General features: G+C 66.2%; 52 protein-coding genes. 34 read left to right on the top strand and 18 right to left on the bottom strand.

The features are described 5' to 3' along the window. The 10 genes from AC1DYN_RS16160 to AC1DYN_RS16115 all read left to right on the top strand — a co-directional run. The coding region (locus tag AC1DYN_RS16160; RefSeq protein ID WP_477961282.1) for an ATP-binding protein at positions 1–168 on the top strand (168 nt) is incomplete at its 5' end. Then, positions 165–539, top strand: a complete 375-nt coding sequence (locus tag AC1DYN_RS16155; RefSeq protein ID WP_477961275.1) for a phage regulatory CII family protein — start codon at positions 165–167, stop codon at positions 537–539. The genes AC1DYN_RS16160 and AC1DYN_RS16155, both read left to right, overlap by 4 nt. Beyond that, on the top strand, positions 539–832 hold the full coding sequence (locus AC1DYN_RS16150) for a hypothetical protein (protein WP_477961273.1): 294 nt from the start codon (positions 539–541) through the stop codon (positions 830–832). Before AC1DYN_RS16155 ends, AC1DYN_RS16150 begins: the two co-directional genes overlap by 1 nt. Positions 833–942: 110 nt before the next feature. After that, on the top strand, positions 943–1,998 hold the full coding sequence (locus AC1DYN_RS16145) for a helix-turn-helix domain-containing protein (protein WP_477961272.1): 1,056 nt from the start codon (positions 943–945) through the stop codon (positions 1,996–1,998). After that, positions 1,995–3,371: a replicative DNA helicase gene (locus AC1DYN_RS16140; protein ID WP_477961270.1), complete on the top strand. Its 1,377-nt coding sequence runs from the start codon at positions 1,995–1,997 to the stop codon at positions 3,369–3,371. Before AC1DYN_RS16145 ends, AC1DYN_RS16140 begins: the two co-directional genes overlap by 4 nt. A 26-nt stretch (positions 3,372–3,397) precedes the next feature. Then, on the top strand, positions 3,398–4,204 hold the full coding sequence (locus AC1DYN_RS16135) for a hypothetical protein (protein ID WP_477961268.1): 807 nt from the start codon (positions 3,398–3,400) through the stop codon (positions 4,202–4,204). Positions 4,205–4,360: 156 nt separating this feature from the next. Continuing rightward, a complete protein-coding gene (locus AC1DYN_RS16130) occupies positions 4,361–4,849 on the top strand; it encodes a terminase small subunit (RefSeq protein ID WP_477961266.1) in 489 nt (162 codons plus the stop codon). A gap of 5 nt (positions 4,850–4,854) precedes the next feature. Beyond that, positions 4,855–6,999, top strand: coding sequence for a phage terminase large subunit family protein (locus AC1DYN_RS16125; protein WP_477961280.1), 2,145 nt, complete (start codon positions 4,855–4,857; stop codon positions 6,997–6,999). Beyond that, positions 6,996–7,328 (top strand): Mor transcription activator family protein, encoded by a 333-nt coding sequence (locus AC1DYN_RS16120; RefSeq protein ID WP_477961264.1) that lies wholly within the window; start codon positions 6,996–6,998, stop codon positions 7,326–7,328. Before AC1DYN_RS16125 ends, AC1DYN_RS16120 begins: the two co-directional genes overlap by 4 nt. A 157-nt stretch (positions 7,329–7,485) precedes the next feature. Next, positions 7,486–8,157: a haloacid dehalogenase type II gene (locus tag AC1DYN_RS16115; protein ID WP_477961262.1), complete on the top strand. Its 672-nt coding sequence runs from the start codon at positions 7,486–7,488 to the stop codon at positions 8,155–8,157. Here the strand turns inward: AC1DYN_RS16115 and AC1DYN_RS16110 are convergent. Continuing rightward, entirely contained in the window at positions 8,141–9,121 is a 981-nt protein-coding gene (locus AC1DYN_RS16110; protein ID WP_477961259.1) for a hypothetical protein, read from the bottom strand. The two genes, AC1DYN_RS16115 and AC1DYN_RS16110, sit on opposite strands and share 17 nt — an antisense overlap. 51 nt (positions 9,122–9,172) lie before the next feature. Then, on the bottom strand, positions 9,173–9,430 hold the full coding sequence (bufA2, locus tag AC1DYN_RS16105; protein WP_477961257.1) for a BufA2 family periplasmic bufferin-type metallophore: 258 nt from the start codon (positions 9,428–9,430) through the stop codon (positions 9,173–9,175). Positions 9,431–9,617: 187 nt separating this feature from the next. On the opposite strand from bufA2, the gene AC1DYN_RS16100 reads away from it, so the two are divergent. From AC1DYN_RS16100 to AC1DYN_RS16085, 4 genes are read left to right on the top strand one after another with little or no spacing between them, the layout of a single operon-like run. Then, the gene (locus AC1DYN_RS16100; protein WP_477961256.1) at positions 9,618–9,992 is read left to right on the top strand and encodes a hypothetical protein; all 375 of its coding nucleotides are present in this window, start codon (positions 9,618–9,620) and stop codon (positions 9,990–9,992) included. A gap of 3 nt (positions 9,993–9,995) precedes the next feature. After that, the gene (locus tag AC1DYN_RS16095) at positions 9,996–10,256 is read left to right on the top strand and encodes a DUF5985 family protein (RefSeq protein WP_477961254.1); all 261 of its coding nucleotides are present in this window, start codon (positions 9,996–9,998) and stop codon (positions 10,254–10,256) included. A gap of 10 nt (positions 10,257–10,266) precedes the next feature. Beyond that, positions 10,267–10,527: a DUF5985 family protein gene (locus tag AC1DYN_RS16090; protein ID WP_477961252.1), complete on the top strand. Its 261-nt coding sequence runs from the start codon at positions 10,267–10,269 to the stop codon at positions 10,525–10,527. 60 nt (positions 10,528–10,587) lie between these two features. Beyond that, entirely contained in the window at positions 10,588–11,826 is a 1,239-nt protein-coding gene (locus AC1DYN_RS16085; protein WP_477961250.1) for a cation:proton antiporter, read from the top strand. 36 nt (positions 11,827–11,862) lie between these two features. On the opposite strand, the gene AC1DYN_RS16080 is transcribed toward AC1DYN_RS16085, so the two are convergent. The 4 genes from AC1DYN_RS16080 to AC1DYN_RS16065 all read right to left on the bottom strand — a co-directional run bounded on the left by AC1DYN_RS16080 (position 11,863) and on the right by AC1DYN_RS16065 (position 16,726). Beyond that, positions 11,863–12,987 (bottom strand): YbdK family carboxylate-amine ligase, encoded by a 1,125-nt coding sequence (locus AC1DYN_RS16080; RefSeq protein WP_477961248.1) that lies wholly within the window; start codon positions 12,985–12,987, stop codon positions 11,863–11,865. Between the two features lies 1 nt (position 12,988). Further along, positions 12,989–14,179 (bottom strand): cation:proton antiporter, encoded by a 1,191-nt coding sequence (locus tag AC1DYN_RS16075; protein WP_477961246.1) that lies wholly within the window; start codon positions 14,177–14,179, stop codon positions 12,989–12,991. Then, the gene (locus tag AC1DYN_RS16070; RefSeq protein WP_477961244.1) at positions 14,179–15,021 is read right to left on the bottom strand and encodes a DUF3014 domain-containing protein; all 843 of its coding nucleotides are present in this window, start codon (positions 15,019–15,021) and stop codon (positions 14,179–14,181) included. Before AC1DYN_RS16070 ends, AC1DYN_RS16075 begins: the two co-directional genes overlap by 1 nt. 220 nt (positions 15,022–15,241) lie before the next feature. Next, the gene (locus tag AC1DYN_RS16065) at positions 15,242–16,726 is read right to left on the bottom strand and encodes a chloride channel protein (protein WP_477961278.1); all 1,485 of its coding nucleotides are present in this window, start codon (positions 16,724–16,726) and stop codon (positions 15,242–15,244) included. 64 nt (positions 16,727–16,790) lie between these two features. Here AC1DYN_RS16065 and AC1DYN_RS16060 point away from each other — a divergent pair, with 64 nt between their 5' ends. Further along, positions 16,791–17,306: a MarR family winged helix-turn-helix transcriptional regulator gene (locus AC1DYN_RS16060; protein WP_477961243.1), complete on the top strand. Its 516-nt coding sequence runs from the start codon at positions 16,791–16,793 to the stop codon at positions 17,304–17,306. Positions 17,307–17,344: 38 nt separating this feature from the next. Here AC1DYN_RS16060 and pal read toward each other — a convergent pair whose 3' ends face one another. Continuing rightward, positions 17,345–17,902, bottom strand: a complete 558-nt coding sequence (gene pal / locus AC1DYN_RS16055) for a peptidoglycan-associated lipoprotein Pal (protein ID WP_477961242.1) — start codon at positions 17,900–17,902, stop codon at positions 17,345–17,347. A 173-nt stretch (positions 17,903–18,075) separates the two neighbouring features. Between pal and AC1DYN_RS16050 the strand changes: the two genes are divergently transcribed. The 4 genes from AC1DYN_RS16050 (at position 18,076) to AC1DYN_RS16035 (ending at position 22,347) form a co-directional block, all read left to right on the top strand. Further along, complete coding sequence (locus AC1DYN_RS16050) at positions 18,076–19,347, top strand: putative Na+/H+ antiporter (protein WP_477961240.1); 1,272 nt, start codon at positions 18,076–18,078, stop codon at positions 19,345–19,347. Between the two features lie 195 nt (positions 19,348–19,542). Next, positions 19,543–20,571, top strand: coding sequence for a hypothetical protein (locus tag AC1DYN_RS16045; protein WP_477961238.1), 1,029 nt, complete (start codon positions 19,543–19,545; stop codon positions 20,569–20,571). Positions 20,572–20,689: 118 nt separating this feature from the next. After that, entirely contained in the window at positions 20,690–21,448 is a 759-nt protein-coding gene (locus tag AC1DYN_RS16040; RefSeq protein ID WP_477961236.1) for an SDR family oxidoreductase, read from the top strand. After that, the gene (locus AC1DYN_RS16035) at positions 21,445–22,347 is read left to right on the top strand and encodes a sigma-70 family RNA polymerase sigma factor (RefSeq protein ID WP_477961234.1); all 903 of its coding nucleotides are present in this window, start codon (positions 21,445–21,447) and stop codon (positions 22,345–22,347) included. The genes AC1DYN_RS16040 and AC1DYN_RS16035 overlap by 4 nt, the downstream gene beginning before the upstream one ends. Before the next feature lie 38 nt (positions 22,348–22,385). Here AC1DYN_RS16035 and AC1DYN_RS16030 read toward each other — a convergent pair whose 3' ends face one another. Further along, positions 22,386–22,928: a peroxiredoxin-like family protein gene (locus AC1DYN_RS16030; RefSeq protein ID WP_477961232.1), complete on the bottom strand. Its 543-nt coding sequence runs from the start codon at positions 22,926–22,928 to the stop codon at positions 22,386–22,388. Between the two features lie 93 nt (positions 22,929–23,021). On the opposite strand from AC1DYN_RS16030, the gene AC1DYN_RS16025 reads away from it, so the two are divergent. Further along, positions 23,022–23,783 carry a helix-turn-helix domain-containing protein gene (locus AC1DYN_RS16025; RefSeq protein ID WP_477961230.1) on the top strand — a complete coding sequence of 254 codons (762 nt, stop codon included), beginning with the start codon at positions 23,022–23,024 and terminating at the stop codon, positions 23,781–23,783. A gap of 153 nt (positions 23,784–23,936) precedes the next feature. Here the strand turns inward: AC1DYN_RS16025 and AC1DYN_RS16020 are convergent, their stop codons facing one another. Together AC1DYN_RS16020 and AC1DYN_RS16015 are read right to left on the bottom strand one after the other, a co-directional pair. After that, on the bottom strand, positions 23,937–24,377 hold the full coding sequence (locus tag AC1DYN_RS16020) for a hypothetical protein (protein ID WP_477961228.1): 441 nt from the start codon (positions 24,375–24,377) through the stop codon (positions 23,937–23,939). Between the two features lie 516 nt (positions 24,378–24,893). Further along, positions 24,894–25,217, bottom strand: a complete 324-nt coding sequence (locus AC1DYN_RS16015) for a hypothetical protein (protein WP_477961226.1) — start codon at positions 25,215–25,217, stop codon at positions 24,894–24,896. Positions 25,218–25,566: 349 nt separating this feature from the next. Between AC1DYN_RS16015 and AC1DYN_RS16010 the strand changes: the two genes are divergently transcribed. The 5 genes from AC1DYN_RS16010 (at position 25,567) to AC1DYN_RS15990 (ending at position 29,601) form a co-directional block, all read left to right on the top strand. Next, a complete protein-coding gene (locus AC1DYN_RS16010) occupies positions 25,567–26,037 on the top strand; it encodes a hypothetical protein (RefSeq protein ID WP_477961224.1) in 471 nt (156 codons plus the stop codon). A gap of 610 nt (positions 26,038–26,647) precedes the next feature. Next, positions 26,648–27,307, top strand: coding sequence for a TetR/AcrR family transcriptional regulator (locus AC1DYN_RS16005; RefSeq protein ID WP_477961223.1), 660 nt, complete (start codon positions 26,648–26,650; stop codon positions 27,305–27,307). A gap of 24 nt (positions 27,308–27,331) precedes the next feature. Continuing rightward, positions 27,332–27,805, top strand: coding sequence for a VOC family protein (locus AC1DYN_RS16000; RefSeq protein WP_477961220.1), 474 nt, complete (start codon positions 27,332–27,334; stop codon positions 27,803–27,805). A 9-nt stretch (positions 27,806–27,814) separates the two neighbouring features. Further along, positions 27,815–28,666 carry an SMP-30/gluconolactonase/LRE family protein gene (locus AC1DYN_RS15995; RefSeq protein WP_477961218.1) on the top strand — a complete coding sequence of 284 codons (852 nt, stop codon included), beginning with the start codon at positions 27,815–27,817 and terminating at the stop codon, positions 28,664–28,666. Positions 28,667–28,707: 41 nt separating this feature from the next. Then, the gene (locus tag AC1DYN_RS15990) at positions 28,708–29,601 is read left to right on the top strand and encodes a phosphotransferase (protein ID WP_477961216.1); all 894 of its coding nucleotides are present in this window, start codon (positions 28,708–28,710) and stop codon (positions 29,599–29,601) included. 21 nt (positions 29,602–29,622) lie between these two features. On the opposite strand, the gene AC1DYN_RS15985 is transcribed toward AC1DYN_RS15990, so the two are convergent. After that, positions 29,623–30,507, bottom strand: coding sequence for a LysR family transcriptional regulator (locus AC1DYN_RS15985; protein WP_477961214.1), 885 nt, complete (start codon positions 30,505–30,507; stop codon positions 29,623–29,625). Positions 30,508–30,604: 97 nt separating this feature from the next. Here AC1DYN_RS15985 and argC point away from each other — a divergent pair, with 97 nt between their 5' ends. The 8 genes from argC to AC1DYN_RS15945 all read left to right on the top strand — a co-directional run bounded on the left by argC (position 30,605) and on the right by AC1DYN_RS15945 (position 39,815). Further along, complete coding sequence (gene argC, locus AC1DYN_RS15980; RefSeq protein ID WP_477961212.1) at positions 30,605–31,534, top strand: N-acetyl-gamma-glutamyl-phosphate reductase; 930 nt, start codon at positions 30,605–30,607, stop codon at positions 31,532–31,534. Continuing rightward, positions 31,531–32,733, top strand: coding sequence for an acetylornithine transaminase (locus AC1DYN_RS15975; protein ID WP_477961210.1), 1,203 nt, complete (start codon positions 31,531–31,533; stop codon positions 32,731–32,733). Before argC ends, AC1DYN_RS15975 begins: the two co-directional genes overlap by 4 nt. 184 nt (positions 32,734–32,917) lie before the next feature. Next, the gene (gene kdpF, locus AC1DYN_RS15970) at positions 32,918–33,007 is read left to right on the top strand and encodes a K(+)-transporting ATPase subunit F (RefSeq protein WP_477961208.1); all 90 of its coding nucleotides are present in this window, start codon (positions 32,918–32,920) and stop codon (positions 33,005–33,007) included. After that, positions 33,007–34,815: a potassium-transporting ATPase subunit KdpA gene (kdpA, locus tag AC1DYN_RS15965; protein ID WP_477961206.1), complete on the top strand. Its 1,809-nt coding sequence runs from the start codon at positions 33,007–33,009 to the stop codon at positions 34,813–34,815. The genes kdpF and kdpA overlap by 1 nt, the downstream gene beginning before the upstream one ends. A 19-nt stretch (positions 34,816–34,834) precedes the next feature. Then, the gene (kdpB, locus tag AC1DYN_RS15960) at positions 34,835–36,919 is read left to right on the top strand and encodes a potassium-transporting ATPase subunit KdpB (protein WP_477961204.1); all 2,085 of its coding nucleotides are present in this window, start codon (positions 34,835–34,837) and stop codon (positions 36,917–36,919) included. Positions 36,920–36,941: 22 nt separating this feature from the next. Beyond that, positions 36,942–37,517, top strand: coding sequence for a potassium-transporting ATPase subunit KdpC (kdpC, locus tag AC1DYN_RS15955; RefSeq protein WP_477961202.1), 576 nt, complete (start codon positions 36,942–36,944; stop codon positions 37,515–37,517). Between the two features lie 49 nt (positions 37,518–37,566). Continuing rightward, positions 37,567–39,438 carry a potassium transporter Kup gene (locus AC1DYN_RS15950; protein ID WP_477961200.1) on the top strand — a complete coding sequence of 624 codons (1,872 nt, stop codon included), beginning with the start codon at positions 37,567–37,569 and terminating at the stop codon, positions 39,436–39,438. Positions 39,439–39,488: 50 nt separating this feature from the next. Further along, positions 39,489–39,815: an H-NS histone family protein gene (locus tag AC1DYN_RS15945; protein ID WP_477961198.1), complete on the top strand. Its 327-nt coding sequence runs from the start codon at positions 39,489–39,491 to the stop codon at positions 39,813–39,815. 24 nt (positions 39,816–39,839) lie between these two features. Here the strand turns inward: AC1DYN_RS15945 and AC1DYN_RS15940 are convergent, their stop codons facing one another. Beyond that, entirely contained in the window at positions 39,840–40,526 is a 687-nt protein-coding gene (locus AC1DYN_RS15940) for a glutathione S-transferase family protein (protein ID WP_477961196.1), read from the bottom strand. Between the two features lie 116 nt (positions 40,527–40,642). Here AC1DYN_RS15940 and AC1DYN_RS15935 point away from each other — a divergent pair, with 116 nt between their 5' ends. Further along, positions 40,643–41,206 (top strand): TetR/AcrR family transcriptional regulator, encoded by a 564-nt coding sequence (locus AC1DYN_RS15935; RefSeq protein ID WP_477961194.1) that lies wholly within the window; start codon positions 40,643–40,645, stop codon positions 41,204–41,206. 80 nt (positions 41,207–41,286) lie between these two features. Here AC1DYN_RS15935 and AC1DYN_RS15930 read toward each other — a convergent pair whose 3' ends face one another. The 6 genes from AC1DYN_RS15930 to AC1DYN_RS15905 all read right to left on the bottom strand — a co-directional run bounded on the left by AC1DYN_RS15930 (position 41,287) and on the right by AC1DYN_RS15905 (position 46,897). Continuing rightward, a complete protein-coding gene (locus AC1DYN_RS15930; RefSeq protein ID WP_477961192.1) occupies positions 41,287–42,408 on the bottom strand; it encodes a hypothetical protein in 1,122 nt (373 codons plus the stop codon). Positions 42,409–42,479: 71 nt separating this feature from the next. Continuing rightward, positions 42,480–42,809, bottom strand: coding sequence for a DUF3325 domain-containing protein (locus AC1DYN_RS15925; protein WP_477961190.1), 330 nt, complete (start codon positions 42,807–42,809; stop codon positions 42,480–42,482). After that, the gene (locus tag AC1DYN_RS15920; RefSeq protein ID WP_477961188.1) at positions 42,802–44,475 is read right to left on the bottom strand and encodes a PepSY-associated TM helix domain-containing protein; all 1,674 of its coding nucleotides are present in this window, start codon (positions 44,473–44,475) and stop codon (positions 42,802–42,804) included. The genes AC1DYN_RS15925 and AC1DYN_RS15920 overlap by 8 nt, the downstream gene beginning before the upstream one ends. A 12-nt stretch (positions 44,476–44,487) precedes the next feature. After that, a complete protein-coding gene (locus AC1DYN_RS15915; RefSeq protein ID WP_477961186.1) occupies positions 44,488–44,778 on the bottom strand; it encodes an iron uptake protein in 291 nt (96 codons plus the stop codon). Between the two features lie 144 nt (positions 44,779–44,922). After that, positions 44,923–46,572, bottom strand: a complete 1,650-nt coding sequence (gene groL / locus AC1DYN_RS15910; protein WP_477961184.1) for a chaperonin GroEL — start codon at positions 46,570–46,572, stop codon at positions 44,923–44,925. Positions 46,573–46,606: 34 nt separating this feature from the next. Continuing rightward, positions 46,607–46,897 carry a co-chaperone GroES gene (locus tag AC1DYN_RS15905; protein WP_169672443.1) on the bottom strand — a complete coding sequence of 97 codons (291 nt, stop codon included), beginning with the start codon at positions 46,895–46,897 and terminating at the stop codon, positions 46,607–46,609. Positions 46,898–46,931: the final 34 nt, after the last annotated feature.

Below are 46,931 nucleotides of genomic sequence, written 5' to 3'. Positions count from 1 at the left end.
GCCACCGTGTTCGGCGATGCGAAGATGACCACTGCGCTGCTGGACCGGCTCACGCATCATTGCCACATCCTGGAGACCGGCAACGACAGCTACCGCTTCAAGAACAGCTCCGCTCAACCCACACTGCCCAAGAAGGAGTCCAAAGCCAAGAAGTTATCCACAACGTGAGCCAGCTTGGCTCGAAAACGGGTGGGTCAACATTGGATGGAAAACCCGGGTCAGCTCTCCGTGGAACTCAACACCACGCCATCCTGAACGCCTTCGCGATGGCGTGCCACTGCATGGTGGTGCCGCTGCCGGCGTGCTCGGACAGCGATGACGACGACACGTTCCAGAGCGTGACGCGCGTGGCTCGCGAGTTCGCCGAGCTGATCAGCGAGGTCAGCGAGGTGACGGCCGACGGCGCCGTCTCCGACAACGAACTGCGCCGCGTCGATACCGAGGCCACCGAACTGGTGTCGGCGATCCAGGCGGTGCTGACCACCTTGAGGCTGCGCAACGAGCGCAGCCGTCCCAAGACCTTCCGGGAGGTGTGCTGATGCGCGCCGGGCCGATCACCGTGCACGACGGCCGCGACACGCTGGAGCGCGCAGGCGAAGACGACCTCATCAGCGTCAGCGAGGCGGCCTACCTGCAGGCGGCCCTGGTCCGCCACCGCCTGCGCGCCGAACAGGAGGCCAACGCGCTGACCCTGATCCGCGCGCCACTGGGCACCTGCGCCAACTGCGACGAACGCTGCGACCCCGCCACGCGCTACTGCGATCCCGACTGCCAGAGCGACCACGCCCAACGCGTGGGCCGCCTCACCCACGCCTCCAACCTGCGGGCCTGACGCCCGCACCTCCACATGAACCGACAGAACGCATTGCGGCCCGAGCGGCTGCAAGGGAAGGGTGTTGCCCAATGAGTACCGCAGTGATGGCCCTGTGCTGGCCCATCCGTATGCCGCCGACCCAGAAGGCGGTGCTGATCAGCCTGGCAGACCAGGCCAACGACCAGGGCAGCTGCTGGCCCTCGATCGCCACGATCTCCCTGCGCACGTGCTTCGGCGAGCGCGCGGTGCGCAACGCCGTGCGCTGGCTCGAAGAGCAGGGGCTGATGGCGGTCGGGCTCGGCCGCAAGCGCTCCAACGTCTACACGCTCGCGCTGCACCGCATCCAGGCCATCTGCGAGGCCCAGGCGCAAGCCCGAGCGCAGGCGTGTGCCGAAGCCGCTGAAGCGGAGGACGCTTTCGCCCCGACCGCAGGCGCCTTCGAGGCCCTGCTGCGGTCCGCAGGTCCGACCCACGGATCTGCTCAGTCGAGCCCACGCGACACGGCACGAGGTGCCGCCCAACTGCCCGCCATGTCGCGGTCGCAGACCGGCACCACGTGCCGCCAAGCGGCACCAGRTGCCGGTGAGCGGCACGAGATGCCGCATGCGGTGACCGGCACSACGTGCCGCATACCGGCACCAGATGCCGGTCAGACCGGCACCACGTGCCCCCTAACCRTCAATGAACCWTTGAATACAAGATACCCCCAACCCCCTTCTGGGGCWGAAGGACTTYGCTCAAGGGTTCAGGCCAAGCCCGAGGTCAATGCCGACGTTCGAGCATCGGACGATGCTGCGGAGTCCCGCGCCGGCCGCAAGGGCAATGCGGTCTTGACCGAAGACGATGCCGAGGTGTCGCTGCCGCTGGTGAGCCTGCGCGACTTCATCGCCGACTGCCGGGCCAAGGGCGAGCCGGTGATCCCCGAGGACGACCCGGTCTTCGCCTACTGCGAACAAGCCCGCATCGGCCAGGACATCCTGCAACTGCACTGGCACGAGTTCAAGGCTCGGCGCATGGACCAGGGCAAGCGGCAGCGCGACTGGCGCAAGACCTTCTTCCAGAGCGTGCAGGGCAACTGGTACCACCTCTGGTTCATCGCGCCGGGCGATCCCGACGCCCGCCTCACGACGCAGGGCCGGCAGGCGGAAGCCGTGATGCTGGCGCAGCAAGGGGAGTCCGCATGAGCCGGCGTCCCGAAGCCTCCAGCGTGCCCCACAGCGCCCCGCACAGCGAGGAAGCGGAGCACAGCGTGCTGGGCTCGCTGCTGTTCGACAACCAGGCCTTCGAGGTGGTCGGCACGATCCTGAAGCCGGAGCACTTCTACCAGCGCGACCACCGGGCGATCTACGAGACGATCAGCGAGCTGCTCACGGCCGGCAAGCTGGCGGACCTCGTGACCGTCCACGACCGCGGCGGCCACAGCATGATCTACCTGAACCAGCTGCTGTCCTGCGTGACCAGCAGCCGGGCGGCGCAGCGTCACGCCGAGCTGATCGTCGAGCGCTGGCGGGAACGCGAGGTGATGCGCCTCGGGTCAGCAGTGGCCGACGAGATCATGCGCGGTGCGCACGGTGCCGACGGCAAGCCGCAACCGGTCGACCAGGTCATCGACCAGATGATCACGAAGCTGATGGCGCTGAACGCCGTTGCGGAGCGCAACGAGCCACGCGACATCAGCGAGCTGGTCGTGAGCTACCTCGACGACCTGCAGCAGCGCTACGACGGCAAGGAAACGACCATCCAGACCGGATTGAAGGATCTGGACCAGTGCACCGCGGGCGGTGGCCGTCCGGGCGAGCTGTGGGTCATCGGCGCCAGGCCGAGCATGGGGAAGACGGCCATATGCCTGACGCTCAGCCGCAACGTCGGCCGCAAGCACCAGGTGCTCATGCTGACCCAGGAAGACAGCCTGAACTCGCTCACGGCCCGTCAGGTCGCTGCTGCAGGCCGCGTCAACCTCGCGGACCTGCGCAATCCACGCAACGCGCCGGAGAGCATGTGGGAGGGCGTCAGCGAGGGCATCGACGCGCTGGGCAAGCTCCACATCGCGATGGACGATCAGGCGGCGCTCAGCATCATGGACGTGCGCCGCAAGATCCAGCAGGTCAAACGCCGGCACAAGAACCTGGACCTCGTGATCATCGATTACCTGCAGCTGATGGAGGGTGACGGTGACAACCGGAACCAGGAGCTGGGGAAGATCGCCAACGGCCTGAAGCGGGCGGCCAAGGAGTTCGGCGTCTGGGTCATCTTGCTGTCGCAGCTGAACCGTGATTCGGARAAGCGGGCGACCGGCACGCCGCAGATGAGCGACCTGCGCGACAGCGGCGACATCGAGGGCGCAGCCGACCTGATCGGGCTGCTGCATCGCGAGCACCGCCGCGCACCGACCGAGGCCAACAAGTTCCACGCCGAGCTGCTGGTGGTCAAGCACAAGAACGGCCCGACCGACACGCTGAACTTCACCTTCGATGGCGCCTTCCAGCGCTTCTCGGACTGGGAAGGACCTCCGCCCATGAAGGCGCTGAGCAAGCAGCGTGGTGGTGGGCTGAACTGAATCGCGACCAGACCGAGGGAGAAGACATGCTGAAGATGAACATCCGCTTCGATGCGGCGCAGATCGCGAAGGCGTTCGGCGAGCTGCAGCAGGAGCACCCGAACGTGATGGCGCAGGCCATCAACGACACCACGCGCGAGGTGCGCGATGCGCAGGTTGCCGAGATCCGCGCGAGCTTCGACAACCCGACCGCGTTCACGCTGCGTGCACTGCGCACCACCTTCGCCAGCCGCACCAAGCTGCAGGCGATGGTGTGGCTGAAGGACGGCACGTCGCGGGCGCACTACCTGATCCCGCAGATCGAGGGCGGCAACCGGCCGCTGAAGCGCTTCGAGGAGATCCTCGTGCAGGCCGGGCTGATGCGCAAGAACGAGCGGGCGGTGCCGGGCGCGGCTGCCAAGCTCGACGCCTACGGCAACATGGGGCGCGGCCAGATCGTGCAGATCCTGAGCCAGCTGCAGGCCTTCAACCTCGCGGGCTCGGATGCCAACGCCACCAGCTCGAAGCGCTCGAAGGCCAAGCGCAGCAAGGTCGAGTACTTCGTTGCGCATGGCGGCGAGTCGAGGCAAGGGCGTGGCTCGTGGAAGCACGGCGACAAGATGCAGCACCTGCGACGCGGCGTGTGGGCGCGGTACCGCTTCAGCGCAGGCAGTGCGGTCAAGCCGGTGCTGCTGTTCGTCAACGGCACGCGGTATGGCAAGCGCTTCGACTTCGTCGGCACGGCACAGCGCGTGATCGACAGCCGCTTCAAGTCGCACTACGAGCAGCGCATGCAGAAGCAGCTCGCGAAGCTCGGGCTCGGTGGCAATGAGAACGGAGGGCAGGGCGCATGACGTTCGCACCTCGGTCGGCAGGGGCTTCGACCCCACCCCCCACCCCCCTCATCGGGTCCTCCCGGGAGAGGTCGGTCAAGGGTAATTCGAACCCCGTTTGCACCGCAGTTGCGGGGCGTTCCTAAGGGGGTTATATCCATGGGAGACCCTCAGGACATGCTGTCTTTGCCGCTCTCGCGTCCGGTCACGCAGGAACAGTTCGGCGACATGGTCGGCGTGAGCCAGCCCGTCGTCAGCGACCTGATGACGCGCGGCATCTTGCTGGCCGGCCAGCCGGCGGCGACCTGGCTGCGCGCGTACACGAAGCACCTGCGTGAGCAGGCCGCGGGCCGCGGCGCCGACGGCGAGCTGGCGCGCGAGCGGGCACGCCTCGCCCGTGAACAGGCCGATCGCGTCGCGATGGACAACGCGCAGAGCCGCAAAGAACTCGCGCCGGTGTCGGTGCTCGAGCTGGTGCTCGCCAAGATGGCCGGCGACGTGGGCAGCCTGCTGCAGGGCCTGGTGCCGCGCGTGCGCCGCCGCGTGGACCTGCCCGGCGAGGCGCTGCGCATCCTCGACGAGGAGGTCACCAAGGCTCGCAACCGCGCGGCGGCGATGACGCTGGCGGACGCAGAAGAAGAACCCGACGAGGAGGATGAAGCTTGAACGACATGAACCACGTGATGGAGCTGGATCGCCCGATGTCGCTCGCCGACCTCGGCACCGAGCAGCGCGACGAAATCAACGCCGCGCTGCGTCGTGGCCTGCGTCCGCTCGAAGCCCCGACTCCGATGCGTCTGTCGCAGTGGATGGCCGAGCACTTCTACCTGTCGGAGGAGAGCAGCTACGAGCAGGGCCGCTGGGAGGCCTACCCGTACCAGGTCGCCATTGCCGACTGCATCGGCCACGACGAGATCACGCACGTGACCTGGCGGAAGTCGGCGCGCACTGGATACACCAAGATATTCCTCGCGGCCATCGGCTACTTCGCCGAGCACAAGCGCCGCAACCAGGCGGTGTACCAGCCGACCGATGAGGACCGCGACGACTTCGTCACCACCGAGCTGGAGCCGATGCTGCGCGACGTGCGGGTCATGCGCCGCGTGTTCCCGAAGTTCAACCGCAAGTCCAAAGACAACACGATCAAGAAGAAGCGGTTCCTCGGCTGCCAGCTGCACCTGCGTGGCGGCAAGGCCGCGAAGAACTATCGCCGCATCACCGTGGACTGCGTCTACTACGACGAGACCGATGGCTTCGACCGGGACATCGAGAAGGAGGGCAGCGCCTTCCGCCTCGGCGACAAGCGCATCGAGGGCGCGACCTTTCCGAAGTCGGTGGCCGGCAGCACGCCCAAGCTGAAGGGCTTCAGCCTGATCGAGGACCGCGAGCACCAGGCCGACGTGCGCTTCCAGTACTTCATTCGCTGCCCGCATTGCGATGAGGAGCACACGCTCGACTGGGGCGGCAAGGACGCCCGTCATGGCTTCAAGTGGACGGACGGCGATCCGGAGACAGTCGGCCATGTCTGCCCGCACTGCGGCGTGTGCATCACCCAGGCGGAGTACCTCGCCGCCTGGAAGGGCCGCTGGAAAAGCCTTGGGGGTAGGGAGGACGGGCTCTGGATCGACGAACGCGACCCGGTCCAGCTGCGCTTTAGGAATGCGGCGGACGACGAGGTGGCGCCGCCGAAGCACGTGGCGTTCTTCTGCTGGACCGCGTACAGCCCGCAGGCGACCTGGGTCAGCATCGTGCGCGATTGGCTGACGGCGGCGAAGAAGGCGCAGGCCGGCGACGACAGCGACCTGAAGACCTTCATCAACACCACCCGCGGCGAGACCTATGAGCAGGAGCTGGAGAAGACCGACGCCAGCCAGCTCGCGCTGCGTGGCAAGCACGGGCATCCCCTCCGCGCGGTGCCTCGCGGCGCCGTGAAGCTCGCGATCGGCGTGGACGTGCAGGGCGACCGCTGGGAGTTGGTGGTGTGGGGCTTCGGCCGTGGCGAAGAGATGTGGGTGGTGGATGACCTGGTCATCTACGGCAACCCGGCCGACCAGCGCGAATGGGATCTGAAGCTGGATCCGGCGATCAAGGCGACCTACCGGCACGTGTGTGGCGTCGAGATGTCGGCCGACGCAGTAGCGATCGACACGGGCGGCCACTTCACGCACCAGTGCTACGTCTTCGTGCGCAACCGGCCGAACCAGAACTTGTACGCGGTGAAGGGCGAGACGCGGCTAGGTCGGCCGATCAAGAGCGCCAGTGTGCTGGTCGACGTGAACGAGCGCGGCAAGACGATCCGCAAGGGCGTGCGGCTGTGGCACGTCGGCACCGACACGGCGAAGGACTTGCTCTACGGTCGCCTGCAAGTCAGCCAGCCGGGGCCGGGCTACGTGCACTTCGCGCGGGAGCTGACGGCGGAGTTCTACGACCAGCTGACGGCCGAAAGCCGGATGCTGGTGAAGACCGGCCGCGGCGAGGAGCACCGCTGGCTGAAGCCGGCCGGCAAGCGCAACGAGAAGCTCGACTGCACGGTCTATTCGCTGTTCTGCGCGCAGATGCTCGGGCTGCACACGCTCAGCGACAAGCTGTGGGCGCGGCTCGAAGCCGGGCTGGAGCCGGACCTGTTCGCCGGCGGCGGGGCACCCGCGCCAAATGCGGAGAGCGATTCGGCGCCAGTGCAGACGTCTGCACAACCGAGCGCGGTGGCCGCGGCACCGCCTCCGTCTGCGGCACCACCAGCGCCCCGACCACCCGCCGTTCGTCCCATCGTCCCGAACTCTTTCATCGTCAGCGATTCTTGGAGCAGCCGCCTGTGAGCCAACCCCTCTTCCAACACCAGCAGCAACCCCGTCCCGATGCCCACGAGATCAAGGCCGACGCCGCCACGCAGTGGGTGTTCGACATGACCGAGATCCTGCGCGATGACTTGGCGTTCCAGGAACCGTGGGCGAGTGCCATCGCTCACGAGATCGTGCAAGGCATGCGCGCGCGGTTTGGTGGCGACGACGTCTATGTGCCGGCGCCGGACAAGTCGGCGCGAGACGAGCGCGTGCGGGAGTTGTTCAACGGCCGGAACATCAAGCAACTGATGCAGCTCTTCGGGCTGGCCCGTTCGACCGTTTATCGGATCGTCCGGCAACGTTGACCGCCATGATTCGAGTCCTGCGAAGGCATCTGGCATCAGTACAAGATGTGCTCGAATGCTCGCCCGAGCGGAGGATGCACATACTGATCGGCCAAAGAGACCTGGCGCGCGCAGTGGACGACAAGACGGCAGAATTGCGTGTGCCTAAGGAGTGTTCATGAACGACATCCGTGCCATCGCGTTCGATCTCTATGGAACGCTCTGTGACGTGCATTCGGTCGCCGATACGTGTGAACGCTTCTATCCCGGACGAGGCCGCGAGATCAGCTTGCTCTGGCGACAAAAGCAGCTGGAGTACACGTGGTTACGCAGCCTGATGGGTCAGTACGCGAGCTTCGAGAATGCGACCGAACACAGTCTGGTCTACACCGCACATCACCTCGACCTGGCCTTGGACATGGACCGTCGCACTGAGCTGTGTGCAGCCTACCTTCGATTGCGTGCGTTCCCCGAAGTGCCGGCTGCCCTGCATGCACTCAACGATCTTGGGCTGCCGCTGGCCATTGTTTCAAACGGGTCGGGACGCTCGATCGAAGCTGTGGTGCGGCATGCAGGCATTCATGACCCGTTCGCCCATTTGATCAGCGTCGAGGTGGCGCAGGTTTTCAAGCCGGACCCGCGCGTGTATGAGCTGGGCGAGCGTGCGCTGGCCGTGCCGAGGCCTTCCATCCTCTTCGTGTCGTCCAACGCATGGGATGTGACCGGCGCAGGCCACTATGGCTTCTCAACATGCTGGGTCAAGAGGGGTGCCGGCACCTTTGAAGAACTGGGGCAACGTCCCGGCCTGGTGGTGCAGGGGCTCGATCAGTTGGTCAGCGCACTGAAGTGATGCCGCGTCGCACGCTTGCGAGCGGCGCTGAGTCGTCCAGCTCGACGGTCTTTCCGGGCGCTTCGTGGACGCCCAGCTGCGCCATCAGCCCGGCGATGTCGACGTCCATGGCGCCCGGTGCCATCTTTCGATAGAGGTCCATCAGCACGGGGCGTCCCGTGGCGCCGTCGCCGATCGCCAGCGTCTGTTCGATGGTCCAGAACGCGACATTGCCCCGGCTGGCGTCGCGGATGGCGCGCAGCGCCGTCTGGAGTCCATGGCGCCCCTCGGTTTCGCGTCGCAACTCCACATCGGCGAGCAAGCAGAAGAGGGCCCCGCCCCAGTAGGTGCGGGCCCACGTGTGTGTGTTGTCGAGCCCGTCGTCGCCCGGCGCTGGGAGTCCTTTGGGCAGATCGGCAAACAGGTCTCGCCACATCCGATCGGCACTCAACTGCCCCGCCAGAACGCGGGCTATCGGCTCCACATAGGTCGCTGAGCCTTCCTCGATCCAGACGTGCCGTCTCCTGAGGCTCGGGAAGCCAAGGTGAACGAACTCGTGCGTCAGCACCCAGTCATCCAGCAGGTCACTTGGCCGGGACTCAACTCCAACGTCGACCTTGACGGCAGACGAATCGAAGCCGTAGCTCACGCCACCGCGCACGCCGGCGCCAGGCACCGCGCGAATCAGCAGGCCGGCCCGATCGACAGGGAATCTCCCGAAATAGGCCGAAACGGCAGCGACTGCGCGAAAGACCCACTGGTGCACGTTCGCGACCCACTCCGGTCCCGCGCCGTCAGCCTTCAGAACGAGCGTCAGCTTGCCGCCGGCGACGTCCAGCGACTCGCCCCGTCCTTGGCGAAGTGCCTCGTAGACCAGCTCAGGGCTCAAAGACTGCCCCAGCATCGCAGCCGGAGCGCCGATCAGTGCACCGGACGCTCCGAGCGCCCGCAGGGTGGCTCTCCTGTCCCACAGTCGAGTGGCCATTCGATTTCCCCTTGCCGGCACCGCCATGCATGTCCGATCGGAGCGAGGCGCTTACTTCAGTACCGTGCCACCGGCGCTCATGCACTCGGCGGCCGTCTTCTTGCCGACCCAGCCTTGACCCTTGCAGCTGTTGTGGCCCTTGCATTCGCTCTTGGCCGTCTTGCATTCCGACGTGCCCTTGCAGCTGTTGACGCCGGAGCATTTGACTCCGCCCTCGTCGGCAGCGTAGACGCTGGTTGCCACGGTGCCCATCGAGAAGAGGGCGGCGGCGGTGGTCGCGAGGGCAAGACCGGATTTCAGGTTCAGCATGTTCATCTCCAGGGATGGTTGAGAGGTTCAATTGCAAACCCGGCGGCGGATGCCTCCTGCGTTTGYCGGCCTTGGTCGCGGCGCTCGTGCGAACCTTACAGAGAACGTCGGAGCATCCGGTTGGAGTACATTCGGACAAACATTCAGGTGGCCTTTTCGCCCGACGTCTTCGCGCACAGAACAAGCCGTGATCTCAGAAGAGGTTCGTCGATTCGTCCTGACCAGCATCCCATCGGTTCCGTACCTCGAGGCAGTGCTGTTGTTCCACAACTCACCGGCCATGGAACGTGACGTGGGAGCCTTGGCGAGGGTCTTGTACATGCCTGAAGCACGGGCCCAGGATCTCGTCGAGGCGCTTTGCGCCGCCGGCATACTGATCTGCAATACCGATGTGCCTCCCAAGTATCGGTTTCAGCCACGTGACGAGAGCCTGCATGCGGCACTGAGAGATCTCGCTGCGGCCTACCCTTCCGACGTGATCGCCATCTCCAATCTGATTCACGATGCGGCGACAAGGAATGCTCATCGGTTTGCCGATGCCTTCAGGTTGCGAAAGGACTGATGCGTGGAGAAACTGATCTACGGGTTGTGCGCGATGACCTCCTGCTTGTGTGCAGTACTTCTGCTCAGGGCCTACTTCCGCAGCCGATTCCGTCTGCTGATGTGGAGTGGTGTCTGTTTCGTCGGGCTCACTGCGAACAACATCCTGCTCGTGCTCGACAGAGTGGTCTTCACCACGGTGGACCTGTCGACGCTGCGCCTCGCGGTTGCCTTTAGCGCGTTGATCCTGCTGCTGTGCAGCCTGATCATGGAGAGCGGAGAGTGAGGGCCCCGACATGAATCAACTGCTGCTCGGCGGCATCGCGGTAGCCTCCTTTGCCATCGGTACCTTCTTTCTGCGATATTGGCGCAGCAGTGGGGATTCGTTCTTCCTGTTCCTGATGTTGTCGTTCTGGCTGGAGGCCGGCAACCGGATTCACATGGGCATCACCTCTGCATGGAACGAAGATCGTCCGGTGCACTACTTCGTGCGGCTCCTGTCGTACGGGCTCATCCTCGTGGCGGTGTGGCGCAAGAACCGAGGGCGAAAGCCGTGACGCCGAGGCGTTGATGTAGCCTCTAACGTTTTCCCGCTCATGCTTCCTGCACCCTGATCAATGCTCGAGATTGCCTCTGCCTGCCTGGTTCTGACCGCGTTGTTGGCCTACCTGAACCATCGGTTCATCGGGCTGCCCATCACCATCGGTGTGATGATGGCCGCGCTCCTCATGTCATTGGCACTGGTCGGGCTCGACGCCATGGGCATCGGTCACGACCTTCGGGTGTACGAGGAGTCGCTGCTTCGCTCGATCGATTTCTCGAACGTGCTCATGCAGGGCATGCTGTCCTTGCTCCTGTTCGCTGGCGCACTGCATGTGGACTTGACTGAGTTGCGGGCCTACCGCTGGCAGGTGGGCATGCTGGCGGTACTCGGGACGTTGCTGTCAACGCTGGCCGTCGGGTTCGGTGCCTGGGTGGCGCTGCCGTGGGTCGGGCTGGACCTTCCCTTGATCTACTGTCTGCTGTTCGGTGCGCTGATTTCGCCGACCGATCCGATCGCCGTGATGGGAATCCTGAAGACGGCCGGTGCACCGAAGAACCTTGAACTGGTGATCGCGGGCGAGTCTCTGTTCAACGACGGCGTTGGCGTCGTCATCTTCTCGCTGTTGCTGGGCATGCTTGTCAGCGGCAGTTCGCCGACTGCCGCGCAGGGCTTGACGCTGTTGCTGCGAGAGGCGGGCGGGGGCATCGTCTTCGGCCTGGTGCTCGGCTACATAACGTTTCGCCTGCTGCGAAGCGTCGACAACTATCAGGTGGAGGTGTTGCTGACGCTGGCGGCGGTGACCGGCGGATACGCCGTGGCCAGCCGGCTGCACGTCTCGGGGCCGCTCGCCATGGTGGTGGTCGGCCTGATGATCGGCAATGGCGGGCGGGCGCTCGCCATGTCGGACACCACTCGCCACTATGTCGATCTTTTCTGGGAACTGATCGACGAGATGCTCAACGCCGTGCTTTTCGTGCTGATGGGCATGGAGGTGCTGCTGATCAGTTTCTCCGCCAGCATCTTCACCGCCGCGGCGGTGGCCGTCGTCGTCACGCTGCTGGCGCGGGCTTTGACGGTGGGCCTTCCCGTAGCTGCACTCCCCGGAGTATTCAAACTTCCGAAGGGTTCCGGGTGGGTCCTCACGTGGGGTGGTCTGCGCGGCGGCATCTCTGTTGCGCTGGCCTTGTCATTGCCGGCAGGACCGCATCGAGACACCATCCTGGCCCTGACCTACTGCGTGGTGGTGTTTTCGATCCTGGGGCAAGGCCTGTCGATCGGGCAGGTTGTGCGTCGGCGTGTCACCGGGGCGTGACCCCGTGTCTACGGCCGACAACGGCCAGCGATGGCTTCAATCGTTTGCTGCGTCACGAAAGCGAGAGATCGCGGCGTCAACCATACCTTCCGAACTGCCGCGGCTCTCGTACTGCAGACGCAAGTAGCTGGCATCGCTCCCACCGGAGCAGACCCGTCTGACGTGATCCAGCGCAACGGAGATGCCCTGGCCCGGCCTGGCCGCCAAGCGATCGATGGTGGTCAGGATGTCATCTCGAAGTGGTACCGATTCATAGGTCTTCGGATGGACTACGAGGCCGTCCAGCCCGAATCGGCAGGCCTGGAAGCGGTTGTAGTTGTAGACGAGGTAGTCGTTCTCCGCGGGATCTGGTTCCGCGTGTTCGAGAAGCATGGCGCAGAGGCACTGCAGGTAGCCAGCCAACGCTGCGGCGCGCTCGACAGTCAATGGCGTATCGCACACGCGCAGTTCGATCGTTCCGAACTCCGGCTTGGGTCGGATGTCCCAATAGAAGTCCTTCATGCTCGTCACGATGCCGGTGTGGGCCATGCGCGCGAAATAGCCGTGAGCGAAGTCGTCCCAGCTCAGCGTGAAGGGCGCTCTCCCGCTGAGCGGGAAGGCAAAGACAGAGTTCAGCCTTGCGGAGTTGAACAGTGTGTCCTTGCGCTGAACGAACGGCGACGATGCGGCCAGGGCGATGAAGTGCGGCACATAGCGGTTCAGGGAATGCAGCAGGAACATGGCGTCGTCGCCCGATGCGCAGCCGACGTGGATGTGCTGCCCAAAGATCGTGAACTGCTTCGCCAAGTAGCCGTACAGGACGGAGACTTCCTTGAACCGCGGCTTCGAGAAGATCTTGCGTTCGGACCATTGCTGGAACGGGTGCGTGCCGCCGCCGCAGATGCCGACGTTGAGGCGATCGCCCGCGCCGACGAGGGCGTCGCGGATCTCGCGCAGTTGGGCGAGCACGCCCGCATGATCGCGGTGCACGCCGGTCGAAATCTCGATCATGCTTTCCGTGATCTCCGGCACCACGTTGCCGGGGAAGGGGCGCCTGGCGAGAAGCTCCAGCATGTCGGGGCTGGCGTCGATGAGATCCAGGTTGCTCAGGCTCACGAGCTGGAGTTCCAACTCCACGCCGAGCGTTAGCGGATCCGAGGTCTTGAATGGTTCGAGTACCACGTCAACCGTCCTCCGGTTCACTGCTCTCGCCAGCCAGCATCAGCGCACGCTGCGTCGCGATCGGTCCGAGCAGTTCGAGCAGCAAGGTCGCAGCGGCGAGCGGAGCCACCTGATCCACGAGGTCGATGCCAAGGTAGCGCTCCTGCTCGAGCAGCAGGATCACGAACACCGAGATCGGTGCCATGGCCAATCCCGTCAACACGCCCTTGCGCCAGGAGATGCCGCTCACTTGCGCGAATGCACCGACGACCGCCACCTTGATCACGGATCGGACAGCGACGAAGAGCACGGCGAAGCCAAGACCGAGCCACACGCGTTGCCAGGACAACGTGGAGGCCACGAAGACGAGCAGAGCGATGGTCAGGAGGTCGCCCAACGCACCGAAGTTTCTCTGGGCCTGGTTCAGCACCACGCGCCGGTGGCGTGCCACGAAGCCGAATGTCAGTGCGGCCAGTACGGGAGACAGTCGCATGGCGTGTGCCAGCGCAACAAGCAGGACCACGCCGATCGCAAAGGCAAGCGTGGCGTCGCGTGTCAGCCGGCCGGTGCGGCGCAGTACCGCCGGGACCGCAACGCCAAACAGACTGCCGAGGACGACCGAGGCGCCGAGCAGCACCACGCTGTTGGAGACCGCCTGCCAGAGGCTACCGGACGTCTGGAACGTCCAGATTCCCACGATCGCCTTGAATGCAAGAACCGACAGCAGGCAATTCAGCGCCGTCAGGTGCAAGAGCCGTTCGGTGACCTGACCGGAGCTACGCTCTTCGTTCACGACCCGCATGACGGCTGCAGGCGAAGTCGACATCGCGAGTGACGCGAGCAGGATCGACGTGAGCGTCGGCATTCCGAATACGAGTGCCAGAAGGTACACGGCGACGAATGTGGCCACTGCCTCCAGCAGCCCCGTCGCCGGAAGCCAGGGATTGCTGCGCAGCCATCGCAGGTTGATTCGGTACCCGAACTCGAACAGGATGAGGCCAAAGGCGACATTGGCGATCAGCATCATCGAGCCGGATCCACTCTCCGGCAACAAGCCGAACTGCGTGCTGCCCATCGCGAAGCCGACGCCGCCGTAGACGCTGATGCGTGGAAGAGAAGTCCATCGGTGCACGGCTTCGCCAAGGATCCACGCCAGCGCAATGGCCAGCGGCCACGCGAGATCCGCACCTGCAGCGGCAAGCGTGTCCGCCATCATCGCTGGACCGACGGCGCAGCGGTGGACGTGAGCAGGCGGCGAAGCTCTCGCAGCTTGGACTTGATTCGACGTTCATTCACAGGGCCCGTGCGCAGCAGCATGCGCTGGCCGGAAGTCATCGCCTGCAGCGAGGCATCGTTGAACTCGTAGAGCACCCAGGGTTTCTGGGGTTGCACGGGGCTGTTGGCAGTCGGCAGGTGCACCCCCATCGGCTCCGTGAAGTCTGGCGTCAGCAGCAACTGATCGATCACGGAGATCAGCCTGTCATTGAAGTACTGACCCGGGTAGCCGAGTTCCTCGTAGGCCTGCTGGAACTGACCATAGAACTTCGCATACACCGCGACGACCTGACGAAGGTCCACCGTCTCCAGCAGCAGGACGTACGGGGTGTACCGCAAGCCGTTGTCCGGACTGATGGTCACCGACGTTCCCTTCGTCTCGACCACGAATCGACCCTCAGCCGGATTGAGCGGCCACAGTCTCGGCGACGCCTGCTCTCGGCCGAGGCCATCTACCGTGGCTGCGACCCGTCGGGGAAGGTCGTCGATCTGGAACAGTGCCAGCACCGCCTTGTTTCCGAAGAGATCGCGGACGGCCGAAGCAAGATCAGGTGCCGCCGCGGAAGGCTCAGCGAGCGCGAGACTCTCGATCGGGTGTTGGATGCCAGCGGTAGTCGGGCTGGCCGCAGCGGCTGGGGGCAGCGCCGCAGGGGTTGCCGGCTCGGGCGACGAGGTGGCGACTGGGGCCCCCGATTCGGGCAGTTTCAGCCAGAACCAGGCATTGGCCGCAACCAACCCCAGGATGCCCGCAGCAAGCGCGACCTTGACGCCAAGTTTCATGTCGATCGCCTCAACGTGGTGGTCGTCACATCGTTGATCAAAGCGGGCGCACGCGCCGAGTCGAGATTCCCCGAATGAAGGCCGGTCGAACGCGAATGGCGCGGGCGTGAAAGTTTGCTCATCAATCCCTCGATCCTCTTGGGAGAAAAACATTCCCACAAATACAATGAAGCGCCGCCGTCATCGCTCGAGCCGATGACGGTAGCCGACAGAAACGACCTCATTGGAGCTCCGATGGAGCTCCTTTTTTTTGGGTCACCACTGGCGGGTGAACGAGCACCGAAGGAGATGTGGAGTCGAAGGCCGGGGCGGCAGGCGTGTCGCCCACAAGCTCTCGCGAGGGCAGGTCCTCCACTTCGGACGCCGGTCCGTTTCCTCTCAGCAGCCGAGGTGCGTTGGGCAACCGATCGAGTTGCAACTGCGCGAGCGTCGGGTACAGGGGACGACTCAGCAGGCGCGAGATCCCACTGGCACCCAGTGCGCAAGCCATCAGGCTCAGCACCATGGCATGGCCGTCCACCATCTCCATCACGATGATGAACGACGTGAGCGGGGCCTGAGTCGCAGCGGCGAGAAAGGCCGCCATGCCCAATGCAATGAGGGTCGCCGCGAAGGGGTAGTTCGTCAGCAAGGCAACGTCGTTGCCGATGGCTGCGCCGATCGCAAGCGCAGGCGCAAAGATTCCGCCCGGCACGCCCGACCAGGCGGTGAGCCAGGTCGCGACGAACTTCAGAAGAACGTACACCGCGGGAACGTGTTGCGCTCCCTCGAGCATGCCCTTCGTGTATCCGTACCCACTGCCGAACGTCGCTCCCTCGCTGATCACGCCGATGATCGCAACTGCCAGGCCGCAGGCGAACGCAAACGAAATCGGGCGCATGCGCTTCCAACGGCTGAGGCCATCGGTGGACGATCCGCTCAGAGACGCAATCAGCAGCCGAGCAAACAGCCCGCCGGCCAAGCCCCCGAGCAACACGACGAGCAGACCTGGCCAGAGCAGGGAGAGCCCGATCTCGGGGACGTGGATGACACCGAAATAGGTGCCATTGCCATACACCGACACTGCAACCAGGCCGGCCAGGACGATCGACGCAATGATCAGGCCGCTGCTGCGCTGCTCGGGGGTACGCGACAGTTCTTCGATCGCGAACATGACGCCGGCCAGCGGCGTGTTGAATGCCGCGGCAATACCTGCTGCGCCGCCGGCGACAAGCAGCCCATGCGCGGTGACTGCCGATCGCCGTGGCAGCCAGCCTTTCGCCCCATGCATGATCCCCGCTGCGACTTGGACTGATGGCCCCTCCCGCCCTGCAGACAAGCCGGCGAGCAAGCCCCAGGCTCCGAGCGCGATCTTGGCTGCCGTCAGCTTCATGGAGACGAACAGCCCTCGCGTTGAGGCGTCGACCGCTGGATCCAGGGCTGCCATGACCTGCGGTATGCCTGAGCCCGCGGCGCCTTGCACGTAGCGCCTGGTGAGCCAGACGATGGCGCCGGTCGATACGGGCGTCCAGATCAACGGGCTCCACCACCATGTGGTGCGCATGGCGAAGAACAGTTCCAATGCCCGTTCGGTCAACCAGGTGAACGCAACGACAGTGAGGCCGGCCGCAACGGCCACGGCAATTACGATCGCCCGGGCCAGCCACAGGCGCCAATCGGAGAACTCGCGACGCACGGCCGCCGCGATGGGGTGCTCCGTTCTCATCATGGGCTGCAGGCTCGCAGGCGCCGGTCCTGCATGAGCGTTGGGTGTCTCATATCATTCCACGATGCTCAAACGAAAGACCATCGACACCGAGCCAGGACAGGAGCCCTCTGACAGCGAGATTGGCGAACCTGCTGCCCGCGTGCTCAGGCGCTTCCGACTCGTTTTCAATGCGGTCAAGACGCACTTTCAGCAGGTCGAGAAGAAAACCGGCATTGGTGGCGCCCAGTTGTGGGCGCTCAGCATCATCCGTGCCCGCAGCGGGCTGGGCGTCAGCGACCTGGCGAAGGCCATGGACGTTCACCAATCGACGGCCAGCAACCTCGTGAAGACGCTCGTCGAGCGTGAGATGGTCCAGGTCCTCAAGGACGGGCCTGATCGCCGCACGGTGCAGCTCAGTATCCTGCCGGCAGGCGCCAAAGTCTTGCGGAGGGCGCCAGGTCCGTTCACTGGCGTGCTGCCTCAGGCCCTGGCTGGCTTGGATCCCGCAACCTTGAGGCGACTGGACGCCGACCTGGCCAAGTTGATCGCTGCGCTGGATGCGGACGAGCGGGCCGCAAACCTGCCGCTCGGCCAGTAGATCGGGAGAGGTCATCGGGGCTCAGCGTGCCGCTGGGCTCATTGCTGCCTGGGATAGACCAGGTCGGCGCGGCGATTCTGGGCAAGCGATTCTTCGTCGTGGCCGGAGGCTTTGGGGCGCTCCTTGCCCCAGCTGACGGCTTCCATCCTGCTCTCCTTGACGCCGTAGATCGCAAGCGCGCGCAGCACGGCCTGTGCGCGCTTCTGCCCGAGTGCAAGGTTGTACTCGGCGCTGCCGCGCTCGTCGGCATTGCCTTCAATCCTGATCGTGATGGCGGGCTGGGACAGCAGGTATTTGCCATGGCGCTCGATCACCGGCACGTACTCCCGCTTGACCGAGAAGTCATCGAAGTCGAAGTAGATGCTGCGCTCGCGGGAGATCGGACTATTGGGGTCCAGGTGTGCGGGAAGCGCCGCTGTCGTCGAGTTCTCCGGGGGCACCGGCTGTGAATTGCCCGCCGTTGCCGGGCCTGTCGGCGCCTGGGCGACAGGGGCGGCCTGGGAAGGCGTCGCCGTCTGCTGGATCGGCGTGTTGCTGCAGGCCGATAGGATCACTAGCAGTGTCGTGAGGACAGCAGTGCTGCTGAAGCGTGGCATTTCGGTGTCTCCAATTTGGCGAATCCAAATTCATCGTACATGAATGTTTGTCCAAATGTAAATCGCGTATGCCCTGAGGGCCTCTTGCTTGGGTAGACTCGCATCAGGGTGTTGCTCTGCATTCYGCGGGGCAGCAGGTTCATGCGATGGTCGGGCCGCCACGCGGAGTCGTCATGTCCATTGAACTGAACCGGGATACGGTGCACGCCGTCGCCGCTGCGCTGTTTGCTCTTGCGCTCGCACACACCTTCGCTGCCAAGTACATCGAGCGACTTTCGATGCGCTTCCCCAGGCATGCAGGGCTGTTCCACCTGCTCGGCGAAGTGGAGGTCGTCTTCGGGCTGTGGGCCATCGTGCTGATCGTAGCGATCGCGTTGCTGGCAGGAAGCGCTGAAGCTCTCGGCTACGCGGAGACGCGTGACTACACCGAACCGCTCTTCGTCGTGGTGGTGATGGTGATCGCCGCTTCGCGTCCGATCCTGCAGACGGTTCGCAGCGTCATCGATGCACTCGCGAGATTCCTCCCTGTGCCCACGGCGTGCGCATCGGCTTGGCTCGGACTGGCGGCCGTGCCGTTGCTCGGATCGTTGATCACCGAGCCCGCCGCGATGACCATGGCGGCCCTGATGCTCGCACCGCAGATCTTCCGTCGCGACATTCCCGAACCGCCAAAGTACCTCGCGCTTGGCGTGCTTTTCGTCAATGTCTCAATCGGGGGAACGCTTACTTCATTTGCAGCACCTCCCGTGCTGATGGTGGCTTCGACCTGGCAATGGGACAGCATGTTCATGCTCCTGACTTTTGGCTGGAAGGCAGCAATCGCCGTCGTGCTCAACGCGACGGCTGCCACCTTCGTGCTGCGAAGGCATCTTCTCTCCCGAGCACCGCAGTTTGAAGAGTCAGGCAAGGCTGAGCGGGTTCCGATGGCCGTCGTCATGGTTCACCTGACCATGCTCGCCGTGGTCATCGTTCTGGCACATCACCCGGTGGCATTTCTCGGCGTGTTCCTGATGTTTCTTGGTTTCACCCAGGCGTACGAGCGGCACCAGAGTCCGTTGATCGTTCGTGAGGCGCTTCTCGTGGGATTCTTCCTGGCAGGCCTCGTCGTCCTCGGTGGATTGCAGACCTGGTGGCTTCAGCCCGTGATCGAGTCCCTGGAACCGTTGGCGTTGTTCTTCGGTGCGCTCGGTCTGACAGCCATCACGGACAACGCGGCCCTGACCTACCTTGGATCCCTTAGCACCGGCATGTCGGAGCAAGCGAAGTACATGCTGGTGTCTGGTGCGGTGGCTGGAGGCGGACTGACAGTCATTGCCAACGCGCCCAATCCAGCGGGGGTTGCGCTGCTGAAGCAGGGCTTCGCAGACGAGACCATTGGCGCAGGATCGTTGCTTGCTGGTGCGGCTCTGCCTACCCTCGTCGCGGCGGTGGCGTTCATCCTCTAGATCTTCAAGGCGAGCGCGGACTCAGCTTTCATCCGGCTGAAGTTCAGCATTTGGCTGATGGACGTGAGCTTCCCCGTCAAGCAACACTGACGACCTGTGCTGCCCGATAGCACGCGTTGCGATCCTCCTGTCTGCCCCGCGGCTTGGCAGAGGGTACGGTCGTGCATCTCTTGTCCCTTCCAGGAGGTGAACTGCATGCATTCCGCAGCCGACCGTGTCCATGATCCTGTCCCGCATCAAGCGGCCGCGAACTCCACGACATCCGCGCGGTCTGCGGCAACGGCGGTTTCATCGAGCAATCGCCAGGTCGACATCGACACGAGCCCGCGCATTGCGGCGCAGAGGCGCCAATTCGAGCGCCTTGGGCTACTGCCCGTGCAGAGGGTGATGGCGGCGGGACCTGCAACTGCAGTGCAGCGTATCCAGATCAACCACGCGAATCCGGACCCCGACATTCCATTTCCATTCGATACGGCCAATCTTCAGCAGGCAGTCTCGATCGTCCGGTCGCTTGCGGTGGCTCACGACGACGCCGAGATCATCGCGATCTATGCTGCCTTGAACACGCACGTCCTAGGCCCGGCCGGCGCAATTCCTGTTACCGCCAACGACACTCAGCTGCTCAACTGGCTCCGGCCCATCGCGATCGCAGCCAAGCAGATTGGCCCAGTCCGAACGCAACTCGCGAATGCTGCTCCCAACAAAGCTCTGACGTCAATCTCGGACATCGCGAAGCGAATCGCACTGACGTCCGGGGGGCTTGCCGCTTCGGGGGCCATCCTCAACATGGACACGCTCGTGAACTGGCTCACGACGCCGCCACAGACGAACATCATTTTCGGCTCGCTCACAATGCAGTCGCCCGCGACGAACTACTCCATTTACACACCCGGAATGAGCGCCGAGGTCAGTATGGTGGACCCAGAGACGAACCGGACGTTGCAAGGCACCATGGAGATCCCGGGCCGGCAGAGCCAGATTCTTGGTGGGGAGCAGCAGACCAACATCTCGCAGAATCCCTACGAGGTGCCACAGAACACCCAGAATTTCCATACCTTCGCGCTGGTGGCCACGAGCCTGTTCGGAGCCACGGCCATGGTCTCCGGCGCGGTGTGGTGGTTGACGAAGCCCAGCCAGGGAACATTGGAAGGAATCGTCAAGCTGTCCGACGATTTGCGCCGGCTTTGGAAGCAGATCGTCGAGATCGCACAAACTCCGCCTTGACGGACGGATTTGCCGAGTACCGGCCCGGGCCATCGCTGAGCGCCATAGTTCCGGTCGCTTTCTGACTCCTTTTGCCCACCTGGATCGTCTTGGCGGTATATCAACCGTGGAGCATCCAATGGATCTCAGCAGCATGAAGGTGGTTGTCACCGGGGGAAGCCGAGGGCTTGGCCTGGGGCTGGTCGAGGCGCTGGTGTCGCGCGGCGCCAAGGTGACCGTGGTCGCGCGCGGCTCAGACGCGCTCGTGGCCGTTCGAACAAGGTGGGGGGTCGAGACAGTTTCCGCCGATGTGACAGATGCCGAGGCCGCCCAGCGGTTGCTCGCCGAGATGCGACCGGATGTCCTGGTGCTCAATGCGGGCGCGAGGCCACCGATGGGGCGGCTGGACGCGGTGACCTGGGGCGATTTCTCAGCAACATGGGAGACGGATGTCAAGGCCGGGTTCCATTGGATCCAGGCGGCGCTCAGACTTCCGCTCAAGCGCGGCAGTCGTGTTCTGGTCGGGGCCAGCGGGGCAGCCCTGAACGGCTCGCCGCTCTCCGGCGGCTACGCTGGCGCGAAGCGCATGCTGTGGCTCATGGCCAGGTACGCCAACGGAGTTTCTGCGCAGGATGACCTTGGCATCCGCTTTCAGGTGATCGTTCCGCAGCAGATGGTCGCAGGCACTGGTGTGGGAGACGCAGGTGCGATCGCCTACGCCACGGTGATGGGAATTCCCAAGGAGCAGTTCCTCGAGCGATTCGGTGCCCCGATGCCACCGAGGGATTTCGGTGAGAAGGTCCTGACTGTGCTCAGTGATCCACAGTTCGACAAGGGGATGGCGTTTGGGCTCCAGGGCGACACCGGGGTGACCATCCTGGAGGAGGTCGCGGCTTGACGTCAGCATCCTCACGTTCTGGGCATGACCGCCAGGCGCGGTTGGTCGCCCTCGCCGCCGAAGTGCGGCCCGAGCTGCATCGCTATTGCGCCAGACTGATGGGGTCGGTCATCGAAGGCGAGGATGTGGTGCAGGACACGCTTCTGCGCGCGCTGGTGGCACTGCAGGATCTGGACGAGTTGCCGCCACTTCGGCCTTGGCTGTTCAGGGTCGCTCACAACCGCGCCCTTGATCTCCTTCGCGGACGAGCGGTTCGGATGGCGGAACCACTGAACTTAGCAGAGGATATTGCAGCGGCGGAGCCATCGGATCCGCTGGAGCTGCTGATGCGCTCGGATGCCGTCAAGACTGCGGTGGCACGCTTCGCGGAACTTGCGGTTCTTCAACGCAGCGCTGTCGTCTTGAAGGACGTGCTCGGCGAATCTCTCACCGAGATCGCGGCGCTTCTCGATCTCTCGGTGGATGCCGTGAAGGCGCATCTTGCGCGTGGGCGTGCGCGTCTGCGCGAAATCAATGCGCGGGTCGCCCCACAGTCCGACGTGTCCCCGCCGTCAGACGAGGTATCCCGCTACGTCGCGCTCTTCAACCGGCGGGACTGGGACGGCCTGAGGGCCCTGTTGGCTGACGACGTCAAGCTCAGCCAGTCCAGCCATTCGCTGCGCGTGGGTCGATCGGAAGTCGGCATGTTCTTCACCATCTATGCCCAGAGTCCGGAGGTTTGGCTGGCGCCCGCCTGGCTGGATGGAAGCGAGGTGATTGCGGTCTTCGACGACAGAGCCGATGAACGGCCGAGCTACATGATGTGGCTTGAGTGGGCCGACGGCCGGATCAAGTTCATCCGTGACTATCGCTACGTCAGGTACGTCGTCGCCGAGGCGGGTCTGGCGCTTGCGGGATGAGCTCCGCCTGGCTGACCCGTAGCCGGCAGGGTGGGCGCTCAGTCTGGTAGGCCGCCGACGTATTCACCACGTGCCGGATAGTCGTTCTTGATGACGAAATCGACGGCTTGGATCAACTCGCCGAAGTTCGGCCGCGCAAAGGGCATCGACTGCACGGACAACCAATAGAGCGTTTGATCCGGGCGCACCAGGAACACGGCGGGCTCCGAGAACAGATCGGGTTCCTCGATGCCGATCGAGGTCTTGCCGCGTGAGGTGGAAAGGAACAGCCCCCAAGCGCGAGCCGCTGCCAACTGAAGCTCATAGCCCATGCGAAGACGGTTGGCGCCGATCTTCTGCGCCATTTGGCGGGCGCGCTCCTCTCCGTCGGTGCTGAGCGCCAGCACGCCCACGCCTCGCTCAGCAAAGGCCTCGACCTTGCTCTCCAACTCTCGCAGGTATCCGGTGCAGATCGGGCAGTGCAAACCGCGGTAGAAGCACAACAGCGTGAAGCGGTCCGGTGTCTCCAGGGCCAGGTCGAAAGAGCCGTGCGAGAGCGTGGGGACAACCAGGGGCGGAACTGTCTGGCGGGGCAGGAGCATGGTGTTCCTTTCAGTGTGTTTGACGGGATCGTTTGAGCATGGCAGATTCTGTGCAATAGAAATTCCGAAATCCGTGATCGAAAGTCCGACGTCATGACTTTGCCTATCCGCGTCGACCGCCTGAGTGCGTTTCTCGCCGCCTTTCCTTTGGAGGTTCGTCCGGCTTCAGGCGATGGCCGCTTCCGCGAAGCCGCCCATCTGTTCCTTCTGGAAGGCGATGTTCCGGGTGCGCGTCGAATCACCTTCTGCAGCGCGCCCAAATCGCGCCCCTGCTCGCCCGGCAGATTACTGATGGCGGCGGTGGTCGAATTTGGCGGAGACTCAAACCCTCTCCTGCGGTCCTTGCCGGCGGAGGTAACGCTGGACACAGAACAGGCCGAGCCGCTCTGGGCGCTCGCGATGCAACTGCAGCTTGAGGTGCAGGTGCCGCGCTGCGGTGGACCGGCAGCGCTCGCGAGGTTGAGCGAACTGCTGGTGCTGATGGTGTTGCGTCAAGCCATAGAGCGTGGGGCCACGCAGCCGGGTCTCCTAGCGGGACTGGCCGATCCACGGCTACGACATGCGGTCGGGGCGCTGCTTGGGCAGCCTGCGCGCGCTTGGCGGGTAGAAGAGCTGGCCGAGCTCAGTGCTCTGTCACGAAGCCAATTCATGCTTTCATTCCGCCGCACGTTGGGAATGACTCCGGGCACCTTTCACACGGCGTGGCGTCTCACACTCGCGCGCCGCCGGCTGCAGCAAGGTGAGCGCGTGAAAGCGGTGGCGGCCTGGAGCGGCTACGCCAGTGCAGCGGCATTCAGCCGTGCCTACAGTCGGGCCTTCGGCCAAGCACCTGCGGCGGCTATCGCCGGTGTGTAGAGACGCGAGCGACCGGCCACTCAGGCGTTGAGGGCGCTGGCAGCCGCCGTTAGTAGCCTGCCCTGAACGGCCAGAAGCGGCCAGACGTGAACGGCGGCTTTCGGATAGGGTGACCCCAAGGCTACGAGCCTGATCTCTGCGGGGTTCGGCCGCTCAGACCCTGGCAAGGAAGGCCGCCGCATCACCCGCTTCGCACTTCCAGTCTGCGAAAACCCCGACCAGATTGCATTCCACGCAGCGGCAGGCGATGTAGTACCAACGCACGTCATGTGTGCCCTCGTACACGGAGACGCCGGACATCAGCTCGAACACCTCGTTCTCGCACACGCACTCGTGCGTCTCTGGCGCGGCTTCTTCCATGTAGTCCGCGCTGTCGCCCATCGGGTGCTCTTGCCCGCAGTCGGCGCAGGTGCGGATTGCGACGCCGGCTTCTTCATCGGTCCGCAGCGCGAAGGCCCGGCACCCGCAATCGCATTTGGACGCAGCAAACCGGACGGCTTCATGGCGATTCGCAACGCTGTAGCTGCGCAGCTCTGCTTGGGTGTCGCCGGACGTCGTCCCGTACCAGAATTCGCCTTTCTTCGTCAGTGCCATTGATGCTGCTCCATTCTTCAAGGTGGGCTTCCGGCAGGCCTGACGTCAGGCTCGCCCCTGAGCTGGATTTTGCCTGGAGGCCCGGTGAATCGTCGCCAAGGGCCCGGTTCGGGAGGGGGCGCCGACAAGAGCAGCGGACATCCTGCAATGCCAATCTTGGAGCCTGCAGCCACCCGGCCCCTCCGATTCGAACGGCACCCATCAGTCCGGAGAGGAAGTACGGCTTCGCAGCGGTCGGCGTCATGCAATGCTTCGGCTGCGAATCTCTGCAGACGGCCAACTACAGTCGTTCGCGACCGTCTCCTTTGGAGCAACTGCCCTAACAGTCGGGGGCGGCCCCGCTGATCCGAAGCGATGCTGCTGAGTAAGGGCGGCATGATGATCGTTCGTAGAGTCACCGGTATCGCAATGGCATCGCCCCGCGCGTGCTGGTCTCATGGACTACGGTAGATGACCACCTTCAGACATATCCAACAGGCGCCAAGGATGCCCAACACCGACGTGCACGCAACGACGCTATTTCTCCTCGTCGGCCTTCATCCACGAGACGTTCTTCGCAGCCGTCTGTTCATCGCGTCTCCGAATGATGCGATCGACCTCGTAGAGCCGGCGCGCCGCAGGTAGCGAGGCGCGGGCTAACGCGACGAAGACCACAAACGCGCCGCCAAGTGCGACGACGCCGCCGATGGACCGATGCCCGCTGATCACGACGCCGAGCAACCCCAGCATCGCGCCAATTGCGAGGACAAACATCAGCCATACGTTGGCCGCCGCACCGTTGGTTCCGAAAAACGGTTTCGACCAGCGTGTAGGCATGTAGAACCTGAACATTTCAAACATGCAGTCCCCGGCATCGTTACCTGTCAGTTTATGCTCGCCGCCCCGTTTACGAGCCGCCGGTCGCCGGCTCCGTTGCCGTCAACGGACGACCGCTTGCGCCGCGACGGACGAACGAGCACGGCCGGCCACAAGCCGTCCTTCGGCAGCACCTGTTCCCGGGTAACGCTGTGAGAGGCTACGATGCAACAAGCAGCGTCGCGGAGCAGGCGTTTTCGGGCCCGGGCGACGGGCGGCAGGTGTCAACACTGGCCGCCACCGACCAGACGTCCGCGCAATCGGAAAGGCAGATAAATTCCGTCTGCGGGGCGACTCGCACGCGCTCAGCCTCTTGAGCCAAACGTAAGACTTCATGACGGATCTTCGCTTCACAATTGCCCGTTGGATCGCAGTACCGGCAGCCATTTTTTTCGCCGCCAGTTGGCTGCTCTTGCCCTCACGCCTACAACTCTCCAAAGCAGTAGAGACGACCGCCCTCGCTACTCGATCAAGATTAAAGGGCGTGGATTACCTCTTTCTACAAACCCCTGCCTTTGGTGAAGTCCGGGTGCAGTGCATTGAGGCGCCAAAGCTCTGCGAGTTGCCCATTCCGCGTAAGGGCGCGCTACTTCGTGTGTGGCTGCAAGATGTCGGCCTCTTGGGTGGGCGTTGGATCGTCGCCGCTGAGTTTGACGGAGAAACAGTCGCCTCCCAAGAGTCGCAGGCGCCTGTTTTCCGCACCGCGAAGGTCATGTGGGGCCTGGGCTCTCTCATCGGTCTCGGCATAGCGTTCATCCTCTGGCACTTTGCCCCGTTCAAGGCGCTTGACCCGCGGGAGACCTAACCTTGCCATCAGGAGGATCTGGCGGCGGCTGGCAGCTTTGCGGCTTTGAAAACGAGGCGTCGAACGACGGCAACGGGTCGACAGCTCCGCTTCGCAGTTCGTGAGAGCAGACGTTCCACAGAGCTTGGTCGAGGAGCTTCTCTAGCCTCAGCTGCGTCAAGTGCCTCTTCGGGTCGCCGCCCTGTCGTCCGCACCTCGCAACGTCTGCTCCGTCGCAACGTGCGGGCGCTCGACGATTCCGACCGATCGTCAGCAATCGCCGCACGGCTGACACTCGCGGCCAATGCTCGATAGGCGGGACGGAGCTGGCTTGGGGCCCGGCTTTCACGCGGTGTGCACCGATGACTCAAAATCGCCGCGAGGAAGGTCTGAACGAGAGATTTATTTCTCACAGAGACGTATGAGAGTGCGCCGAAATTACGCCAAACCAGCTGTAAGCAAGCATCTGTGCGGTCTTCCGACTCCGACCCGAGGCACCAGAACCCCTTTCTGGTCTGTGCCGCAGTGCGCAGCCGGAATCGCGGATGCCCCGCTGCAGCAATTCGCCTTGACACCATACCGACTGGTTGGTATTGTCTTGTACCGACCAATCGGTATGGAGCGCAAGATGATGGAACTCACCGAAGGCCCCAAGCGAAAGCTGCTCGACGCGGCCTTGCGCGTGATCCGGGTTCAGGGGTACGCGGGCAGTTCGGTCGATGACATCTGCCGCGAAGCCGGCGTCACCAAGGGCAGCTTCTTCCACCACTTCAAGGGCAAGGACGATCTGGCCGTCGCCGCCACCGAGCACTGGACGGGCGTCACCGGCAACCTCTTCGAAAGTGCCCCGTTCCGCAGCGTGGCCGATCCACGCGAACGCGTGCTGGCCTACATCGACTTCCGCGCGTCGCTGATCCAGGGTGACCTGCCGGACTTCACCTGCCTGCTGGGCACGATGGTGCAAGAGACCTACAGCACGCATCCCGACATCCGCGATGCCTGCAACCGCGCCATCCTCTTCCACGCCCGGACCGTTGCAGCCGACCTGTCCGAGGCCAAGCGCTTGCATGCCCCGAAGGCGAAGTGGGAGCCGCTGGATGTCGCGCTCTTCGCGCAAGCCGCCCTCCAGGGTGCCTTCATTCTTGCCAAGGCCCAGCACGATGCCGCCGCGGCCCGCCGCGCCATCGCGCACCTGCGCCAGTACGTGGCGTCGTTGCTTCCGGGCCCGGCCCAAGAGAGCATCACCCGTTCCCGTCCATCGACCTCGGCTGCACGGCGCCGTCGCGCCTGAGCCTTCATCCCCAAGGAGACTTCCATGCAAAAGCTGACGCCCTGCCTCTGGTTCAACTTCAACGCCGACGCGGCCGTCGAGTACTACCTCTCCATCTTCAAGAAGGGCGAGGTGCTCGAGGTCACGCACTACGGCGACGCCGTGCCCACGCTCAAGGGCAAGGTGCTGACGCTGCGCTTCGTCATCGAGGGGCAGGAGTTCCTGGCCCTGAACGCCGGTCCGCAGTTTCCGTTCACCGAGGCGATCTCGATCTGCGTGGACTGTGCCGACCAGGCCGAGGTCGACCGCCTGTGGGCGCGCCTGAGCGAAGGCGGTTCCACCGGCCAGTGCGGCTGGCTGAAGGACAAGTTCGGTCTCTCGTGGCAGATCGTGCCACGGGCCATGATGGACATGCTCAAGAGCTCCGATGCCGCCAAGGCACAGCGCGCGATGGCCGCGATGATGCAAATGACCCGGCTCGACATCGCGGCGCTGCAAGCCGCCTTCGACGGCAAGTAGGAGTCTGCAGTGGCTGAACTCAAGGTCCTGATGACAGGCATCGTCTTCGGCGAGCAGCCGCGCTGGCACGAGGACCGCCTGTGGTTCTCCGACTGGGGCTCGCGCGAGGTCATCGCGGTCGACCTGCATGGCAACAGCGAAATCGTGCTGCGGGCGCCCTCGTTCCCGTGCTGCGTCGACTGGCTGCCGGATGGGCGTTTGCTCCTCGTTTCGGCGCGGGACGGTCTTCTGCTGCGCAAGGAAGCGGATGGCACGCTGGTGACCCATGGCGACGTGAGCAAGGTCTCCCGGCTTCCAGCGGGAAACGAACTGGTCGTGGACGGCCGGGGCAACGCCTACGTCAACGGCATCGGCTTCGATCTCATGGCCGGCGAGCCGTTCGCTCCTGGATTCATCACCCTGGTCAGCCCCGATGGATCGGCTCGCCTGGTGGCGGATGGCCTCGCCTTTCCGAACGGCATGCTCGTCACGCCCGACAACGCGACGCTGATCGTCGCCGAGTCCTACGCGAATCGACTCTCTGCCTTCGACATCGGCGCGGATGGCAGCCTGTCCGGGCGGCGGGTGTGGGCGGATCTTGGCGACGGCGTCCCGGACGGCATCTGTCTCGATGCGGACGGTGCCGTCTGGTACGCGGACGTCCCCCACAAGCGTTGCGTGCGTGTTCGGGAAGGCGGTGAGGTGCTGCAGAGGGTCGAGATTGATCGCGGCTGCTTCGCCTGCGCACTCGGCGGCGCGGACAGGCAGACCTTGTTCATCATGGCGACCGCCTGGAACGGTCCCGACGGCATGTTCGCCGAGCCCCGCACGGGTCAAGTCCTCAGCATCAAGGCTCCGGCACCCGGTGTCGGCTGGCCTTAGGGCGAAGGTCCGGTGGCGCTCCACTCTCAGAAGACCTTGCCATGACCCAAGTTCAAACAGGCACGCCTGCGTCGGAGTTCGAGGTCGATGCCGGCCAGGTTCGCCGCCTGCTCATGGCGCAGCATCCCGACTTGTCCGCACTGCCGATCTCTCCACTGGATGCGGGCTGGGACAACGCCATGTTCCGCCTGGGCACTCGCTGGACCGTGCGCCTGCCACGGCGGGCCGCCGCCGCCGCCTTGATTGCACGCGAGCAGCGCTGGCTTCCTGCGCTGGCGGCAGCGCTGCCCATTGCCATCCCCGCACCGGTGCGGATCGGGCACCCCGGCGAAGGCTACCCCTGGAACTGGAGCGTGCTGCCATGGCTTCCCGGCATCACGGCCGACCTCATGCCGCCCGATGAAGGCCAGGCCGGACGACTGGCCGATTTCCTGCGATCCCTGCATGTCGCGGCGCCTGCCGACGCGCCCGCAAGCCAGGTGCGGGGCGTGCCGCTGGCACAGCGTGCCGCCGTGGTCGAAGAGCGCCTGCGGCGGCTCGAATCGCGAACATCGGTCGTGACGCCGGCCGTGTGGCGCGCATGGAACTGCGCGCTCGAGGCGCGCTGGGACGGGACGTCGACATGGCTGCACGGCGACCTGCACGCGCGGAACGTGCTTGTCGACCACGGCTCGATCAGCGGCATCGTCGATTGGGGAGACCTCACGTCAGGCGACAAGGCGACCGACCTGGCGGCGATCTGGATGGTGTTGCCAAGCCCGAAGAGCCGCGAGATGGCCCAGGCCGCCTACCCGGACACCTCCGATGCCCTGTGGGCGAGGGCGCGCGGATGGGCGGTTCTGTTGGGCGCGCTCCTGCTCGAAACAGGACTGGAGAACCACCCGAGGCACGCACGCATGGGTGAGTTGACGCTGGATCGGATTTCGGCGGCGTAGGCACCGAGCCCGTCGCCGCGCTCAGCGCTGCCGGATCGCCGCCAGCGCCTCGAGCATGTGCCGCGTGGCGGGTTCCGGCCTGCCGGCCCGGTGCGCCAGCCCCAGCGGGCGCCACAGGCGCGGCGTGAGCACCGAGGTCACGATGCGTGCATCGAGCGCGGCCGCGCCTTCCTCGAGCGGCAGCAGCGCGGCGCCATACCCGGCGGCCACCAGGCTCTTGATCGCGTCGTTGAAGTTCAGCTCGATGCGCGCCTGCGGCTGTGCGCCGGCAGCGGCGAACCAGTCCGCCGTCATGCGGTGCAGGCGGGTGCTGGCGTCGTTGGCGATCAACGGGCGGGCCGCGAGCCACGCCGGCGTGACCGTGCGCGGCACCTTCCAGGCCCGCGGCAGGAAGGCCATCACCGGGTCGCGGCGCCACGGCACGATCTGCAGGCCCCGGACGGCGGCCTGCGGCAGCGCGACGAGGCCGATGTCGAGCGTGCCTTCCTGCACGCGCGACAAGGCCTCCTGCGACGTGAGCACCGCGACCTGCACGTCGATGCCGGGATGGTCGCGACCCATCGCATCGAGCGCCTGCGGCAGCAGCCAGGCCAGCGCGCCGGTGGAGGCCCCCAGCCGCACGCGGCCGGCACGGCCCTCGACCTGGTGCGCCACTTCGTCGAGCGCCGCATCGACATCGGCGAGCAGGCGGCGGGCGCGCTCGACCAGCCCCTGGCCGATGCCGGTGGGCACCACGCGCTGGCGCTGCCGCAGCAGCAGCGCGGCCCCGAGGCGCGACTCCAGTTCGGCCACGTGCAGGCTGACGGTCGGCGCAGCCAGGTGCAGGCTGCGCGCCGCGGCCGCGAACGAGCCGAGCTCGGCGATCGTCACCAGCGTGCGCAGCTGGTCGAGATTGAGTTGTCGCATAAGCGTTCAGTTTTGATGAACGATAGGTTCATGACATTCAACTTTACCAATCCTCAACCGCGCCGCAAGCTTCGCGCCTCACCACAGGAGCACTCCCATGAGCGCGAGCGTTTTCATCGACGGCGACCAGGGCACCACCGGCCTGCAGATCCTGGCGCGACTGGCCGGCCGGCGCGACATCACCCTCGTCACGCTGCCCGAGGCGCAGCGCAAGGACACGGCCGCGCGCGCCGCGGCCATCAACGACTGCGACGTGGCCGTGCTGTGCCTGCCCGACGAGGCCGCGCGCCAGGCGGTGGCCAGCATCCGCAATCCGCGCGTGCGCGTCATCGATGCGTCGTCGGCGCACCGCACCGAGGCGGACTGGGCCTACGGCTTTCCCGAGATGTCGCCGCGGCAGTCCGCGCACATCGCCGAGGCACGGCGCGTCAGCAACCCGGGCTGCTACCCCACCGGGGCCGTCGCGCTGCTGCGCCCGCTGGTCGATGCAGGCTGCCTGCGCGCCGACGCAGCGCTGAGCATCCATGCCGTCTCGGGCTACTCCGGACGCGGACGCGAAGGCATCGAGGCCCATGAAGGCCCGGGTGCCGCGGCGGCCTTGCCGTTCCAGACCTATGGCCTGGGGCTGCGGCACAAGCACGTGCCGGAGATCCAGCGGCATGCGGGCTTGCAGGGCCGGCCGTTCTTCGTGCCGTCGTACGGCAATTTCCGGCAGGGCATCGCGCTGGCCATCCCGCTGCACGCCGCGATGCTGCAGCGGCCGATGCCGGCGCAGGCGCTGCGCGACCTGCTGGCCGAACGCTACCGCGGGCAGCGCCATGTGCAGGTGCTGGATGCCGATCGCAGCGCCGCGCTGACCGGGCTGGACCCGCAGGCACTGAATGGCAGCAACGACCTGCAGCTGGCGGTGTTCGGCAGCGACAGCCACGACCAGGTGCTGCTGAGCGCCGTCTTCGACAACCTCGGCAAGGGTGCGTCGGGCGCTGCCGTGCAGAACCTGGCGCTGATGCTGGAGCTTCCGGCATGAACACGTCGCCGATGAACACGTCGCTGATGGACATCACGGCGCGGCCCGAGCTGCTGTTCGTGCGCGGCGAGGGCAGCTGGCTGTGGGACGACCGCGGCCGGCGCTACCTCGACTTCGTGCAGGGCTGGGCGGTCAACACGCTGGGCCATGCGCCGGCCTGCATCCGCGACGCGCTGGCGCGGCAGTCCGCCCTGCTGCTCACGCCGAGCCCGGCTTTCCACAATGCGCCCGCGCTCGCGCTGGCCGACCTGCTGTGCCGGCACGGCGAGTTCGACCAGGTGTTCTTCACCAACAGCGGCGCCGAGGCCAACGAAGGGGCCATCAAGCTGGCGCGCAAGTGGGGGCAGCTGCACAAGGCGGGCGCCCACGAGATCATCACGTTCCGCGACGCCTTCCACGGCCGCACGCTGGCCACGATGTCCGCGTCGGGCAAGCCGGGCTGGGACCGCATGTTCGCGCCGCAGGTGGCCGGCTTTCCCAAGGCGCAGCTCAACGACCTGGCCTCGGTGCAGGCGCTGGTCGGCAGCGACACCGTGGCCATCCTGCTCGAGCCGGTGCAAGGCGAGAGCGGCGTGCATGCCGCCACGCCGGCCTTCCTGCAGGGCCTGCGCGAGCTGTGCGACCGGCACGGGCTGCTGCTGATCTTCGACGAGGTGCAGACCGGCATCGGCCGCCTGGGCCACCTGTTCGGCCACCAGCACTTCGGCGTCGCGCCCGACATCATGACGCTGGCCAAGGGCCTGGGCGGCGGCGTGCCGATCGGTGCGCTGCTGGCCCGGCAGCCGGCCTGCGTGTTCGCGCACGGCGACCAGGGCGGCACCTTCAACGGCAACCCGCTGATGTGCGCGGTCGGCCTGTCGGTCCTGCAGGCGGTGCTGGCCGACGGCTTCCTGGCGCGGGTGCGCGCCACCGGCGAGCACCTGGGCGATCGGCTGCAGCAACTGTCCGCGCGCCACGGCCTGGGCGAGATGCGCGGCGTCGGCTTGCTGCGCGCTCTCGACCTCGGCCGGCCGGTGGCTGCCGCCGTGGTCGCCCATGCCCGCGAGCAGCTGGTGCTGGAAGGACCCGCCGGCCACACCGGGCTGCTGCTCAATGCGCCGCGACCCTCCGTGCTGCGCTTCATGCCGGCGCTCACCGTCACGCCGGCGGAGGTGGACCTGATGGTCGAGGGCCTGGCGGCCTGCCTGGACGCGATCTGACTCCCGCGCCGAGCGTCCGCGCCCGAATCTATATACCGATTTGATGCGCTGATCCCTACGCTCCCGGACATCCGAATCACCTTCGTGAGGAGTCCATGGACTTTCTGTTTCTGGGAGCCGTCGCCCTGATGTTCATCGCCATCGTCGGCATGCTCATCGGCTGCGACAAGTTGGGAGCACGCCCATGAGCTGGCTGTATGGGCTCGCAGGCATGGCCTCGCTCGGCCTGCTCGTGTACCTCGTCTACGCGCTGCTGCGGGCGGAGGAATTCTGATGAACACCCAGGCATGGATCCAGCTGGCGGTCTACCTGACCGTCCTCGCGCTGCTGGCCTGGCCGCTGGGCCGCTGGCTGGTCGCGGTGGCCGAAGGGCGCTTCCCGCGCTGGCTCGGCCCGGTCGAGACCGTCGAGCGCGGCCTGTACCGCCTGGCCGGCGTCGACGCGTCGGCCGGCATGGGCTGGCGCCAGTACACGCTCGCGCTGGTCGTCTTCAACCTGCTGGGCGTGCTGGCGGTGTATGCGCTGCAGCGCCTGCAAGGCGTGCTGCCGCTCAACCCGCAGGGGATGGCTGCCGTCAGCGCCGACTCGTCGTTCAACACAGCCATCAGCTTCGTCACCAACACCAACTGGCAGGGCTACGCCGGTGAAGCGACGATGAGCTACCTGACCCAGATGCTGGCGCTGACGGTGCAGAACTTCTTCTCGGCGGCCACCGGCATCGTCGTCGTGATCGCGCTGGTGCGCGGCTTCGTCGCGCGGTCGTCGGCGTCGATCGGCAACTTCTGGGTCGACGTCACCCGCGTCACGGCCTACGTGCTGCTGCCGCTGTCGCTGGTGTTCGCGATCTTCCTGGTCGGCCAGGGCGTGATCCAGAACTTCGACGCCTACAAGGACGTGAGCACGCTGGAGACCACGAACTACCAGCAGCCGAAGAACGGCCCGGACGGCCAGCCGCTGAAGGATGCCAAGGGCAACCCGGTGATGGAAGACCTGAAGACCGACAAGCAGACGCTGGCCATGGGCCCGGTCGCCTCGCAGGAGGCGATCAAGATGCTCGGCACCAACGGCGGCGGCTTCTTCAACGCCAACTCGGCGCACCCGTACGAGAACCCGACGCCGCTGGCCAACTTCCTGCAGATGCTGTCGATCTTCCTGATCCCGGCCGCGCTGGTGTTCATGTTCGGCCGCATGGTGGGCGACATGCGCCAGGGCTGGGCGGTGCTGGCCGCGATGACGGCGATCTTCGTCGTCTCGGTGATCGTCGTGACGGCGCAGGAGCAGCAGGGCAACCCGCTGCTGGCCTCGATGGGCGTCGACCAGGTCGCCAGCGCCACGCAGCCGGGCGGCAACATGGAAGGCAAGGAGGCGCGCTTCGGCATCGCCGCCACCGGCCTGTTCGCCGCCATCACCACCGCCGCCTCGTGCGGCGCCGTGAACGCGATGCACGACTCGTTCACGCCGCTGGGCGGCATGGTGCCGCTGGTGCTGATGCAGCTGGGCGAGGTGGTGTTCGGCGGCGTCGGCACCGGGCTGTACAGCATGCTGGTCTTCGCGATCCTGGCGGTGTTCATCGCCGGGCTGATGATCGGCCGCACGCCGGAATACCTGGGCAAGAAGATCGAGACCTACGAGATGAAGATGACGTCGATCGCCATCCTCGTCACGCCGATCCTGGTGCTGGCCGGTGCTGCCATCGCCGTGCTGGCCGATGCCGGCAAGGCCGGCATCGCCAACCCGGGCGCGCACGGCTTCTCCGAGATCCTGTACGCCTTCACGTCGGCCGCCAACAACAACGGCAGCGCGTTCGCGGGCCTGTCGGCCAACACGCCGTTCTACAACACCTGGCTTGCCATCGCGATGTGGTTCGGCCGTTTCGGCGTGATCGTGCCGGTGCTGGCGATCGCCGGTTCGCTGGCCGCGAAGAAGCGCCTGGCCGTCACCGCCGGCACGCTGCCCACGCACGGGCCGCTGTTCGTCTCGCTGCTGATCGGCAGCGTGCTGCTGGTCGGCCTGCTCAATTACGTGCCGGCGCTGGCCCTGGGGCCGGTGGTCGAGCACCTCATGTTGTGGGCCCCGAAGTGAGCCACGACAGGACACCCTCATGACAACCGTCAAATCCTTTTCATTGTTCGACCCGGCGCTGGTCAGGCCGGCCATCGCCGCCGCCTTCGGCAAGCTCGATCCGCGGGTGCAGTGGCGCAACCCGGTGATGTTCGTCGTCTACGTCGGCAGCATCATCACGACGCTGCTGTGGGTGCAGGCGCTCGGCGGCCAGGGCGAGGCCCCGCAGGGCTTCATCCTCGCCGTGGCGCTGTGGCTGTGGTTCACCGTGCTGTTCGCCAACTTTGCCGAGGCGCTGGCCGAAGGCCGCAGCAAGGCCCAGGCCTCGTCGCTGCGCGGCATGAAGCGCAAGGTCATCGCCAAGAAGCTGGAGCAGCCGCGCCACGGCTCCTCCTGGCACCCGATGGGGGCTGAAGAACTGCGCAAGGGCGCGGTCGTGCTGGTCGAAGCCGGCGACGTGATCCCGCTCGACGGCGAGGTGATCGAAGGCGTGGCCTCGGTCGACGAGAGCGCCATCACGGGCGAGTCGGCCCCGGTGATCCGCGAATCCGGCGGCGACTTCGCCTCGGTCACCGGCGGCACGCGCGTGCTGTCCGACTGGCTGGTGGTGCGCATCGGCGTCAACCCCGGCGAATCGTTCCTCGACCGCATGATCGCGATGGTCGAAGGCGCCAAGCGCCAGAAGACGCCGAACGAGATCGCGCTGACCATCCTGCTGGTCGCGCTGACCATCGTGTTCCTGGTCGTCACCGTGACGCTGCTGCCGTTCTCGATGTTCAGCGTCGAGGCCGCCAAGCTCGGCACGCCGGTCACCATCACGACGCTGATCGCGCTGCTGGTGTGCCTGATCCCGACCACCATCGGGGCGCTGCTGTCGGCCATCGGCGTGGCCGGCATGAGCCGCATGATGGGCGCCAACGTGATCGCCACCTCGGGCCGCGCGGTCGAGGCGGCCGGCGACGTCGACGTGCTGCTGCTCGACAAGACCGGCACCATCACGCTCGGCAACCGCCAGGCGTCGGCCTTCGTGCCGGCCAAGGGCATCACCGAACAGGTGCTGGCCGACGTGGCGCAGTTCGCGTCGATGGCCGACGAGACGCCGGAAGGCCGCAGCATCACCGTGCTGGCCAAGCAGAAGTTCAACCTGCGCGAGCGCGACCTGACGAGCCACAAGGTGCAGTTCGTCGCGTTCACGGCGCAGACGCRCATGAGCGGCGTCGACATCGACAACGGCGACGGCACGCTGCGCCAGCTGCGCAAGGGCGCCGGCGAGGCGATCCGCAAGCATGTCGAGGCGCTCGGCGGCAGCTTCCCGGCCGACGTGCAGGCCGCCACCGACGACGTCGCCCGCAAGGGCAGCACGCCGCTGGTGGTGTCCGACGGCGCCCGCGTGCTCGGCGTCGTCGAGCTGAAGGACATCGTCAAGGGCGGCATCAAGGAGCGCTTCGCCGAGCTGCGCCGCATGGGCATCAAGACGGTGATGATCACCGGCGACAACCGGCTCACCGCCGCGGCCATCGCGGCCGAGGCCGGCGTCGACGACTTCCTGGCCGAGGCGACGCCCGAGGCGAAGCTGAAGATGATCCGCGACCACCAGGCCGACGGCCGGCTGGTCGCGATGACCGGCGACGGCACCAACGACGCCCCGGCGCTGGCGCAGGCCGACGTCGCGGTGGCGATGAACACCGGCACGCAGGCCGCCAAGGAGGCCGGCAACATGGTCGACCTGGACAGCAACCCGACCAAGCTGCTGGAGATCGTCGAGACCGGCAAGCAGCTGCTGATGACGCGCGGCTCGCTGACGACCTTCTCGATCGCCAACGACGTGGCCAAGTACTTCGCCATCATCCCGGCCGCCTTCGCGAGCACCTATCCGCAGCTCGCCGCACTGGACGTGATGCGCCTGACCAGCCCGTCGTCGGCCATCCTGTCGGCGGTGATCTTCAACGCGATCGTGATCGTGTTCCTGATCCCGCTGGCGCTCAAGGGTGTCAAGTACCGCGCGATCGGCGCCGCCGCGCTGCTGCGCCGCAATGTCTTCATCTACGGCGTCGGCGGCCTGGTCGTGCCGTTCATCGGCATCAAGCTGATCGACCTGCTGCTGACCGTGCTGCACCTCGTGTGAACCTCATCAAGGAATCGACACCATGACCTCCATCGTCCGTCCGGCCCTTGTCGTGTTCGCGGTGCTGACCGCGCTGACCGGCGCTGCCTACCCGCTCGTCGTGACCGGCATCGGCCGCGTGGCCTTCCCCGAAGAGGCCGCCGGCAGCCTGGTCACGCGCGACGGCAAGCCGGTCGGCTCGGCGCTGATCGGCCAGAACTTCAGCGACACCAAGTACTTCTGGGGCCGCCCGTCGGCGACCGGCCCGATGCCGAACAACGCGGCGGCCTCCGGCGGCTCCAACCAGGGCCCGCTGAACCCGGCGCTGGCCGATGCGGTCAAGGGCCGCATCGAGGCGCTGCGCGCCGCCGATCCCGGCAACAGCGCGCCGGTGCCGGTCGACCTGGTCACCGCATCGGGCAGCGGGCTCGATCCCGAGCTCAGCGTCGCGGGCGTGCAGTTCCAGGCGGCGCGCATCGCGCGGGTGCGCGGCCTGTCGGCCAGGCAGGTGCAGGACCTGATCGAGCAGAACACGCAGGGGCGCTGGCTCGGCTTCCTCGGCGAACCGCGCGTCAACGTGCTGCGGCTGAACCTCGCGCTCGACGCGACCCGGTCCTGAGGCACGGGATCCGCTATAACCCTGCGTCGACACGCGCCTCGGGATCCCAGTGAAAGACAACGAAACCCGCCAGGGCCTGGGCCTGCTGACGCTCGGTGCGCTGGGTGTCGTCTACGGCGACATCGGCACCAGCCCGCTGTACACGATGAAGGAGGTGTTCCATCCGGCCAACGGCGTGCCGCTGGACGCGCCGGACGTGATCGGCGCGGTGTCGGTGATCTTCTGGGCGCTGATGGTGGTGGTGACGCTGAAGTACGTGATCCTGATCCTGCGCGCCGACAACCGGGGCGAGGGCGGCATCATGGCGCTGACCGCCCTCGCGGCCGGCGGCACACCCGGCCGGCGCACGCTGCTGCTGCTGACCGGCGTGCTCGGGGCCGCGCTGTTCTACGGCGACAGCGTGATCACGCCGGCGATCTCGGTGCTCGGCGCGGTCGAAGGGCTGGAGGCGATCACGCCGACGCTGAAGCCCTACGTGCTGCCGATCTCGGTGGCCATCATCGTCGGCCTGTTCATGGCCCAGCGGTTCGGCACCGAGGCGGTCGGCAAGCTGTTCGGGCCGGTCATCACCGTGTGGTTCGCGGTGCTGGCACTCGTCGGGGTCGTGCAGATCGTGCAGCAGCCGGCCATCCTGGCGGCGCTGAACCCGCTGGAGGCCGTCGCCTTCCTGCACCAGCGCGGCTGGCACCTGTTCCTCGTCATGGGGTCGATCGTGCTCGCACTCACCGGGGCCGAGGCCTTGTACGCCGACATGGGCCACTTCGGCGCGCGCCCGATCCGCCTCGCGTGGACCGGCCTGGTGCTGCCGGCGCTGGCGCTCAACTACATGGGCCAGGGCGCGCTGCTGATGCGCGATGCGTCTGCGCTGGAGAGTCCGTTCTACCGCCTGTTCCCGCAGGCCTGGCTGATCCCGGCGGTGCTGCTGGCCACCGCGGCGTCGGTGATCGCATCGCAGGCGGTGATCTCGGGTGCCTACTCGATGACCAAGCAGGCGATCCAGCTCGGGCTGTTGCCGCGCATGCGCGTGCTGAACACGTCCGAGAAGGAAGCGGGCCAGATCTACGTGCCCACCGTCAACTGGATCGTGATGGTGGCGGTGCTGCTGGCCACGATCGGCTTCGGCAGTTCGTCGGCGCTGGCCTCGGCCTATGGCATCGCCGTCACGGTGACGATGTTCATCACGACGCTGCTGACCTTCTTCGTCGTGCGCTACGTCTGGCGCTACTCGCTGGCGGTCGCGCTGGCCGCCACCGCGGCCTTCCTGGTGGTGGACGCAGTGCTGGTGGTCTCGTGCTCGCTGAAGATCCTGCAGGGCGGCTGGTTCCCGCTGGTGATGGGCGCGGCGATCTTCGCGGTCATGGCCACGTGGAAGCGCGGTCGCGAGCTGCTGATCGAGCACATCCGCAGCGACGACCCCGAACTGCTGCCGTTCATCGGCGCGCTCGCCCGCGACAGCGGCGCGCACCGCACGCYGCGCACCGCCGTCTACGCGGTGGCCAACCCCGACACCGTGCCGCAGGCGCTGATGCACAACCTGAAGCACTACCAGGTGTTGCACGAGCAGAACGTGATCCTGACGGTGCGCTTCGAGGAGGTGCCGCGCGTGGCCGACGCCGAGCGCATCGAGCTGATGCCGCTGGTCGAGGGCTTCTGGCGCGTCCAGGTGAGCTACGGCTTCATGGACGAGCCCGACATCCCGAAGGCGCTGGCCCATTGCGCGCTGCAGGGGCTGTCGATCGAGCCCGGCGCGACCTCGTATTTCCTGAGCCGCGAGATCGTCGTGCCGACCCGGGGCGCCGGCATGGCGCATTGGCGCGAGGCATTGTTTGCCGCGATGTCGCGCAATGCCGGCAGCGTGGCCGACTTCTTCAAGCTGCCGCACAACTGCGTGGTCGAGCTGGGAACGCGCGTGCAGATCTAGCCGGCGCATAGACTAGGGCGCTTGATCCAACCCCGTCCAAGATCGCCGACATGAACGAACTGAAAGGCCTGTCCTATGCCGAGTTGCGCGCTCTGCTGGAGAAAACCGAGGCCGCGCTGGCCGAGAAGCGCACCGAGGAACTGAAAGTGCTGGCCGACGGCTATGCCAAGAAGCTGCAGATGGGCGGCTTCGCCATTGCCGAGGGGATCGAGGCGTTGAAGCCGTACCTGCCGGCCAAGACGGCAAAGCCGTCGGCGGCGAAGTACGCGAATCCCGCCAACCCGGCCCAGACCTGGGGCGGGATGGGCAAGCCGCCGCAGTGGTTCAAGGAGCAACTCGCGAGCGGCCGCACGCGCGAGGAGCTGCAGGTTCCCTGAGCACCCTCGGCGGCCGCCGGCGGATCAGAAGCCCAGGCGCTTCAGGTCGATGGGCAGGAAGTCCTGGCCGCTGCGGTTCTTCACGCTCGGCAGTGCCGACACGCGCTCGCGCCACTGCCTCAGCGCCTGGTGCTCGGAGGGCACACCGAGCCCGGCGGCGTCCGCGAACATCAGGCCGGCGAGCAGCGTGATGTCGGCCATCGAGAAGCTGTCGCCGGCGACGAAGGCCTGGTCCGCCAGCACGCCGTTGAAGTAGCGCATGCCGGCCACGGCCTTCGCGCCTTCGCGCCGGCCCATCTCGGCGCGGCCGGGCCAGTCGGGGCTCTTGTAGGCCTGCAGGGCGGTGCCCAGCCCGGGCGTCGCATGGTGGAAATACAGGCCCACGGGATCGAGGACCTGCGCCTCGGCGCGCCGCTGCATCATGTGGATCAGCGCCTTCTCGCGCGGGGTGCGGCCGGTCAGCGTCGGCCGGCCGTCCAGGTTGTCGAGGTACTCGGTGATGGCGGTGCACTCCGAGATCAGCGTGCCGTCGTCCAGCTCGAGCACGGGCAGCACGCCCGACGGGTTCTTGGCCAGGAAGGCCGGCTGCTTGTGCTCGGCGGCGATCAGGTCGACCGGGACGAACTCGACCTGCGAGTCGAGTCCCTTCTCGGCCAGCACGATGCGGATGCGGGAGGGGTTGGGGAAACCGGGGCGGTCATGGATCTTCATGGATGGAGTCTGGTTGATGATTTACCTATCGACCGATAGGTAAGTGATGCACTGTAGATGAGGCGGTTGAATTCGTCAATCTGATCTATCGATAGGTAGTGTGTTACATTGCCGTGATGAGCACCGAGACGCGCGACATCCTCTTGCAAGCGGCCCGTTCCGCGGTCCAGGCCCATGGCTACAACGCCTTGAGTTTTCGCGAACTGGCGAAGGAGGTCGGCATCAAGAGCGCGAGCGTGCACTACCACTTCCCGACCAAGGGCGACCTGGCGGCGGCCCTGGCTCGCCAGTACGCGGACGAGGCCGCGACGTTCCTGGACGAGTTGCGTGCATCGACGCAGGACCACGCACAGCTCGTCGCGGGCTATACGGCGGCGTTTCGCAAGGCGCTGGAGAACGACAACCGGATGTGCCTGTGCGGGATCATGACGGCCGAGTACGACGACCTGCCGGCCGCGGTGCGCGTGGAGGTCGACCGTTTCACGTCGGTGAACACGCGCTGGCTGGCCGACATGCTGGGCCGGCGGCGACCGCAGGAAAGCCTCCAGGCCTTGGAGTCGCAGGCGCTGGCCGTCTTCGCGGCCATCGAAGGCGCCCAGTTGATCGCGCGCGGGCGCGAGGACGTGGGGACCTTCGACCGCATCATCGCGGCCTACGTGGCGGCTGGGTTGTTCGGCTGAGGCGTCCCGGCGGCGGCGTCAGCCGTCGATGGCGCCGCGGGCGGTGTTCGGCCGCACGCCACACGTGGCCGGAGCCTGGATCAAGGGATCGGTGTCAGCACGAACGCATGCTGCTGCCCGCCGATCGTGCCGGTGCCGGCGACCTGGCCGGCGTCGTTCAGGAGCACCTTGTCGGCGTTGATGTTCGACAGGCCCGGAACCACGGTGTTCAGGTTGACCATCACGCCGTTGGCATGGAAGAAGGGTTGCTTCACGCCGCTGGCCAGCGTCGAGTTGCCCACCACCTGGCCGAGCGCATTGATGGCCGTCGCGATGCTCGTGGTGCCGCCCAGCGTGCCCAGGTCCACCATCGTCGTGCCGTCATGCAGGAAGGCGTGCGTCTGGTTGCTCGCCGTCCGCGCGGAGCCGACGACGTGGCCATGCCGGTTGATCGCCTTGCCGAGGCTGCTGCTGCCGCCCAGCGTGCCGAGATCGACCATGCCTTGCGGGCCGATCAGGAACGCGTGGCCGATGCCGGCGCTGGTGGCGCTGCTGCCGGTGACCTGTCCGGCATCGTTGACCGCGAATGCGTTGCAGAAGCTGCCGCCCAGCGTGCCCGGGTCGACCAGGCCGACGCCGGTGGACAGGAAGCAGCGCGACTTGCCCGCGGCGTCGTAGGCCGACCCGACCACCAATCCCGCCTGGTTGATGGCGTAGGCCTGGCTGTAGTCGCCGCCGTACGTGCCCAGGTCGACCATGCCCGAGGCCGTGGCCAGGAAGGCGTGGTCCTTGCCGTCCGCCCGCCGGGAGTAGCCGGCGAACTGGCCGCCGTCGTTGATCGCCGCGACGATCGCGAAGCTGCCGCCCAGCGTGCCGACGTCGACCACGCCGGACGGCGACAGCAGCGCGGTGTCGGTGCGGCTTCCGTCGGCACTCAAGACGCTGCCTGCGGCCACGCCGCCGGCATTGACGGCGAGGGCCCGGCCGAGCCCCGCGCTCAGCACGGTCGGAACGCCGGCCGTCCAGATCACGGCGCGCGGCGAACCGTCGGCCGCCTCGGCGTAGCCGACGACCTGGCCCGCGTTGTTGATGGCGTCCGCGACGCTGGAAGCGCCTCCCACGGGGCCCAGGTCGGTCAGCGTCCAGCCCGCGGCCAGCGCCGACGTGGTCAGCAGCGACACCAGGCCRCCCGCGGCAACGCGCAGCAGATTCATCGTCTTCATCGAACTCCTCCCGTGGAAGCCTTGACGGCGGGAACGCATTCTCGACGCCGCGCACCCCAGGCACCCACGCGTCAATGGGATTGCCTTTTCGCCCCCGGTGTGAACCAGGCGAGCCAGCGGGGCTGCCAGGCCAAAGCCAGCGCCACCAGCAGCGCGGACGCGGCCAGCGACATCACCCACACCAGCACCGCCATCGTCGCGTGGTCGGCGAGCAGGCAGGCGCCGAACGACACGGCCAGCGCCGCGCCACCCAGCAGCCGCAAGCCGATCGCGGTGCGCCGGGCCGGGCCGGCGGCGGTGCCGCGCACCTGTTGCCAGTGCACCTCCATCGCCAGCGCCAGCCAGGCGATGCCGCCCAGGCTGCACGACAACGCCAGCGTCAGCAGCAGGCCTTCATGCATTCGCGATCTCCGCTGCGTCCGTTGCCGAGGTGCCTGCGACGGTCGAGCCTGCGCGGCGGCGCAGCGCGACGGCGGTGACCGCGGCGACGGTTCCCGCGACCAGCAGTGCGAGGTCGAAGCCCGCCACCGGCCAGTAGTGCGCGCTGAGCGTCTTGATCAGGTGATCACCGGTCGTGACCCAGTTCAGCGCCACCGCGGCGAAGGCGAGCACCGCCACGGCCGTGCATTGCTCGGCCCATGCCGGCGACAGCCGAGCCTCGCGCACCGGCGCGCTGCGCCACAGCGCGTGCGCTGCCGCGAGCAGCCAGGCGGCCCAGAAGGCGGCCTTCTCCCAGTCGGCGCGCTGCGCCAGCTCGGCCGGCAGCAGCCGGTTGGCAACCAGCATCGACAGCGTGGCGACCAGCATGCCGGTGACCGTCGCGACCGCCACCGCGTCCGCCCAGCGCGCCCCGCCGACGCCCGCCTTGGCATGCTGGCGCTTGCGCTTCTCGACGAAGAAGACGAAGCCGGTGGCGATGCAGACGCAGCCCGACAGCCCGCCGAAGACGTAGAACCAGCGCAACAGCCAGTGTTCGAAATGCTGCAGGTGCAGGCCGGTGAGGAAGTCGTTGATGCCGGCCACGCTGCTGGGGGCGGGTTCTTCGAGCAGCACGCGGCCGGTGGTGCCCTCGAAGTGGATGGGCTGGCCGACCAGCGTCACGCGGTCACTGCCGGCGCGGTACAGCGTGACGTAGCTGTTGCGGTCGCCGACGTGGTTGACGAACAGGTAGCCGACCTCGCCGGGCATGCCGCGCGCGGCCCAGCGCCGCTTCGCCTCGACCACCATCGCGTCGACCGAGGCGAGCGGCGCCTGCACGCCGGCCGGCTTGAACGGCAGGCCCTTGGCGTTGGCCTCGGCCATGGCCGCAGCCTGCGCCTGCGGCTTCAGCAGCGTCCCGGACACCGGCAGGTAGATGCTGGCGAACACCGTCAGCCCGGTCAGCGCGAACATGAAGTGGAACGGCAGCGCGACCACGCCGGTCAGGTTGTGCAGGTCGAGCGTGCTGCGCTGCACGTGCTTGCGCGGCCGGAAGGTGAAGAACTCGCGAAAGATGCGCCGGTGGATCACGACGCCCGACACCAGTGCCGCCAGCATCACCAGCGCCGCCAGGCCGACGATCCAGTAGCCCAGGTCCTTCCAGGTCAGGTTCAGCCCGTAGTGCATCGGGTAGAAGAAGTCGCTGCCGATCTTCAGCCGGTCATCGGGCAGCAGCCGGCCGGTGCGCGGGTCGACCGTCGCATGGCCGTGCACGTGGTCGTCGGGGTCGTCCGGGTTGTTCGGCACCGCGTACTCGGTGTACAGCGCGAGCACCGGGTCGCGGTGCGTCGTGTAGGCGCCCCAGTTCATCGGTGCCAGCGTGTCGGGCAGCGGCCCGCGCACGCGCTGGCGCGCGGCGGCCAGTTCATCCGCCTGCGGCCCCAGCCGCCCGAAGATCGGCGCGAGCATCGTGTCGAACGACGGCATCGGCTGCGGCGCAAAGCGCGTCTCGGGGATGGCCCAGCGGTCGATCTCGCGGTCGAACACCGACAGCGAGCCGAAGAAGAACACGACGATCAGCACGTAGCCGAGCACCAGCCCGAACCAGGTGTGCAGCCAGGTCATCGACAGGCGGAAGGTGGGGAACATGGGCGGCTCCGGTCAGGCGGCGGGCAGGCGGGCCAGCCACCAGCCGAGCGTGGTCATCGCGCCCCCGCCGCCGAGCAGCACGGCCCACACGCGCGTCGCGCTCGCCGCCGCGAACGACCAGCAGAACGCGGCGAGGAACACCAGGAAGGCCAGCAGGTAGAGCAGCGTCTGCGCATCGGCGTACGGCATGCCGGCGGCCAGCAACAGCGCAATGCCCAGCACCACGAAGCCCCAGGTGAAGGACCAGCCGCCGAGCACGCTGGCGGCGACGCGCGAAACGATCTGGAGCTGGCGCCGGGTCATGGGATGTAATGATGAGAATGATTCTCAACATTATCCACCACCTTTCTGCCTTTCTCTGCTGCGAAAGAAGGGAGCCGCCTCGCGCAGCGAAAACGAAAAAGGGCTGCCGAAGCAGCCCTTTCGAGGTTGGCGAGGTGCCAGGACTTACATGTCCATGCCCATGCCGCCCATGCCGCCCATCCCGCCGCCGGGCATGCCGCCGGCCGGTGCGTCTTCCTTCGGCGCTTCGGCGATCATCGCCTCGGTCGTCAGCATCAGCGAGGCCACCGACGCGGCGTTCTGCAGCGCGGTGCGGGTCACCTTGGTCGGATCCAGGATGCCCATCTCGATCATGTCGCCGTAGGTGTCGTTGGCTGCATTGAAGCCGTAGTTGCCCTTGCCGTTCAGCACGGCATTGACGACCACGCTGGCTTCGCCGCCGGCGTTGTAGACGATCTCGCGCAGCGGCGCTTCGATCGCGCGCAGCACCAGCTTGATGCCGGCTTCCTGGTCGGGGTTGTCGCCCTTGATGGCGCCGGCCGATTGCTTGGCGCGCAGCAGCGCGACGCCGCCACCGGCCACGATGCCTTCTTCGACGGCGGCACGGGTGGCGTGCAGCGCATCTTCGACGCGGGCCTTCTTTTCCTTCATCTCGACTTCGGTGGCCGCGCCGACCTTGATCACGGCAACACCGCCGGCCAGCTTGGCCACGCGCTCTTGCAGCTTCTCGCGGTCGTAGTCGCTGGTGGCTTCCTCGATCTGCACGCGCACTTGCTTGACGCGCGCCTCGATGTCGGCACCGGCACCGGCGCCGTCGATGATGGTGGTGTTTTCCTTGCCCACTTCGACGCGCTTGGCCTGGCCCAGGTCAGCCAGCGTGACCTTCTCCAGCGTCAGGCCGACTTCCTCGGCGATGACCTTGCCGCCGGTCAGGATGGCGATGTCTTCCAGCATGGCCTTGCGGCGATCGCCGAAGCCCGGGGCCTTGACGGCGACGACCTTCAGGATGCCGCGGATCGTGTTGACCACCAGGGTCGCCAGCGCTTCGCCTTCGACTTCTTCGGCGATGATCAGCAGCGGACGGCCGGCCTTGGCCACTTGCTCCAGCACCGGCAGCAGGTCGCGGATGTTGCTGATCTTCTTGTCGAACAGCAGGATGAACGGGTTGTCCAGCAACGCCGACTGCTTGTCGGGGTTGTTGATGAAGTACGGCGACAGGTAGCCGCGGTCGAACTGCATGCCTTCGACGACTTCGAGTTCGCTCTCGAGCGACTTGCCGTCTTCGACGGTGATGACGCCTTCCTTGCCGACCTTGTCCATCGCGTCGGCGATGATCTTGCCGATGGTCTCGTCGCTGTTGGCCGAGATCGAGCCGACTTGCGCGATTTCCTTCGACGTGGTGGTGGCCTTCGAGGCCTTCTTCAGCTGCTCGACCAGGGCCGTGACGGCCTTGTCGATGCCGCGCTTCAGGTCCATCGGGTTCATGCCGGCGGCCACGTACTTCATGCCTTCGCGGATGATGGCCTGGGCCAGCACGGTGGCGGTGGTGGTGCCGTCACCGGCGATGTCGCTGGTCTTGGAAGCGACTTCCTTGACCATCTGCGCGCCCATGTTCTGGAGCTTGTCCTTCAGCTCGATTTCCTTGGCCACGGACACACCGTCCTTGGTCACGGTGGGGGCGCCGAACGAGCGCTCGAGGACCACGTTGCGACCCTTGGGGCCCAGGGTGACCTTGACCGCGTTGGCCAGGATGTTCACACCCTCGACCATGCGGGCGCGGGCTTCACCGCCGAAGACGACGTCTTTTGCTGCCATGTTGATTCTCCGAATTGCTTGAGTGGGACGGGGGTCAGGCTTCGATCACGGCGAAGAGGTCTTCCTCGCGCATGACCAGCAGTTCCTTGCCATCGACCTTGACGGTCTGGCCGCTGTACTTGCCGAACAGCACGCGGTCGCCGACCTTGACGTTCAGGGCCACGAAATCGCCCTTGTCGTTGCGCTTGCCCGGGCCGATCGCCAGCACGATGCCTTGCTCGGGCTTCTCGGTGGCGGCGTCGGGGATCACGATGCCGGAAGCGGTCTTGGTTTCAGCTTCAACGCGCTCGACGACGACGCGGTCGTGCAACGGACGAAATTTCATAGCATCTCCTTGATGTCTCAGAAAATGGAAATGG

This window comes from Rhizobacter sp. P2_D12, assembly GCF_056404395.1.
This window is presented reverse-complemented; position numbering and strand designations above follow the sequence as displayed.

Coding starts and splice junctions, on each gene's coding strand:
- AC1DYN_RS16060 (WP_477961243.1), top strand. CDS start 16,791: ATGCTCAAACGAAAGACCATCGACACCGAGCCAGGACAGGAGCCCTCT.
- AC1DYN_RS15935 (WP_477961194.1), top strand. CDS start 40,643: ATGAGCACCGAGACGCGCGACATCCTCTTGCAAGCGGCCCGTTCCGCG.
- AC1DYN_RS16005 (WP_477961223.1), top strand. CDS start 26,648: ATGGAACTCACCGAAGGCCCCAAGCGAAAGCTGCTCGACGCGGCCTTG.
- AC1DYN_RS16000 (WP_477961220.1), top strand. CDS start 27,332: ATGCAAAAGCTGACGCCCTGCCTCTGGTTCAACTTCAACGCCGACGCG.
- kdpA (WP_477961206.1), top strand. CDS start 33,007: ATGAACACCCAGGCATGGATCCAGCTGGCGGTCTACCTGACCGTCCTC.
- AC1DYN_RS16090 (WP_477961252.1), top strand. CDS start 10,267: ATGAATCAACTGCTGCTCGGCGGCATCGCGGTAGCCTCCTTTGCCATC.
- AC1DYN_RS16085 (WP_477961250.1), top strand. CDS start 10,588: ATGCTCGAGATTGCCTCTGCCTGCCTGGTTCTGACCGCGTTGTTGGCC.
- AC1DYN_RS16050 (WP_477961240.1), top strand. CDS start 18,076: ATGTCCATTGAACTGAACCGGGATACGGTGCACGCCGTCGCCGCTGCG.
- kdpC (WP_477961202.1), top strand. CDS start 36,942: ATGACCTCCATCGTCCGTCCGGCCCTTGTCGTGTTCGCGGTGCTGACC.
- AC1DYN_RS16110 (WP_477961259.1), bottom strand. CDS start 9,121: ATGGCCACTCGACTGTGGGACAGGAGAGCCACCCTGCGGGCGCTCGGA.
- AC1DYN_RS16150 (WP_477961273.1), top strand. CDS start 539: ATGCGCGCCGGGCCGATCACCGTGCACGACGGCCGCGACACGCTGGAG.
- pal (WP_477961242.1), bottom strand. CDS start 17,902: ATGCCACGCTTCAGCAGCACTGCTGTCCTCACGACACTGCTAGTGATC.
- AC1DYN_RS16070 (WP_477961244.1), bottom strand. CDS start 15,021: ATGAAACTTGGCGTCAAGGTCGCGCTTGCTGCGGGCATCCTGGGGTTG.
- AC1DYN_RS16135 (WP_477961268.1), top strand. CDS start 3,398: ATGCTGAAGATGAACATCCGCTTCGATGCGGCGCAGATCGCGAAGGCG.
- AC1DYN_RS16130 (WP_477961266.1), top strand. CDS start 4,361: ATGCTGTCTTTGCCGCTCTCGCGTCCGGTCACGCAGGAACAGTTCGGC.
- AC1DYN_RS16020 (WP_477961228.1), bottom strand. CDS start 24,377: ATGGCACTGACGAAGAAAGGCGAATTCTGGTACGGGACGACGTCCGGC.
- AC1DYN_RS15985 (WP_477961214.1), bottom strand. CDS start 30,507: ATGCGACAACTCAATCTCGACCAGCTGCGCACGCTGGTGACGATCGCC.
- AC1DYN_RS16075 (WP_477961246.1), bottom strand. CDS start 14,179: ATGGCGGACACGCTTGCCGCTGCAGGTGCGGATCTCGCGTGGCCGCTG.
- AC1DYN_RS15925 (WP_477961190.1), bottom strand. CDS start 42,809: ATGCATGAAGGCCTGCTGCTGACGCTGGCGTTGTCGTGCAGCCTGGGC.
- AC1DYN_RS15945 (WP_477961198.1), top strand. CDS start 39,489: ATGAACGAACTGAAAGGCCTGTCCTATGCCGAGTTGCGCGCTCTGCTG.
- AC1DYN_RS16015 (WP_477961226.1), bottom strand. CDS start 25,217: ATGTTTGAAATGTTCAGGTTCTACATGCCTACACGCTGGTCGAAACCG.
- AC1DYN_RS16045 (WP_477961238.1), top strand. CDS start 19,543: ATGCATTCCGCAGCCGACCGTGTCCATGATCCTGTCCCGCATCAAGCG.
- AC1DYN_RS15975 (WP_477961210.1), top strand. CDS start 31,531: ATGAACACGTCGCCGATGAACACGTCGCTGATGGACATCACGGCGCGG.
- argC (WP_477961212.1), top strand. CDS start 30,605: ATGAGCGCGAGCGTTTTCATCGACGGCGACCAGGGCACCACCGGCCTG.
- AC1DYN_RS15990 (WP_477961216.1), top strand. CDS start 28,708: ATGACCCAAGTTCAAACAGGCACGCCTGCGTCGGAGTTCGAGGTCGAT.
- AC1DYN_RS15920 (WP_477961188.1), bottom strand. CDS start 44,475: ATGTTCCCCACCTTCCGCCTGTCGATGACCTGGCTGCACACCTGGTTC.
- AC1DYN_RS16125 (WP_477961280.1), top strand. CDS start 4,855: ATGAACCACGTGATGGAGCTGGATCGCCCGATGTCGCTCGCCGACCTC.
- kdpF (WP_477961208.1), top strand. CDS start 32,918: ATGAGCTGGCTGTATGGGCTCGCAGGCATGGCCTCGCTCGGCCTGCTC.
- AC1DYN_RS16065 (WP_477961278.1), bottom strand. CDS start 16,726: ATGAGAACGGAGCACCCCATCGCGGCGGCCGTGCGTCGCGAGTTCTCC.
- bufA2 (WP_477961257.1), bottom strand. CDS start 9,430: ATGCTGAACCTGAAATCCGGTCTTGCCCTCGCGACCACCGCCGCCGCC.
- AC1DYN_RS16010 (WP_477961224.1), top strand. CDS start 25,567: ATGACGGATCTTCGCTTCACAATTGCCCGTTGGATCGCAGTACCGGCA.
- AC1DYN_RS16040 (WP_477961236.1), top strand. CDS start 20,690: ATGGATCTCAGCAGCATGAAGGTGGTTGTCACCGGGGGAAGCCGAGGG.
- AC1DYN_RS15915 (WP_477961186.1), bottom strand. CDS start 44,778: ATGACCCGGCGCCAGCTCCAGATCGTTTCGCGCGTCGCCGCCAGCGTG.
- AC1DYN_RS16030 (WP_477961232.1), bottom strand. CDS start 22,928: ATGCTCCTGCCCCGCCAGACAGTTCCGCCCCTGGTTGTCCCCACGCTC.
- AC1DYN_RS16025 (WP_477961230.1), top strand. CDS start 23,022: ATGACTTTGCCTATCCGCGTCGACCGCCTGAGTGCGTTTCTCGCCGCC.
- AC1DYN_RS16115 (WP_477961262.1), top strand. CDS start 7,486: ATGAACGACATCCGTGCCATCGCGTTCGATCTCTATGGAACGCTCTGT.
- AC1DYN_RS15905 (WP_169672443.1), bottom strand. CDS start 46,897: ATGAAATTTCGTCCGTTGCACGACCGCGTCGTCGTCGAGCGCGTTGAA.
- groL (WP_477961184.1), bottom strand. CDS start 46,572: ATGGCAGCAAAAGACGTCGTCTTCGGCGGTGAAGCCCGCGCCCGCATG.
- AC1DYN_RS15940 (WP_477961196.1), bottom strand. CDS start 40,526: ATGAAGATCCATGACCGCCCCGGTTTCCCCAACCCCTCCCGCATCCGC.